The sequence below is a fragment of the Curtobacterium sp. APC 4022 genome, from assembly GCF_030407555.1.
Lineage (GTDB): Bacteria > Actinomycetota > Actinomycetes > Actinomycetales > Microbacteriaceae > Curtobacterium.
This window is the reverse complement of record NZ_JASDDD010000014.1, coordinates 1-56,957: the sequence shown is the minus strand read 5'-3', so window position 1 is coordinate 56,957 and position 56,957 is coordinate 1. Positions and strand designations below refer to the sequence as shown.

Annotated in this window: 50 protein-coding genes and 1 pseudogene (1 of these 51 running past the window's edge); 31 read left to right on the top strand and 20 right to left on the bottom strand. The window is 70.1% G+C overall.

Going from position 1 to position 56,957, the window contains the following annotated elements; genetic code table 11:
* Together QL987_RS06805 and QL987_RS06800 are read right to left on the bottom strand one after the other, a co-directional pair.
* Positions 1-202: the beginning of a VOC family protein gene (locus QL987_RS06805; RefSeq protein WP_111075030.1), read on the bottom strand. It extends 236 nt beyond the left edge of the window; the window shows 202 of its 438 coding nt (coding positions 1-202); its start codon is at positions 200-202; the stop codon falls past the left edge of the window.
* A gap of 109 nt (positions 203-311) precedes the next feature.
* Complete coding sequence (locus QL987_RS06800) at positions 312-3,815, bottom strand: proline dehydrogenase family protein (protein WP_290156885.1); 3,504 nt, start codon at positions 3,813-3,815, stop codon at positions 312-314.
* A gap of 82 nt (positions 3,816-3,897) precedes the next feature.
* Between QL987_RS06800 and QL987_RS06795 the strand changes: the two genes are divergently transcribed.
* The 4 genes from QL987_RS06795 to QL987_RS06780 all read left to right on the top strand — a co-directional run bounded on the left by QL987_RS06795 (position 3,898) and on the right by QL987_RS06780 (position 9,482).
* Positions 3,898-4,800 (top strand): LysR substrate-binding domain-containing protein, encoded by a 903-nt coding sequence (locus tag QL987_RS06795; protein WP_221851657.1) that lies wholly within the window; start codon positions 3,898-3,900, stop codon positions 4,798-4,800.
* 166 nt (positions 4,801-4,966) lie between these two features.
* Positions 4,967-6,778: a putative Ig domain-containing protein gene (locus tag QL987_RS06790; RefSeq protein ID WP_290156884.1), complete on the top strand. Its 1,812-nt coding sequence runs from the start codon at positions 4,967-4,969 to the stop codon at positions 6,776-6,778.
* A gap of 235 nt (positions 6,779-7,013) precedes the next feature.
* Positions 7,014-8,714: a putative Ig domain-containing protein gene (locus QL987_RS06785; protein ID WP_290156883.1), complete on the top strand. Its 1,701-nt coding sequence runs from the start codon at positions 7,014-7,016 to the stop codon at positions 8,712-8,714.
* A gap of 123 nt (positions 8,715-8,837) precedes the next feature.
* On the top strand, positions 8,838-9,482 hold the full coding sequence (locus QL987_RS06780) for an NAD(P)H-dependent oxidoreductase (RefSeq protein WP_290156882.1): 645 nt from the start codon (positions 8,838-8,840) through the stop codon (positions 9,480-9,482).
* 96 nt (positions 9,483-9,578) lie between these two features.
* On the opposite strand, the gene QL987_RS06775 is transcribed toward QL987_RS06780, so the two are convergent.
* Positions 9,579-10,598: an MBL fold metallo-hydrolase gene (locus QL987_RS06775; protein WP_290156881.1), complete on the bottom strand. Its 1,020-nt coding sequence runs from the start codon at positions 10,596-10,598 to the stop codon at positions 9,579-9,581.
* Between the two features lie 104 nt (positions 10,599-10,702).
* Between QL987_RS06775 and QL987_RS06770 the strand changes: the two genes are divergently transcribed.
* The 3 genes from QL987_RS06770 (at position 10,703) to QL987_RS06760 (ending at position 12,203) form a co-directional block, all read left to right on the top strand.
* Positions 10,703-11,749, top strand: a complete 1,047-nt coding sequence (locus QL987_RS06770; protein WP_290156880.1) for an ATP-dependent DNA ligase — start codon at positions 10,703-10,705, stop codon at positions 11,747-11,749.
* A 146-nt stretch (positions 11,750-11,895) separates the two neighbouring features.
* Entirely contained in the window at positions 11,896-12,057 is a 162-nt protein-coding gene (locus QL987_RS06765) for a hypothetical protein (RefSeq protein WP_221851670.1), read from the top strand.
* Complete coding sequence (locus QL987_RS06760; protein WP_181439262.1) at positions 12,054-12,203, top strand: hypothetical protein; 150 nt, start codon at positions 12,054-12,056, stop codon at positions 12,201-12,203. The genes QL987_RS06765 and QL987_RS06760 overlap by 4 nt, the downstream gene beginning before the upstream one ends.
* A 21-nt stretch (positions 12,204-12,224) precedes the next feature.
* On the opposite strand, the gene ligD is transcribed toward QL987_RS06760, so the two are convergent.
* Positions 12,225-13,244, bottom strand: coding sequence for a non-homologous end-joining DNA ligase (ligD, locus tag QL987_RS06755; RefSeq protein WP_290156878.1), 1,020 nt, complete (start codon positions 13,242-13,244; stop codon positions 12,225-12,227).
* A 113-nt stretch (positions 13,245-13,357) separates the two neighbouring features.
* Between ligD and QL987_RS06750 the strand changes: the two genes are divergently transcribed.
* From QL987_RS06750 to QL987_RS06740, 3 genes are read left to right on the top strand one after another with little or no spacing between them, the layout of a single operon-like run.
* Positions 13,358-14,191, top strand: a complete 834-nt coding sequence (locus QL987_RS06750) for a DUF429 domain-containing protein (RefSeq protein ID WP_290156877.1) — start codon at positions 13,358-13,360, stop codon at positions 14,189-14,191.
* Positions 14,192-14,200: 9 nt separating this feature from the next.
* On the top strand, positions 14,201-15,400 hold the full coding sequence (locus QL987_RS06745; RefSeq protein WP_221851681.1) for a glycosyltransferase: 1,200 nt from the start codon (positions 14,201-14,203) through the stop codon (positions 15,398-15,400).
* Positions 15,401-15,411: 11 nt separating this feature from the next.
* On the top strand, positions 15,412-16,065 hold the full coding sequence (locus QL987_RS06740) for a uracil-DNA glycosylase (protein ID WP_290156875.1): 654 nt from the start codon (positions 15,412-15,414) through the stop codon (positions 16,063-16,065).
* A 29-nt stretch (positions 16,066-16,094) separates the two neighbouring features.
* Here the strand turns inward: QL987_RS06740 and QL987_RS06735 are convergent, their stop codons facing one another.
* A complete protein-coding gene (locus QL987_RS06735; RefSeq protein ID WP_290156874.1) occupies positions 16,095-16,532 on the bottom strand; it encodes a hypothetical protein in 438 nt (145 codons plus the stop codon).
* Positions 16,533-16,628: 96 nt separating this feature from the next.
* On the opposite strand from QL987_RS06735, the gene QL987_RS06730 reads away from it, so the two are divergent.
* Entirely contained in the window at positions 16,629-18,086 is a 1,458-nt protein-coding gene (locus QL987_RS06730) for an APC family permease (RefSeq protein ID WP_290156872.1), read from the top strand.
* Between the two features lie 108 nt (positions 18,087-18,194).
* On the opposite strand, the gene QL987_RS06725 is transcribed toward QL987_RS06730, so the two are convergent.
* Positions 18,195-19,163 (bottom strand): ADP-ribosylglycohydrolase family protein, encoded by a 969-nt coding sequence (locus QL987_RS06725; RefSeq protein ID WP_290156870.1) that lies wholly within the window; start codon positions 19,161-19,163, stop codon positions 18,195-18,197.
* A gap of 177 nt (positions 19,164-19,340) precedes the next feature.
* Here QL987_RS06725 and QL987_RS06720 point away from each other — a divergent pair, with 177 nt between their 5' ends.
* Positions 19,341-19,961 (top strand): hypothetical protein, encoded by a 621-nt coding sequence (locus tag QL987_RS06720; protein WP_111075016.1) that lies wholly within the window; start codon positions 19,341-19,343, stop codon positions 19,959-19,961.
* Positions 19,962-19,987: 26 nt separating this feature from the next.
* Here QL987_RS06720 and QL987_RS06715 read toward each other — a convergent pair whose 3' ends face one another.
* Positions 19,988-20,428, bottom strand: a complete 441-nt coding sequence (locus QL987_RS06715; protein ID WP_111075015.1) for a hypothetical protein — start codon at positions 20,426-20,428, stop codon at positions 19,988-19,990.
* 92 nt (positions 20,429-20,520) lie between these two features.
* Positions 20,521-20,841, bottom strand: coding sequence for a hypothetical protein (locus QL987_RS16890; protein ID WP_356840090.1), 321 nt, complete (start codon positions 20,839-20,841; stop codon positions 20,521-20,523).
* Between the two features lie 247 nt (positions 20,842-21,088).
* Between QL987_RS16890 and QL987_RS06705 the strand changes: the two genes are divergently transcribed.
* Together QL987_RS06705 and QL987_RS06700 are read left to right on the top strand one after the other, a co-directional pair.
* Positions 21,089-21,424, top strand: coding sequence for a hypothetical protein (locus QL987_RS06705; RefSeq protein ID WP_290156866.1), 336 nt, complete (start codon positions 21,089-21,091; stop codon positions 21,422-21,424).
* Between the two features lie 109 nt (positions 21,425-21,533).
* Positions 21,534-22,952 carry an amino acid permease gene (locus QL987_RS06700; protein WP_290156865.1) on the top strand — a complete coding sequence of 473 codons (1,419 nt, stop codon included), beginning with the start codon at positions 21,534-21,536 and terminating at the stop codon, positions 22,950-22,952.
* 97 nt (positions 22,953-23,049) lie between these two features.
* Here QL987_RS06700 and QL987_RS06695 read toward each other — a convergent pair whose 3' ends face one another.
* Entirely contained in the window at positions 23,050-23,493 is a 444-nt protein-coding gene (locus tag QL987_RS06695; RefSeq protein WP_220039207.1) for a BLUF domain-containing protein, read from the bottom strand.
* A gap of 104 nt (positions 23,494-23,597) precedes the next feature.
* Between QL987_RS06695 and QL987_RS06690 the strand changes: the two genes are divergently transcribed.
* Positions 23,598-26,906 carry a DEAD/DEAH box helicase gene (locus tag QL987_RS06690; RefSeq protein WP_290156864.1) on the top strand — a complete coding sequence of 1,103 codons (3,309 nt, stop codon included), beginning with the start codon at positions 23,598-23,600 and terminating at the stop codon, positions 26,904-26,906.
* 118 nt (positions 26,907-27,024) lie between these two features.
* On the opposite strand, the gene QL987_RS06685 is transcribed toward QL987_RS06690, so the two are convergent.
* A complete protein-coding gene (locus QL987_RS06685; RefSeq protein WP_290156863.1) occupies positions 27,025-27,804 on the bottom strand; it encodes an aldo/keto reductase in 780 nt (259 codons plus the stop codon).
* 113 nt (positions 27,805-27,917) lie between these two features.
* On the opposite strand from QL987_RS06685, the gene QL987_RS06680 reads away from it, so the two are divergent.
* On the top strand, positions 27,918-28,706 hold the full coding sequence (locus tag QL987_RS06680) for an HNH endonuclease family protein (RefSeq protein ID WP_290156862.1): 789 nt from the start codon (positions 27,918-27,920) through the stop codon (positions 28,704-28,706).
* A gap of 47 nt (positions 28,707-28,753) precedes the next feature.
* Here the strand turns inward: QL987_RS06680 and QL987_RS06675 are convergent, their stop codons facing one another.
* A complete protein-coding gene (locus tag QL987_RS06675) occupies positions 28,754-29,173 on the bottom strand; it encodes a hypothetical protein (RefSeq protein WP_290156861.1) in 420 nt (139 codons plus the stop codon).
* A gap of 247 nt (positions 29,174-29,420) precedes the next feature.
* Here QL987_RS06675 and QL987_RS06670 point away from each other — a divergent pair, with 247 nt between their 5' ends.
* From QL987_RS06670 to QL987_RS06655, 4 genes are all read left to right on the top strand, one after another.
* Entirely contained in the window at positions 29,421-30,224 is an 804-nt protein-coding gene (locus QL987_RS06670; RefSeq protein ID WP_290156860.1) for an SDR family oxidoreductase, read from the top strand.
* 115 nt (positions 30,225-30,339) lie between these two features.
* Entirely contained in the window at positions 30,340-31,113 is a 774-nt protein-coding gene (locus tag QL987_RS06665; protein ID WP_290156859.1) for a GPP34 family phosphoprotein, read from the top strand.
* Between the two features lie 86 nt (positions 31,114-31,199).
* Positions 31,200-31,628: an SseB family protein gene (locus QL987_RS06660; RefSeq protein ID WP_290156858.1), complete on the top strand. Its 429-nt coding sequence runs from the start codon at positions 31,200-31,202 to the stop codon at positions 31,626-31,628.
* A 2-nt stretch (positions 31,629-31,630) separates the two neighbouring features.
* Entirely contained in the window at positions 31,631-32,269 is a 639-nt protein-coding gene (locus QL987_RS06655; protein WP_290156857.1) for a GPP34 family phosphoprotein, read from the top strand.
* Between the two features lie 39 nt (positions 32,270-32,308).
* Here QL987_RS06655 and QL987_RS06650 read toward each other — a convergent pair whose 3' ends face one another.
* A complete protein-coding gene (locus QL987_RS06650) occupies positions 32,309-35,794 on the bottom strand; it encodes a TM0106 family RecB-like putative nuclease (protein ID WP_290156856.1) in 3,486 nt (1,161 codons plus the stop codon).
* Positions 35,795-35,905: 111 nt separating this feature from the next.
* Here QL987_RS06650 and QL987_RS06645 point away from each other — a divergent pair, with 111 nt between their 5' ends.
* Both QL987_RS06645 and QL987_RS06640 read left to right on the top strand, forming a co-directional pair.
* Complete coding sequence (locus QL987_RS06645) at positions 35,906-36,208, top strand: hypothetical protein (protein ID WP_290156855.1); 303 nt, start codon at positions 35,906-35,908, stop codon at positions 36,206-36,208.
* Positions 36,209-36,236: 28 nt separating this feature from the next.
* A complete protein-coding gene (locus QL987_RS06640) occupies positions 36,237-36,605 on the top strand; it encodes a hypothetical protein (protein ID WP_290156854.1) in 369 nt (122 codons plus the stop codon).
* A 29-nt stretch (positions 36,606-36,634) separates the two neighbouring features.
* Here QL987_RS06640 and QL987_RS06635 read toward each other — a convergent pair whose 3' ends face one another.
* Entirely contained in the window at positions 36,635-36,853 is a 219-nt protein-coding gene (locus tag QL987_RS06635; RefSeq protein WP_290156853.1) for a DUF1653 domain-containing protein, read from the bottom strand.
* Between the two features lie 74 nt (positions 36,854-36,927).
* Between QL987_RS06635 and QL987_RS06630 the strand changes: the two genes are divergently transcribed.
* The 5 genes and pseudogenes from QL987_RS06630 to QL987_RS06610 all read left to right on the top strand — a co-directional run bounded on the left by QL987_RS06630 (position 36,928) and on the right by QL987_RS06610 (position 41,335).
* Positions 36,928-37,446, top strand: a complete 519-nt coding sequence (locus QL987_RS06630; RefSeq protein WP_290156852.1) for a hypothetical protein — start codon at positions 36,928-36,930, stop codon at positions 37,444-37,446.
* 137 nt (positions 37,447-37,583) lie between these two features.
* Entirely contained in the window at positions 37,584-39,647 is a 2,064-nt protein-coding gene (locus QL987_RS06625; protein ID WP_356840062.1) for a UvrD-helicase domain-containing protein, read from the top strand.
* 91 nt (positions 39,648-39,738) lie between these two features.
* Positions 39,739-40,206 carry a thioredoxin family protein gene (locus tag QL987_RS06620; protein ID WP_290156850.1) on the top strand — a complete coding sequence of 156 codons (468 nt, stop codon included), beginning with the start codon at positions 39,739-39,741 and terminating at the stop codon, positions 40,204-40,206.
* Positions 40,203-40,629 (top strand): annotated as a pseudogene (locus QL987_RS06615) (DUF4395 family protein). The gene QL987_RS06620 and the pseudogene QL987_RS06615 overlap by 4 nt, the downstream one beginning before the upstream one ends.
* Positions 40,630-40,702: 73 nt before the next feature.
* Positions 40,703-41,335 (top strand): uracil-DNA glycosylase, encoded by a 633-nt coding sequence (locus QL987_RS06610; RefSeq protein WP_290156849.1) that lies wholly within the window; start codon positions 40,703-40,705, stop codon positions 41,333-41,335.
* Positions 41,336-41,394: 59 nt separating this feature from the next.
* Here QL987_RS06610 and QL987_RS06605 read toward each other — a convergent pair whose 3' ends face one another.
* Positions 41,395-42,342, bottom strand: a complete 948-nt coding sequence (locus tag QL987_RS06605) for an ADP-ribosylglycohydrolase family protein (protein ID WP_290156848.1) — start codon at positions 42,340-42,342, stop codon at positions 41,395-41,397.
* Between the two features lie 93 nt (positions 42,343-42,435).
* On the opposite strand from QL987_RS06605, the gene QL987_RS06600 reads away from it, so the two are divergent.
* Positions 42,436-43,080, top strand: a complete 645-nt coding sequence (locus QL987_RS06600) for an NUDIX domain-containing protein (RefSeq protein WP_290156847.1) — start codon at positions 42,436-42,438, stop codon at positions 43,078-43,080.
* A gap of 1,160 nt (positions 43,081-44,240) precedes the next feature.
* Here QL987_RS06600 and QL987_RS06595 read toward each other — a convergent pair.
* Positions 44,241-44,789 carry a nucleotide-binding protein gene (locus QL987_RS06595; protein WP_290156846.1) on the bottom strand — a complete coding sequence of 183 codons (549 nt, stop codon included), beginning with the start codon at positions 44,787-44,789 and terminating at the stop codon, positions 44,241-44,243.
* A complete protein-coding gene (locus tag QL987_RS06590) occupies positions 44,786-45,892 on the bottom strand; it encodes an XRE family transcriptional regulator (RefSeq protein ID WP_290156845.1) in 1,107 nt (368 codons plus the stop codon). The genes QL987_RS06595 and QL987_RS06590 overlap by 4 nt, the downstream gene beginning before the upstream one ends.
* A gap of 308 nt (positions 45,893-46,200) precedes the next feature.
* Between QL987_RS06590 and QL987_RS06585 the strand changes: the two genes are divergently transcribed.
* The 3 genes from QL987_RS06585 to QL987_RS06575 all read left to right on the top strand — a co-directional run bounded on the left by QL987_RS06585 (position 46,201) and on the right by QL987_RS06575 (position 52,500).
* Positions 46,201-48,990 carry an N-6 DNA methylase gene (locus QL987_RS06585; protein WP_290156844.1) on the top strand — a complete coding sequence of 930 codons (2,790 nt, stop codon included), beginning with the start codon at positions 46,201-46,203 and terminating at the stop codon, positions 48,988-48,990.
* Positions 48,990-49,487 (top strand): hypothetical protein, encoded by a 498-nt coding sequence (locus QL987_RS06580; RefSeq protein ID WP_290156843.1) that lies wholly within the window; start codon positions 48,990-48,992, stop codon positions 49,485-49,487. Before QL987_RS06585 ends, QL987_RS06580 begins: the two co-directional genes overlap by 1 nt.
* A 319-nt stretch (positions 49,488-49,806) precedes the next feature.
* Positions 49,807-52,500: a DEAD/DEAH box helicase gene (locus QL987_RS06575; RefSeq protein WP_290156842.1), complete on the top strand. Its 2,694-nt coding sequence runs from the start codon at positions 49,807-49,809 to the stop codon at positions 52,498-52,500.
* An 11-nt stretch (positions 52,501-52,511) separates the two neighbouring features.
* On the opposite strand, the gene QL987_RS06570 is transcribed toward QL987_RS06575, so the two are convergent.
* From QL987_RS06570 to QL987_RS06555, 4 genes are all read right to left on the bottom strand, one after another.
* A complete protein-coding gene (locus QL987_RS06570) occupies positions 52,512-53,786 on the bottom strand; it encodes an exonuclease domain-containing protein (RefSeq protein WP_290156840.1) in 1,275 nt (424 codons plus the stop codon).
* A gap of 98 nt (positions 53,787-53,884) precedes the next feature.
* Positions 53,885-54,547, bottom strand: coding sequence for an ATP-binding cassette domain-containing protein (locus QL987_RS06565; RefSeq protein ID WP_290156839.1), 663 nt, complete (start codon positions 54,545-54,547; stop codon positions 53,885-53,887).
* Positions 54,544-56,463 carry a hypothetical protein gene (locus QL987_RS06560; protein WP_290156838.1) on the bottom strand — a complete coding sequence of 640 codons (1,920 nt, stop codon included), beginning with the start codon at positions 56,461-56,463 and terminating at the stop codon, positions 54,544-54,546. The genes QL987_RS06565 and QL987_RS06560 overlap by 4 nt, the downstream gene beginning before the upstream one ends.
* Positions 56,460-56,837, bottom strand: a complete 378-nt coding sequence (locus QL987_RS06555; RefSeq protein ID WP_290156837.1) for a lactococcin 972 family bacteriocin — start codon at positions 56,835-56,837, stop codon at positions 56,460-56,462. The genes QL987_RS06560 and QL987_RS06555 overlap by 4 nt, the downstream gene beginning before the upstream one ends.
* Positions 56,838-56,957: the final 120 nt, after the last annotated feature.

The following is a 56,957-nucleotide window of genomic DNA, read 5'->3' as shown; positions in this document are numbered from 1 at the left end:
CCTGGTCGCCGAGCGGGAACACGCAGCCGCCGTAGAAGCGCTCACGGTCCTCGGTGACGCCGGGCTGGTCGACCTGGTCGCTGAAGTCGATGACCGGATCGACGCCGAGCAGCTGTTGGTAGAACGCCTTGCTGCGGGCGATGTCGGTCACGGTCACGCGGACGTGCGCCAGGGCGGTGGGGTGGGCGATCGGGTCGGTCATGTGGTGCTCCTCGGTACGACTCGCCACCGTCGTGGTGGCCGCCCCGAGGCAACGCCGGACAGCTGACGGTGCGCCCACAACGTGCGGCGACCGGACAGCTGCCCAGGCGTCAGAGGAGCTCGTCGGACAGGTGGTTCGGCGTGCCGAAGCGGTGCGCCGTGATGGACACCGCCTGCTCGCGGAGGAACGGCAGCATCTCGATCCGTCCGGCTTCGGTGACCGGCTCGGCGTACACCGCGATGTCCGGGCGTCCGTTCGTCCCGACCGCCAGGGCAGCGGCGTCCCCGCCGATGAGTCGCACCCGTGTGGAGTGCCCGGCGGCGATCCGGGCGGCGAAGGCGTCGTCGGACTCCCCCTGCCGGAGCGTGCCGATGATCGACAGGCCGCGGAGGGCCGTGGCGACCGACGCCGGCAGGTCATCGGCGACGGAGACGTCGACCGGGGTGCCGGCCCGCAGCGCCGCGGCGACGACCCGCACGAGACCGTCCACGCCCGACCCATCCGAAGCAGCCGCGGCCGAAGCAGCCGAAGCCCCAGTCGCGGCCAGGCGCACCTGCACCCCCGGGTACGGCAGGTACCGGAAGACGTTCCGCTCGGCGGTCAGTGCCGACACGTCCGCGGCGACACCGAACTCCGAGGCCCAGGCGAGCTCGTCCGACGCGACCGCGCGGCTGAGGGACTCGGAGTCCACCCCGGTGGCTCGGACGAAGGCCGACACGGCCGACGACGGCGTCGATCCGGCGGTCGCAGCCGCGGGCGCCCAGGAGCCGAGGCCGACCAGGTAGTTCACGCCACCGGCTTTGGTGCCCGCACCCACGGCGGACTTCTTCCAGCCGCCGAAGGGCTGGCGGCGGACGATCGCGCCGGTGATGCTGCGGTTGACGTAGAGGTTGCCCGCCTGGATCCGACCGAGCCAGGTGCCGATCTCGCCCGGGTCCAGGGAGTGCAGGCCCGAGGTCAGGCCGTAGTCGACGTCGTTGACGATGTCGATCGCCTCGTCGAGGGTCTCGGCGGTCATCACACCGAGGATCGGGCCGAAGTACTCGGTGCGGTGGAAGTCCGAGCCGCGGCGGACGCCCTGACGGACACCGGGGCTCCAGAGCTTCCCGGTGTCGTCGAGCTGCTTCGGCTCGACCGCCCACGACTCCCCCGCGCCGAGCGTGGTGAGGCCGTCGAGGAGCTTGCCGGCGGCCGGTTCGATGATCGGCCCCATCTGGCTGGTCGGGTCGCTCGGGTACCCGACGGTCAGCGAGGACACCGCGTCGAGCAGCTGGTTGCGGAAGCGCTTGGACTTGGCGACCGACCCGACCATGACGACGAGCGAGGCGGCGGAGCACTTCTGCCCGGCGTGCCCGAAGGCCGAGGCGACGACGTCCTTCACCGCGAGGTCGAGGTCGGCGGACGGCGTGACGATGACGGCGTTCTTGCCCGAGGTCTCGGCGAGCAGCGGCAGGTCCTGCCGGAACGACCGGAACAGCTCGGCGGTCTCGTAGGCGCCGGTCAGGATCACCCGGTCGACGAGCGGCGACGCGATGAGTTCCTTGCCGAGCGAGGACTCTTCAACGTCGAGGAACGCCAGGACGTCGGCGGGTGCACCGTGGGCGTCGAGGGCGGTCTCGATGACCGATGCCAGGACGGCACCACTGCGGGCGGCCGGCGGCGCGGGCTTGAGGACGACCGCGGAACCGGCAGCCAGTGCGGCGAGCGTCGACCCGGCCGGGATCGCGACCGGGAAGTTCCACGGCGGGGTGACGAGCGTCAGAGCCGCCGGGGTGAAGGCGGCGCCGTCGACGGTGTCGAGCGAGGCCGCGAGCTCGCCGTAGAAGTGGGCGAAGTCGATCGCCTCGGACACCTCCGGGTCGGCCTGGTCGATGGTCTTGCCGGTCTCCGACGCCATCACCTCGACGAGGGCTGCGCGGTTCGCCTCCAGCGCGTCACCGACGGCGTGCAGGACGGCACCGCGAGCCGCACCGGACCAGGAACCCCAGGTGGTGCCGGCGGCACGGACGCGCCGCAGGGCGGACTCGAGGGTCGTGGCGGAGGTGATCCGGGCCTCCCGGACGGCGGAGACGCCGAGCGTCGACGACGCGATCCGAGCGGTGATGACGGCACCCCACTCGCGGACCGATGCGACGGACGGGTCACTGTCGGGCGTGTTCTCGAAGTGACCCGGGGCCGGGCGCTCGACGGCGGCGTACCGGTCGGCGACGCGGTGCGCGGCGGGGGCGTCCAGCCCGCCGGGCAGGGCGAGCGGTGCCAGCGAGTCGCGGAAGCGGGCTTCCTCGCGGGCGAAGAGCGTCGGCGACGAGGCGAGCGAGAACACCGCGGACATGAAGTTGTCCTGGGACGCACCCTCTTCGAGACGGCGGATCAGGTAGGCGATCGCGACGTCGAACTCCCCCGGGTGTACGACCGGCGTGTAGAGCAGCAGCGAGCCGACGGTCTTCTTCACCGCGGCGGCCTGGCCCTGCGCCATGCCGAGCAGCATCTCGAACTCGATGCCGTCGCGGACCCCGCGCTGCCCGGCCAGCAGCCATGCGTGCGCAACGTCGAACAGGTTGTGGCCCGCGACACCGACCCGGACGTTCGCGATCCGCTCGGGCGTCAGTGCCCAGTCGAGGACGCGCTTGTAGTTCGTGTCGGAGTCCTGCTTGGTGTGCCAGGTGGCGAGCGGCCAGCCGTGCACGGACGCCTCGACCTGCTCCATCGGCAGGTTCGCGCCCTTGACGAGCCGGACCTTGATGTCCGCACCACCGCGGGCGCGGCGCGCCGCCGACCACTGCTGCAGGTGCTCCATCGCAGCGAGCGCGTCGGGCAGGTACGCCTGCAGGACGATGCCGGCTTCGAGGTCGGTGAACTGCGGCTCGTCGAGGAGCTTCGTGAAGACCGCGATGGTGAGGTCGAGGTCCTTGTACTCCTCCATGTCGAGGTTGATGAACTTCCGCGGTGACGCGGCGGCGGCGCGGGCGAACAGGGGGCGGAGCTGTTCGACGATGTCGTCGACGGCGTGGTCGAAGGCCCACGGCGAGTGCGGGTGGACGGTCGAGGACACCTTGATGGACACGTAGTCGACGTCGTCGCGGCTGAGGAGCGCGTGCGTGCCGGCGAGACGACGGGCGGCTTCGCGTTCGCCGAGCACGGCTTCGCCGAGCAGGTTCACGTTCAAGCGGACGCCGTCCTGCTTGATCCCGGCGATCGCCGGCCCGAGCTTCGCGTCGGTCGCGTCGACGATGAGGTGGCCGACCATGTTCCGCAGCACCCGTCGGGCGATGGGCACGACGACGGTCGGGAGGCTCGGTGCCAGTCCGCCACCGAGGCGCACCAGGCCGCGGAGCGCGGCCGGCAGGAACCCGGGTGCGTCCGGCGCGATGGCGCGGAGCTTGCGTGCCGCGACGCCGAGGTCCTCGGGGCGGACGACGCCGTCGACGAACCCGACGGCGAACGCGAGGCCCTTCGGGTCGGCGAGGACACCGGCGAGCTGCTTCGCGGAGCCGTCGACGAGGTACGTCTCGGCCTCGGCGAGCCACTGCCGGACGAGCGCGACGGACGCGTCGGCGAGGTCGTCGTGGACGGTCGGGGCGGCAGCGTCGGAGCGCGGCTGGACGTCGGTCATGGGGACAGTGTGCCGGGCGCTCTTTCGGTAGCGGAAGCAACCGTTCCTGATGCATTCCGTTCAGCTCAGCTACGCTTTCGGCATGCTCGACGTCCGCCGCCTGGTGCTCCTCCGCGAGCTGTCGATCCGGGGCACGGTCGCCGCCGTCGCCGAGGCGATGAACTTCACCCCGTCGGCGGTGTCGCAGCAGCTCGCCGTGCTCGAGCGGGAGGCCGGCGTGCAGCTGCTCCGCCGTGCCGGACGGCGCCTGCAGCTCACCCCGCAGGCCGAGGTCCTGGTCGCGGCGGCGGGCGAGGTACTGGACACCCTGGAACGTGCGCAGGCGTCGGTGGAGTCGACATTGACGACCGTGCAGGGACGCATCCGGGTCGCGGTGTTCCAGTCCGCCGCACTGGCCCTGATGCCGTCCGCCCTCCGCACGATGGCGCTCGAACACCCCGACGTCCGGGTCGAGATGGTGCAGCGCGAACCGGAGACCGCGCTCAACGAGACCTGGGCGCGGGACTTCGACATGGTCATCGCGGAGCAGTACCCGGCACACGCGGCCCCGCGGTTCCCGGGCCTCGACCGCCGCGACCTGACGACCGACCCGGTGCGGTTGGCGCTGCCGCCGGTGGCGACGGCACTCTGGCCGGTGACGTCGCTCGAGGAGGCCGCGACACTGCCGTGGGTGATGGAACCGCGTGGTGCAGCCTCCCGGCACTTCGCCGAGCAGACCTGCCGTCGCGCCGGCTTCGAGCCCGACGTCCGGTACGAGACGGCGGACCTGCAGGCGCAGATCCGGCTCATCGAGTCGGGCAACGCCGTCGCGCTGATGCCGGACCTGGTCTGGGCCGGTCGGTCGACGAGCTGCCGGCTGCTCGAACTGCCGGAGCCCGGGCGACGGACACTGTTCACGGCGCAGCGGCTCGCGAGCGCGGAGTCGCCGGCGGTGTCGGCGTTCCGGACGGCGCTCGAGCGGGCGGCCGGCGCTCCCCGATCCTGAGCGCTCCATGTCCGGAAATCCCCGATCATGACGGGTTTCTCGGCACTTTTTCCGTGACGTGTTCGTGACCATGTCGACCGGTTCTGCGGCCTCTGATGACCCTACGATCTGGCTACGGGCACGCCATCGGGAAGCCCGGCCACACGTCATCCCAGGGGGGAACCCAATGCACAAGAACTGCCTGCCACCGATCCACCGGATCGCGGCCATCGGCTCCGCCGTCGCGATCGTCGCGGCGTCGTCGGCATTCGGCATCGGCGCCGTCAGCGCCTCCGCCGACGAGCTCGCACCGAACACCAGCGTCGCGACGTCCACCAGCGTGGACGCACCGACCGCAACGCCGGCTCCGACCGGCGCACCCACTCCGGCGGCCGCTCCGGTCGCACCGACGAACCCGGCTGCCGATGTCCCGGCAGCGGGGACGCCGGATGCTCCCACTGCGACCACACCCGCGGCTCCGGCTGCGGCCACGCCCGCTGCTCCCGCTGCTGCGACGCCCGCGCCGACCGCTGCCGCCGCCCCGACCGCGACGCCCGCCGGCACGGTCACGATCACCGGCACGACCCGCGCCTGGCGGACCATCTCCGCCGACACCGCTGGTTGGCCCACGGGGACGACCTTCACCTACCGGTGGGACTTCCACCACCCGGTCCTCGGCAACCGCTACCCGGGTACCGAGCGGACCTACGTCGTGGACCCTGAGCAGGCCGACGGCACCTTCACGGTGACCGTCACCGGCACGGCTCCCGGCATGAAGCCGACGTCGGTCACAAGTGCGCCGAGCAGCACGGTCATCGTGGAGGACGCCGACCGCCAGTTCATCTACGACCAGCGAGTCGTCCCGGTGACGAGCGGCGAGCCCTTCTCCGTCGACCTCGCGCCGGCCGACAACCCGGACCTGTCCTTCTTCGTGAACGGCTCCATCAGCGGCACCGCGGACCCGAGCGTGCTGCCGACGGGCGTGAACCTCTCGGAGAACGGCGTGCTCTCCGGGACCCTCGACTCCTCGACTCCGCTCAACGACCAGATCTGGGTCCACGTCTCGACGCCGTACCACCCGGGCGGCGGACTGTCGGAGCGGATCCTGCTGTCGGTCGCCCCGGCCGAGGACGACGGCGGACTGTCCTTCTCCGGCGGGTCGAGCGAGGACCACGCCGTCCAACTCCGGGGGCAGGCCGGCACGGCGTTCTCGCACACCTTCCAGGCCACCGGCGGTCCCGTCGACGAACCGGTGCGCTACTCGATCGTTCGGCCGGACGGACAGCCGTTCCCGGCGTCGGACATCGGCGCCTCGTTCCCGGCGGGCATCACGCTCGACCCGACCACCGGCGTGCTCAGCGGCACGGACGACCAGGCGGCCTCGTACTCGTTCGCCGTCGTCGCGACCTCGGGTGGCCAGACCGCCACGCAGTACGTCGATCTCCGCACGACGCCCGCTCCGGCGGTCGGTGCCCTCGTGACCGTCACCCGCCCCGGCGACGTCCGGGAACAGCGCACCTGGACCGTCAAGCCCGACGGTTCGGTGGAGACCACCTGGTTCCCGAACGGACCGCAGCACGACATCGCGCAGCAGGCCGGCGGTCGCCCCACCGCGGCACAGGGTTCGACGCTGCTGATCGCGGCAGCGCCCGTCGACGCCTTCGGCAACATCACCGTTCCCCTGGACGGCGACTGGGACGGGCGCACGCCCATCGGTGTGACGAGTGACGTCGCGTCCGACGTGGTCGAGCGGACCGGGTGGAACGCGGCGATCACGTTCCCGCACGCGTCGACGCACACGCTGACCGTGACGGCCCAGGGCGTCTCGACCACGTTCCCCGTGACGGTCGTCCCGTCCGCCGGCGCAGCAGGCACCGGCACCACCGGCAGCCTCGCCTTCACGGGTGCCGACGAGACCGGTCCGATCGCCTGGGGCCTCGGTCTGCTGGCCTCGGGCGTGGCCCTGCTGACCCTGTGGGCACGGCGCCGCCGGGTCTGACCCACGAGACGACGAGGGGCGTGTCCGACGCGGGCACGCCCCTCGTCCGTGTGCGCCGAGTCGGGTGTGCGCCGATCGTCTTGCGGGAAACCGCACAGTCCCCCCAACTCGGGTCACATTCGGGCATCGCGGACGAATCGGTCCACCTAGTACCAATACGATCCGATCACGTCGGGGATTCTCGGCTGATTCATACACTCCGGCACCTGACCGGACATGGACCCTGGGGGAACCCGTGCACCGCAGCACAGCCTTCGTCCGACGCGCTTGCGCCGTCGGCACCGCGACTGCCCTGATCGGCCTGACGACCGGCTTCGGCGTCATGACCGCGACCACCGCGTACGCCGCTGACGCACCCGTCGACACCGCCGCGACCGCGCCGGCCGTCTCGGGTGGCGACACGAGCACGTCGACCGCACCGGGCCTCCCGGCCGACGCCGGAACCGGCACCGCCGCCGGAACCGGCGCCGGCACCCCCACCGGAACCGCGACCAGCGCGCCGGCGGATCCGACCAGCACCGCACCGACCAACACGGCGCCCACCAGCACCGCGCCTGCGGCGACGCCAGCCCCGACCACGGGTGGCACGACCACCGGTGGCACGCCGACGACCGCCGCACCGACTGCTGTCGCTCCGGCCGCCTCCACCGCCACGGTGAAGCTGTCCGGCACCGCCAAGGTCGGCTCGACGCTCGTCGCCACGACCTCGGGCTTCACCAAGCCCACCTCGTTCTCCTACCTGTGGTCGGTCGGCGGTGTCGCCACCGACGTCGACGACGGCAGCTACGTCGTCCAGCCGGGCGACGCAGCGAAGGTCGTGACCGTCACCGTCACGAACACGCTGCGGGACGGCTCGGTCGAGACCTCCTCCGCGAAGTCGGCCGTCGTCACCGAGGACCCCGTGTTCGTCGACGCCGCCGGCAAGCCGGTCACCGCCGGTCTGGACCCGGACGGCGAGCGTCTCGCGCTCGACGCCACGGCGGGCAACGCGTTCTCGTACACCTTCCGTGCCACGGGCTCGCCGGCACCGACCTTCGCGCTCGCCTACGCCTACCCGGACGACGTCTCGGACGACTCCTCGGACGACGGCGACGACGAGGGCTCGCCCGCCGACCAGCTGCCCGACGGCATCACCTTCGACGCGGCGACGGGCGTTCTGTCCGGCACGAGCGACGAGGCGACCGACACCGAGTTCGCCGTGACTGCGACCAGCGGTGGCACCACCGTCACGCAGTACGTGGAGATGACCGTGGACGCTGCGGCGGCCGCCGGCGTGCAGGTCTTCTCGATCGACCGCGACGCGTTCCTCGAGTACGTGAAGAACAGCTCCGACGGCAGCCCCGCGGACGGCACGCTGACCAGCTGGATCATCGACACCGACGGCCACGTCATGACCGACGTCGAGACCTTCCACACCACGGACGACGGCTGGGAAGGCAGCTCGATCGTGACCGACGGCGGTCGTCCGACCGTCAAGCAGGGCGGCACCCTCCTGCTCAACGGCGACCTGGTCGACCGGTTCGGCAACTCGGTGACGGATGACGAGGGCGACTCGCCGGAACTCGCCGTCACTTCGGACATCGCCTCGGACATCGTGCGCGAGGACCCCGACCTCGGTGACTACGGCAACTTCCTCGACGTCACCTTCCCGCACGCCTCGACGCACAACCTGACGGCGAGCGCCGCCGGCTTCTCGACGAGCTTCGCCGTCGAGGTCGTCCCGACCGCCACCGCCCCGGTCGCGACTCCCCCGGTGCTCACGCCCCCGGTCGCAGCCGCGCCGATCGGCACCGTCCCGGTCCGGACCGCCGCGCACGGCCGACTCGCCTACACCGGTACGGACGCGACCGACTCCCTGCCCTGGGCGCTCGGCATGCTCGCCGCCGGTGCAGCGCTGGTCGGCCTCCGCTTCGCCCGTCGGCGCGCACAGCGCTGATCCGGACGGGAGGCTCCTCCCGCGGCCCCGTCGATCCCTCCACGGATCGACGGGGCCGTTCCGTCATCCACAGGCCGGCGACGTGCGCCGGGCCGAGCGAGAGGCGCGGCTAGCGTTGGAGCCATGCCGAGCCTGCTGCACATCGATTCCTCCGCCGACCTGTCCCACTCCCGCTCCAGGGCGCTGACCGCCGCCTTCGCCGATGCCTGGCGTGCCCGCGGTCCGGAGTACACGGTCGTCCGCCGCGACCTGCACGTGGACCCGCTGCCGCACCTCGAGACGTCGGCGCTGCACTGGGCCGCAGCAGACCGCACGGCGGACGAGTCCGTGCCCGACGCCGCCGAACAGCTGCGCCAGGACGTCATCGACGAGCTGCTGGCCGCCGACGTCGTCGTGATCGGGTCGCCGCTGTACAACTACACGGTGCCGTCCAGCCTCAAGGCCTGGCTCGACCGCGTGCACATCCCTGGCGTCCTCGTCCCCGGACCCGACGGCACGCCGCAGCCCCTGGCCGGGCGTCCCGTCGTCACCGTCGTCAGCCGCGGCGGCACCTACGACGCGGAGACGCCGACGGAGCATTGGGACCACGCGTCGCCGGTGCTCGACATCATCCTCGGCACGGCACTGGGCATGAAGGTGCACCCGGTCGTGGTCAGTGCGACCCTCGCCGACCGGCTGCCCGGGCTCGCACCGTTGGCCGACCACGCCGCCGCCGAGTTCGCCGACGCGACCGTGGTCATGGAACGCCTGGCGTCGACGCTCGGCTGACCCACGGCAGCTGCCGGGGCCGAGTCAGCCAGCGCTGTGTCGGCGAGAGCTGAGTCGGAGTTTGCTGAGCCGGCGGGGGCTGCGTCGGCGGAGGGCTCAGGCCCGTCGGAGTTCGCCGGCGCGGCCGAGCAGGTCGGCGTGGAACACCGTCTGGCTCAGGGCGCTGGCGAGCAGGTACCCGGACATCGATTCGATCCCACCGCTGAACGGCACGCGCGACGCCACCTCGAACACCGTCGGGTGGTCGATTGCGTTGAGCGCGGCGGCGACGTGCCGCGTGCGTTCGTCACGGTGGGCGGCCAGGGTCCGGGCGCGGGACACCACGTCACGGAAGCGGTACTCGTGCCCGGGGCAGACCTCGAACGCGGCGAACGGTTCGAGCGCCGCCAACGAGTCGAGCGAGTCCCGCAGCGGGTTCGAGTCAGTGCGGCCCCCGAGCCCGATGCCGGAGTTGATCCGCGGCAGGACGTGGTCGCCCGTGAACAGCAGGCCGTCGGGCTCGTCGACGAAGCAGACGTGACCACCGGTGTGCCCCGGCGTCCACAGCACGCGGAGGTCCCGCCCGGCGATCGGCAGCCGGTCACCGTCCTCGAGCTCCAGGTCGGCGAACGGCGCCTCGACGGTCCCCTGCCCGAGCTGCCGGCCGGAGCCCCACACCGCCAGGACACCGTCGAGCCGGTCGTCGGGGACGCCCCAGGTCCGGGCGTCCCGTTCGTTCTGCTCGGCGTCGGCGCGGGCGTGCTGCAGGGCGTGCACCTCGGCCGGGTGCATCGCGATCGGCGCCCCGGAACGACGACGGAGCGCGGCGGCCGCGCCGAGGTGGTCGGCGTGCAGGTGCGTGACCGCGATGAGGGTGACGTCCTCCACCGCTCGGCCGATCTGCCGCAGGCCCGCGGTCAGGACGTCGAGGTCGCCGCCGTCGCTCCACCCGGGGTCGATGACCGCGAGCGAGCCGTCGTCCCCGGCGACGACGTAGACCAGGGTGGCGTCGGGCACACCGCCGCGGAACGGGACCGCGAGCGTCCAGACACCCGGGCGGACCTCCTCGACGGGCGGCAGCGCAGCGGCGGCGAGCGCCGCGGCCTGGACCGGGCTGACGGGCGACGGGTTCGACACGCGACCAGCGTAGTGAGCGCAGTGCGAGACGGGCCGGCACCGTGCGAGGCGGGCCGGCACCGTGCCTCCAGGCCGTCGCCGTCGGCAGCGCGTAGACAGGCGGCATGGAGACCATCGCGCCCATGCTCGCCAAGGCCGTCGCCACCGTCCCGGACCCCGACAGCGTGACCGGAGGACTGCGGTACGAGCCGAAGTGGGACGGCTTCCGCGGCATCGTGACGATCGACGGCGACGACGTCGAGATCGGCAGCCGCGGGTCGAAGCCGCTCACCCGCTACTTCCCCGAGCTGGTCGAGGCGTTCCGCGCACAGTTCGGCGGACGTCCCGGCCCGGTCGTGCTCGACGGCGAGGTGATCGTCCGATCGGGCGAACCGGGACACGAAGAGCTCGACTGGGAGGCGCTGTCCCAGCGCATCCACCCGGCGGCTTCCCGCATCGCGAAGCTCTCGGTCGAGACGCCGGCGCAGTTCGTGGCCTTCGACCTGCTGTACCTGGACGGGGAGGACCTGACCTCCCGCCCGTTCGACGACCGGCGCGCGGCGCTCGAGACCCTCGGCACCGACCTGAGTGCGCCCCTGTTCGTGACGCGGACCACGCTCGACGTCGAGACCGCGCGGCGCTGGCTGACCACGTTCGAGGGTGCCGGCCTGGACGGCGTCGTCGCCAAGCCGCGGCAACGCCCGTACGAACCGAACAAGCGCACGATGCTCAAGATCAAGCACCACCGCGAGGCCGACGTCGTCGCGGTCGGCTACCGGGTGCACAAGAGCGGCACGGGCGTCGGCTCACTCCTGCTCGGACTCTACGACGCCGACGGCGAACTGCGGATGGTCGGCGGCGTCTCCGCCTTCACGGACAAGCGGCGGCGCGAACTGGTGGACGAGCTGGAGCCGCTGGTGGAGCGGGACGCGGACGGGAGGCCCGTCACCGGTGATGGCGAACGGTCCCGGTTCTCGTCGGGTCGCGACACGTCGTTCGTCCGGCTGGCGCCGGAGCGGGTGCTCGAGGTCCGCTACGACCAGATGGAGGGTGACCGCTTCCGCCACACCGTGCAGTTCACGCGCTGGCGGCCGGATCGCGACGCCCGCTCGTGCGGTTTCGACCAGCTCGAGGTGCCAGCGGCCTACGACCTCAGCGACGTCCTGAGCTGAGCCCCCCCCCCGGACGAGGGACAGCTTGTCCATTTGACGCTCAACCGTCATCAGTAGTTAGCCGAACTAGTGATTCTGTGGAAGCATTCGAGGCATCAGGGAAACGGTGGTTCTCCACCCCCTCGAGATCACGGATCGGAGTGGAAATGAGCAGCGAGACCCTCGTTCGCCGAGCACAGCGCAACCCTCTCAGCGAGGTCCGCGAAGCACGTCACCAGCGTGCCCTGCAGACCAGCGCGATCATCAGCGGGATCGCCGGCGTCACCGTCGCCGCGCTCGCCTTCGTCACGATCGGCCTGGGCGCATGATCGTCCTCGACGGCATCACGCAGGACAACCGCCGGACCTGGTCTCGTCTCACCCGCCTGCACACGGCGACCGTCGGGCTGCCGCTGCAGACCTCGCGCGTCGACGACGACGACCTGCGCCGCGAGGACACCTCCACGCTCGTCTGACCGGCAGGTCTCGCGCCCTGCTCAGACCTTCTTCGCGCGGGACGGCTGCACGCGGGGCGGCTCCCCCGGCATCTTCGGGAAGTCCGGCGGGAACGGCAGCTCGCCGAGGCCGTCCGCCAGGTCGCGTCGCCACCACTCCAGGAGCGGGTCGATGCTCCGGGGTTCGGCGGACATCGTCTCCCACGGGTCACCGGTCGTGGCGAGACGCTGTGGCACGGTCAGGATCGTGAAGGCGGTCGGGTCGGCCTCGTCGAGTTCGTCCCACGCCAGCGGCGTCGACACCGCCGCGTTCGGTAGCGCACGCGGACTGTAGGCACCGGCCATCGTGCGGTCGCGGTTCGCCTGGTTGAAGTCGACGAAGACGCGCGAGCCCCGCTCCTCCTTCCACCAGGCTGTCGTCACCTGCTCCGGCATCCGCCGCTCGAACTCCCGGGCTGCGGCGATCACCGCGTGGCGGACGTCGAGGAACTCGTACGCCGGCTCGATCGGCGCGAAGACGTGCAGGCCCCGGTTGCCGCTGGTCTTCACCCACGCCTCGAGGCCGACCTCGGCCAGGACCTTCCGCAGCTCGTGCGCGGCGGGGACGGCATCGTGGAAGTCGGTGCCCGGCTGCGGGTCCAGGTCGATGCGGAGCTGGTCCGGGTGGTCGCTGTCCTCCGCCCGCGAGGCCCAGGGGTGGAAGACGACGGTGTTCATCTGCGCTGCCCAGACCGCGACGGCCGGCTCGTCGATGACGAGCTGCGGGTGGCTCCGGGCGCTCGGGTAGGTGACCGTCACCGCGCGGACGTACTCCGGGGCACCCTTCGGCGGGTTCTTCGAGAAGAACTGCTCGCCGTCGACGCCGTCCGGGAAGCGCTGCAGCGAGATCGGCCGGTCGCCGTTGGCACGGACGAAGGCGTCCCCCACGGCGACCAGGTACCGGGCCAGGTCGATCTTGGTGATGCCGAGGTCCGGCCACAGCACACGGGACGGACTGGAGATCCGGACCTCCCGGTCGCCGTCGGGTCCGGGCACGGTGAGCGTCGTCGCCGGTGTCGCCATGCAGCGGAACGTACTCCGACGCCCGGAGCCCGGCGCGCAGCACGACCGCAGGCCGGCGCGCAGCACGCCCGGAGCGCGGCGCGCAGCGGGACCGGACGGGGCAGGATGGACCGGTGACCGCGTACCTCGGGGTGGACCTGGCCTGGGGCCTCGGCACCGAACGACGTGCGCCGAACGAGACCGGCCTGGCTGCCCTCGACGACGCGGGCCGCGTGATCGACGCCGGGTGGGCCCGCGGGGTCGACGAGGTCACCGCCTGGATCGCCGATCGGCTCGGCCCCCGGACCCTCATCGCGGTGGACGCGTCGCTCGTCGTCACGAACCCGACCGGCATCCGCGAGTCCGAACGCCAGGTCGGACAGCGCTACGGCCGGTGGAAGGTCGCCGCGAACCCGACGAACCTGGCCTCGGCCGCGAGCGCCGGCGCCCGGCTGCTCGACCGGCTGACCGCCCTCGGCGTCACGTACGTCAGTGACACCCGGACGATGCGCGCCCGGAGCGGCCCGGCGGTGTTCGAGTGCTACCCGTACACGACCCTGGTCGGGGTGGCGGAGTTCGGCTACGACGTCGAGCGTCCCCGCTACAAACGGCTCGACACGTCCGTGCCCCCGGCCGTCGCCCGGCAGCGTCGCGCGGAGGCGTTCGACGAGCTCGTCCGCCGCATGCGTACGACGGCGTTCGACCCGCCCCTCGACCTCGACGCGCACCCGCTCACCCGCGACCTCCGCGACCCGTCGGTGCTGCACGGGCCGACGCACAAGCACCGCGAGGACCTGCTCGACGGCGTCCTCTGCGCGTGGACGGCGGCGTTCTGGGAGCGACACGGCGACGAACGGGTGCAGGTGCTGGGTGGTGATCCGGGCCTCCCGTCCGACCCGCTCGACGCCGTGGGCCGCCTGCCGGCCCTCATCGCCCCCGCGCGCCGGTCGCAGCGCCCGGCTCACTAGGCTGGACCGGTGAGCACCACGACCGAACCGTTGCGCATCGGGCTGGTCTCGTTGCACACCTCCCCCGGCGACGAGCCCGGATCCGGCGAGGTCGGCGGCATGAACGTCGTCGTCCGCCACCAGGCCGAAGCGCTGGCCGACCGCGGCCACCAGGTGGACATCATCACCCGCCGCTCGGCACCGACGCAGCCGGACTCGGTCGCCCTCGTGCCGGGCGTGTGCCTGCGGTTCCTGTCCGCCGGGCCGGCCGAACCGGTGCCGAAGGGCGAGCACGACGCCTTCATCGAACCGTTCCGCCGCGGCCTGGCCGAACTCGGTCCGTTCGACGTCCTGCACTCGCACCACTGGTTCTCCGGCGCCGCGGCCCTGCCCGTCGCCCGCGACCGTGGCATCCCGCACGTCCAGTCGTTCCACTCCATCGCCGCCGACAGTGCGACGCCGCTGTCCGAGGGCGAGCGTCCCGAGTCCGCCGGTCGGATGGTCGGGGAAGAACGCCTCGCGCGCGAGTCCGACGCCGTCGTCGTCGTCAGCGAGTCCGAGGCGCACACCGTCCGCTCCCGCCTGGGCGGCGACCCGTCGCGCGTCTGGATCGTGCCGCCGGGGGTCGACGGGTCCGTCTTCCGCCCGGCCAGCGTCGGCGCGCGTCGCGCCGCCGCGCCCTACGTCGTCGCAGCGGCCCGCGTGCAGCCGCTCAAGGGCCTGGACCTGGCCATCGAGGCGATCGCCGGCATCGACCAGGAGGCCCGCCCCACCCTCGTCATCGCCGGGGACGCCTCGAGCGAAGCAGGCGACCACGTGACCGAACTGCGTCGGCTCGCCGCGTCACGGGGCATCGCCGACCGGGTCACCTTCATCGGACCGCAGTCGCGTGCCGACCTGGCGTTCCTGTTCCGCGGCGCGGCAGCCGTGCTGGTGCCGTCGCACTCCGAGACGTACGGCCTGGTGGCGCTCGAGGGCTCCGCGTCCGGGGTGCCCGTCGTGGCCGCCGCTGCCGGGGGCCTCCGCGAAGCCGTGGTCGACGGCGAGACCGGGGTCGTCCTCGAGTCGCGTGACCCCGCGGTCTGGGCGACGGAGATCCAACGCATCCTGACCGAACCGGAGTACGCCGCCGCCCTGGCCTCCGCCGGGCGCGAGCACGCCGAACGGCTCAGTTGGGAGCGGTCGGCCGCGGGTCTCGAGCAGGTCTACCTGCGGGTCCTCGGTCACTGACGAGCCCGCTCGTGCCGGACTCCGTGCTCCACTCCGCGCTCGACCTCAGCGCGTTCTGGGACGCCCTCGACGCGGTCCCGGCTGCGGCCGACGCCGAGGCGCTGTTCGACCCGAGCGGTCCCGACCCGGCGTCGAGGGCGGCCGGAACGCTTCGGCGGAGGAACCTCGACCGCTACCTGCAGCACGCCGGGCCCGAGGCGGACACGATCCTGGTCGCCGAGGCACCGGGCTGGCGCGGCATGACGAACACCGGCATCCCGTTCACGAGCATGCGGGAGCTGCAGGACCCCGACGGGCTGTTCGCCGGCGTGTCCTTCGCGGTGCCGCCCGAGCCGACGGCAGCGTGGGAGGCGTCCTCGCGCGTCGTGCACGCGGCGCTCCGGGACTGGCACGGCCCGCTGCCGGTGCTCTGGGCGGTGTTCCCGCACCACCCCTTCGCCGCCCCGGACCGGTTGACGAACCGGACACCGCGTCCGGCCGAGGTCCGTGCCGGCGCGCCCGTCGCACTCGCGTTGGCCGAAGCGGTGGGTGCCCGGCGGTTCGTCGCCGTCGGCCGGAAGGCGCAGGGTGCGCTGGCGGCGGCCGGCATCGACGCGATCGCCGTGCGGCACCCGGCGCAGGGTGGGGCGAGGGAGTTCACGCAGCAGATCGCCGCGCTGCGCTGACGGGCGGCGGGGCGGTGGCCGACGGGGCGTCAGGCTGAGCGGACCTCGACGCCCTTCGCGGCGAGCGCGTCGGACACGTGCGCGGGCAGCGGGGCCGCCGCGTAGACGACCTTCAGCGACGGCAGGTCGACCAGGTCGTCCCAGTTCTGCGGGTCGTAGCGGTCGTCGGAGCCGTCCCACCCGGGGTACAGGTCCTGCAGGATCTCGAGGTCCGAGTCGACCGTCACCTCGGTGACCAGGTCGAGCTGCGAGGGCAGCAGGTCGAGGTCGTCGTAGTACTCACGGGCCCGGTCGTCCTGTCCGTCCACGTCCTCGTCGTCCACCACCGCGTCCTCGTCGTCCTCGGCGTCCCCGTCGTAGGGCTCGATGACGTCCAGGTCGTAGCAGAGCACGTCGAGGACGAGCAGCTTCGCGTTGAAGTCCGCGAACTCGATCGGTTCTTCGGTGGTCGTCGACGCCTCGTCCATGCAGGGCAGCGTACCGACCGCCCGCTGGGCCTGCCCGCCGCGACCGATTTTGCTGTGGGACTGGACAGGAACGGCTCGGCAGGAACAGGGTGATGCATGGCGACCACGACGAAGACCGAGCGCGACCCGGGGCAGCAGACCGAGCTCCGCCGTGTGATCGGTCCGAAACTCCTGCTGCTGTTCATCGTCGGGGACATCCTCGGCACCGGCGTCTACGCCCTCACCGGGCAGGTCGCGGCCGAGGTCGGTGGTGCCGCGTGGCTGCCGTTCCTCATCGCCTTCTCGGTGGCGCTGCTCACGGCGTTCTCGTACCTCGAGCTCGTCACGAAGTACCCGCAGACGGCGGGAGCGGCGCTGTACGTGCACAAGGCGTTCGGCGTCCACTTCGTCACGTTCATCGTGACGTTCATCGTGATGTGTTCCGGCATCACCTCGGCGTCGACGGCGTCTCGGGCGTTCGCCGCGAACCTCGGCGTCGGCTTCGGCCTGGAGCTGCCGAACACCGTGGTGATGCTCATCGCGATGGGGTTCATGCTCGCCGTGATGGCGGTGAACTTCCGCGGCGTCAGCGAGAGCGTGAAGACGAACGTGGTGCTGACCCTCGTCGAGCTCTCCGGTCTGGTGCTCGTGATCCTGGTCGGCTTCACCGCGATCGCCGGCGGCAACGCGGACTTCTCCCGCGTCGTGATGTTCGAGACGCCGGAGGACAAGAGCCTGCTGCTGAGCATCTCGACGGCGACGTCCCTGGCCTTCTTCGCGATGGTCGGCTTCGAGGACTCGGTGAACATGGCCGAGGAGACGAAGGACCCGTCGCGGATCTTCCCCCGGGTCATGCTGACGGGTCTCGGCATCACCGCCGTGATCTACGTCCTGGTGTCGATCTGCGCCGTGGCCGTCGTGCCGATCGGTGAACTCGCCGGCAACGAGACGCCGCTGGTCACCGTCGTGCAGACCGCCGCGCCGGACTTCCCGATCGGTGCCGTCCTGCCGTTCATCTCGATGTTCGCCGTCGCCAACACCGCGCTGATCAACATGATGATGGCGTCCCGACTGCTCTACGGCATGAGCAAGCAGGGCGTGCTGCCGGGCTTCCTCGGCCGGGTCTCCCCCGCCCGCCGCACCCCGTCGAACGCAATCGTCTTCACGACCCTCATCTCGCTGGCCCTGATCGGCTGGGTGTCGCTCGACCCGGAGTCGCCGATCGTGGTGATCCTGGGCGGGACGACCTCGCTGCTGCTCCTCGCGGTGTTCGCCGTCGTGAACACCTCGGTGCTGGCACTGCGACGCGACAAGGTCGACCACAAGCACTTCAAGGCCGGGGTCGTGATCCCGGTGATCGGGATCGTCGCCTGCCTGTGGCTCGTGCTGCCGTTCTCGTCCGGCCGCGCGTGGGAGCAGTACCAGATCGCCGGCGCGCTGCTGGCTCTGGGCATCGTGCTCTGGCTCGTCACGTGGTTCACCCACGGTCGGAAGACCGCCGAGAAGGCGCCGACCGGCGTGGTGACCGAACCGACCGCGGTGCAGCGGGACAGCCGTGGGGACCACGACCGCTGACCTCGCGCCACCACCACCACCACACTGGAGGCCCGGCACCCATCGGGTGCCGGGCCTCCAGCCGTGCTGCCACGTCCGGCCTGCCGCGCCGTCAGCTCCGCCGAGTCGTCAGTTCCGTCGCGCCGGGATCCCGAGCGGCCCCGGCGTCCGCTCGATCGCGCGGACGGCGAGCGCCCGCACCCAGTCGAGCCGCTTGCCCGGCCAGCCGTGCACCAGCGTGGTCCAGTGCTCCGGCAGGGCCGACGCCCCGGCGAGCGCCCCGGCCAGTCCGCCGGTGATCGCGGCCACGGTGTCGGTGTCCCCGCCGCCCCGGACGGCACGTTCGAGGGTGTCGACGACGCCGTCGCCGAGGGTGATCGCTGCGACCGCGGACTGCAGCGACGCGACGACCCAACCGTTCGCTACGGTGTGGTCCTCCGGTGTCGAGGACTCGGCCTCGGCGATGCGGTCGAGCCACAGGGTGCGGCGCTCCCGCGGCAGCATCGGCACGCCGCGGCGGACGTCGAGCTTGCCGCGGCGGACGGCGTGCCGGATCGCCACGGTCCAGAGGATGCAGGCATCCCCGGCGTCGTCCTCGTGGTGGGTCAGGTCGCTGACCCGTCGGGCGGCGACCGCCAGGTTCTTCCGGGCGCCGTCGCCGAGGAACCCGAGCACCAGTGGCGTGGTCCGCATCAGTGACCCGTTGCCCGCCGACTGCCCGTTCTGCTCGTGCACGGCGCGGGCGGCGGCCTTCGCGGCGTCTTCGGTGTTCGCGGTCATCCGGCCCAGGACGGACCGGGTCTGCGCGCCGACGTCCGGGGCGTCCTGCGCCCAGTCGGACCAGGCGGCGAGCAACCGGCCGTGGGTGCGGGGTTCGTTCCACCGGGCACCGTTCGCGACCGCTTCGAGCACCGGGATCGCCATGCTCGTGTCGTCGGTCCACTCCCCCGGCTCCCACCCGAACGGGCCCCCGCCGCGCATCTCGACGGGGTGCTCGCCGGCCATCGCCGGTCCGAACTCGTACGGCGCTCCCAAGGCGTCTCCGCACGCACTCGCCAGCACGGCGCCGAGCGCCCGGTCCTGCATCGCTGTGTCCATCGTTCCCTCCGCGCTCCACGCTAGTGCCGCGAACCGGGGGCATGTCGGCAGGTGTGTCGTCCAGCCGGTTCGCCTACCCTCGAACCGAGCGGACCCCGGCCCGCTCGGTCATCGGTCCGCCGGAGCACCGGCTGACAGACCACCCCCGCCACCATCCACCCGACGAAGGACCGAACCATGCGCCGTGCCGGCATCGCACTCGCGTCGGTGTTCGGCGTCGGCGTCGTCGCTGCCGTCATCGGGGTCATCGTCTTGATCGTCGTGGCGGTGAACTCGCTGAACGGGATCGCGTCGTCCTCCGCCACCCCGCGGGCACTCACCTGCCCGGCCGCGGCGTCGCAGACCGTGGGCGGCGTCGTGGTGCCCGCCGGGCCGATCGGCGGCTTCTGCCAGGACCGTCTGGTGAACGCCGCGCAGGTCATCCGCGCCGCCCGTGAGCTCGGCATCGGGCCGCACACGCAGGCGGTGGGCGTGATGACCGCGATCGGCGAGTCCGGGCTGGTGAACCTCGACCGTGGTGACGCCGTCGGCCCGGACAGCCGAGGGATCTTCCAGCAGCGCGACAACGGCGCCTGGGGCACGTACGAGCAGCGGATGGACCCGTACACGGCGGCGTCGATGTTCTACGCCAAGCTGATCAAGGTCCCCGGTTGGAAGACCATGACGCCGACGCAGATGGCGCACGCGGTGCAGGTGAACGCGGACCCCGACCACTACGCCAAGTACTGGCCGACGGCGAAGCGCGTGGTCGAGGGCTTGACCGGCGAGAGCGTCCCGGACACCGCACCCCAGGGCTGACCGACACGGCGCTGACCCCGTCCGACTCACGCCGCTGCCGCAGCGACCGGTTCGTCGTCGTCGAGCTCCACCATCGAGGCGCCGTCGTCGTGCACCACGACCTGACCGCGGAGCCGCACCCCGTGTTCGTCGAGGGTGCAGGCCATCGCGTCCACCCACTCCCAGTCGACCGGGAACAGCCCGGTCGCCCCCGGTCGTTCCCACGCGATGACGACCTCGGCCGCACCGACCTGCTGGACGACGTCCTCGACCAGGGCACCGAAGTCCTCGACCTGGTCGTCGGGTTGGTAGGGGAGGTCGGCGACCGGCAGGACGAGCTGCACGGGGATGCCGCGGTCGCTGAGGAACAGCACCCAGCACTGTCGTCGGACAGGGGTCTCGAGGAGGGCGACGACGAGGTCGACCACGTCGTCGTCGGTACGGACTGCGGTTCGCTCGAGTCGCTCGAGCACGTCGGTGTCTGGCATGTCCCCAGCGTCGCCGCCGACCCGGCTCCCCGGGGCGACGGAGTCGGCCTCTGTGGACAACGACCGAGCCGACCGCGGTTGTGCAGGACCGGTCAGATGCCGATCGAGACCGACCCACCGACCAGCAGCCGTGCCACGACGAAGACCAGCACGAGCACCCCGAGCCCGAGGAGCGCCGCCGGCCAGCTCAGCCGTCGCCGCACCAGCCGGAGCACGCACACCACCAGGGTGATGAGGAACACCAGCGCCACGACCACGGGACCGAGCGTCACGACCGTGCTGCCGAGTCCCTCGTCGCAACGGTTGCCGGGCGCGTCGCACGACCCGAACGACAGCGCCATGAACTGGATCCCGCGCCCCGCGACCACCGTCGTGACCGCGCCGAGCAGCAGCAGGACGACGGTCGCGACCACGTCGGCGACGCGACGGCCGCCGCGCAGGCCGGGACGAGCCTCCCGGCCGACCGCCGACGCGGCCGCCGACGCCGACCCGGACCGCGACCCGGGCCCCGCCTCCGACGCCGGACGCGACCGCCCGTCGTCACCCGCGCGTGTCACGACCGCCCGCCGACCGCGGTGCCGGCCAGGACGCTGAGGATGGAACGCATGGTCACCATGGTGCCTCCTCCGGCCCGCACGCGTTCGGCGGTACGGTCGGGACATGGCCCGCGCACGCGACCACGAACCCCCAGCCGCCCCCGCCACGGCCGCGCTGCTGCTCGGCGGGTTCGCGTTCCTGCAGGGCCTGATCCTGCCGGCCGAGGCGGTCGGTCGCCACCTGGCGATCGGCTTCCTGTTCGGCGGCCTCGGCCTGGTGTCGTCGTGGCGAGCGGTCACCATCGGCCGCGGCCGTCGACACCGCGCCGCCCGCCGATGGGCCTGGTTCGCCGCCGTCCTCGGTCTGCTCGGTCTCGGCATGCTCGGCTACCAGGGCCTGGTCATCCTGACCGGCGGGGCGCTGCCACCGCCGTTCTGGTGGCCGTACGCACAGCGCTGACAGTCCGGCAGGCGGTTCGGCGAGCAGACCGGGAGGCCCGCCCCACGTCCGACTCCATGCACCGGCAACGACCGGTACCGTTCCGCCGGAACGGGTGCAGGATGGCCGCATGGCAACGACGCCGAACTCCTCGACCCTGTTCCGACGGAAGCCGATCGACACGATAGACGACGACTCCGGTGGAGAGGGCGGCCTGAAGCGCCACCTCGGCCTCTGGCAGCTCACAGCGATCGGCATCGGCGGCATCATCGGCGCCGGCATCTTCACCCTCGCCGGCACGGTCGCGAACGGCGTCGCCGGGCCCGCGGTCCTCATCTCGTTCCTGGTCGCCGGCGTCGCCAGTGCGGCGGCAGCGCTGTCCTACGCGGAGTTCGCCGGGCTCATCCCGAAGGCCGGCAGCGCCTACACGTACGGCTACGCGGTGCTCGGCGAGATCGTCGGCTGGTTCATCGGCTGGGACCTGCTGCTCGAGTACACCGCGATCGTGGCGGTGGTCGCGATCGGCATCTCCGGCTACGTCGGGTTCCTGGTCGGCCAGTTCGGCATCGACCTGCCCGCCTGGATGCTCGGCGCTCCCGGCACCGGGGACGGCCACGTGGTCGACGTCTTCGCGATCGTCCTGTGCCTGCTCACCGCGTTCGTCCTGACCCGCGGCATCCGGAGTGCCGCTCGCTTCGAGTTCGTCGCCGTGGGCATCAAGGTCGCCCTCGTCGTCCTGATCGTCGTGCTCGGTGTCTTCCACATCGACAGCGCGAACTACTCGCCGTACTTCCCGTTCGGGTTCGGCGGCGTGATGACCGGGGCGGCGACCGTGTTCTTCGCCGTGTTCGGCTACGACGCGATGTCGACGGCGGCCGAGGAGTCGACCGACGCCCGGAAGCACATGCCGAAGGCGATCCTGCTGTCCCTCGGCATCTCGATGGTCCTCTACGTCCTCGCCACCCTGGTCCTCACCGGCATGCAGGACTACAAGGACATCGACCCGGCGTCCGGGTTCTCGTCGGCGTTCGCGTCGGTCGGGCTCGGCGGCGTCGCGAACGTCATCGCGATCGGCGCCATCGTCGGCATCATCACCGTCCTGGTGACGTTCATGCTCGGCGCCTCGCGCGTCTGGTTCTCGATGAGCCGCGACGGCCTGATGCCGAAGTGGTTCGCCAAGACCGACCCGAAGCGGCACGTCCCGACCCGGGTGACCTGGATCCTCGGCATCGCGTCCGCCGTCCTGGCCGGGGTGCTGCCGATCGGGGTCGTCGCCGAACTGACCAACATCGGGATCCTGCTGGCGTTCGTCGTCGTCTGCACCGCCGTCATCGTGCTCCGCTACCGGCAGCCGGACCTCGACCGCCAGTTCCGGCTCCCCTTCATGCCGATCGTGCCGGCGATCGGGGTGCTGGCGTCGCTCTGGCTCGTCTCGTTCCTGCAGTGGGAGACCTGGGTGCGGTTCGCCGTCTGGTTCGCGATCGGCCTCGGCGTGTACTTCGGCTACTCGCGCAAGCACAGCAAGCTCGCGCAGCCCAGCGAGCACTGACCGAGCGCTGCCGACCGGAAGCAGACCGCAGCGCCGCCACAGACCACAGCGACCCGACCACCCAGGGGGCGGCCGGGTCGCTGCGTGTGGTGCGGAGTCAGTCGCGCCGGTGCTTGCCGAGCGAGGCGGTCGGCGCCGCCATCGGGTGGTTCCGGAACCAGCGCAGCAGCTCGCGCGCACGGCTGGCATCGGCGCTGACGTCGCCGGCGGTCAGGAACTCGTTGAACCCCTCGGGTGTCGGAGCCTGCTCGTCGCGGTCGAACGCCATCGTCCAGTCGGGGAACCGACGGGTGTGGATCGACTCCTCCACCAGCAGCCGGACCTCGTCGTGGCGCGGGTCGGCGACGATCCGGCCGTACGTCGCGATGACGGCGTCGGGCGGACCCTCGAGCAGCTGCATGAACCGACCGGACCGGTGGACGAGCATGCCGGTGAGACCGTCGGCGGTGTTCCGCTCGCGCGAGTACGCCAGGACCTCGTCGAGGTCGGCGTCGTCGAACGGCTGGGCGGCCGAGCTCATGTAGACGAGTGACTGCAGCATGATGCTGTCGATGATGTCTCATCGACGCCGGTCCGGGCCAGCCCCCGAACGGGACTGACCCCCTGCGGACGACGAGCGTCGGCGGGGACTGGCACGATGTCCCTGTGCCAGCAGCCCCGATGATCGACGCCGTCGACGTCATCCGCTTCGTCGGGCCGCAGACCTTCGGCCGTGCCCGGGACGTCGTCCGCGCCGGCCTGGTCGAGGAAGCCACCTGGCACGAGGACGGCACGATCACCGCGGCGGTGAGCGGCAGCGCCGCCGATCCGTACGACGTGCAGGTCGAGACGACGATCGCCCGCGGCGAGTTCGTCCGCCCGGTCCGCAGCCGCTGCACCTGCCCCCTCGGCGGCGAGTGCAAACACGTCGCGGCAGCACTCCTCACCATCAACGCGCGTGCCCTCGCCGCGCAGGCTGGCCCGCGCACGCAGGCGCCGACCCCGCCGACCCCGGACTGGAGGCGCGACCTCGCCCGCCTCGCCGGTGACGACGACGAGTCCACCCGCTCCGGCGACGCGCCTGCGATCGGTGGGATGGGCCTCCAGTTCGAACTGCGCGATGCGGTGCCGGCCCGACTCGCCGGACGCGCCCGTGCTGCGGGCCGGACGCTGCCGGTCGCCAGCCGGGCGGTGCGGCTCGGCGTGCGGCCGGTCAGCCGGAGCGCGGCGGGCAACTGGGTGCGCGGGCAGCTGACCTGGGGTGCGCTCCCCTACTCGATGAACCGGCTCGGACTCGAACGGGACCAGCACGCGTGGTTCATGCAGTTCGCCGCCCTGCACCGTGCCGGCGTGCTCGCCGGGCTGCCCGGGGAGAGCGACTGGATCCACCTCGACGACTTCCGCAGTCCACTGCTCTGGCCGTTGCTGCGACAGGCCGGGCCGCTCGGCATCGCGTTCGTCACCGGCAAGCACGAGGGCGGGGTCGACCTCGGCGTCGACGCCCGCGTCCTGCTCGACGCCGCGCGCACCGCCGACGGACTGGTGATCGGTGCCAGTGCGGTGATCGACGGGCGGCCGCTCGCCGAGGGCACGGCGCGGGTGGTCGGCGACCACGGCGTGTACGCGTTCCGCGAGTCGCCCGAGTTCCACGTCACGCTCGCCCCGACGCCCGCCCCGGTGCCGGAAGACCAGCGGAAGATGCTCCTCGAGGCGACGCGGATCACCGTGCCCGCGGACGAGGTCGACGAGTTCCTGGCGGACTGGTCGCCGAAGCTCCGGGGATCGCTCGGGCTCGTCAGCTCCGACGGGTCACTCGCGCTGCCGGAACGGACGCCGCCGGAACTCGTGCTCACCGTCACCTTCGAACCGGCTCGGGCCCCGCGGACCGACGACCGGGCGCACCTGCAGTGGCGTTGGAGCGTCGACGGCCGGAAGGACCCGGTGTCCCTGCACGGACCGTTGCCGGAGCTCGGCAGCGTGCTCGCGGCGGACGACGAGACGGAGGCCTCCGAGCCTCCCGGCCCGGGTGGCGGACTGCAGTGGTTCCAGGACGGGACCATCGACGGGGCCGACGTCGCCGTCCTGGCGAACGAGCTGCTGCCGGCACTCCCCGCGCTCGGTGTCCGCGTCGTCGTGCAGGGCGAGCGCGTCGACTACGAGCGCCTGACCGGGCGGCCGCACATCCGTGTCACGACCATGCCGTCGGACAAGCACGACTGGTTCGACCTCGGCATCATCGTCAGCGTGAACGGCAAGGAGATCCCGTTCACGCCGCTGCTCCGGGCGCTCGCGAAGCGCGACCGGCGGATGAAGCTCGTCGACAACTCCTACCTGTCGCTCGCCGACCCCGCGTTCGACCGGCTGAAAGAGGTCATCGAGGAAGCCCGCGAGCTCGACGAGTGGGAGCCGGACCAGCCCCTCACCGTGACGCCGTACCGGGCCGCGCTCTGGTCGGAGTTCGACCAGCTGGCCGACGAGACCGACCACGACGAGCGGTGGCAGGAGATCGCCTCCCGCCTGCTCGACGCCACCGCGCCGGCCGATGCGGTCGTGCCCGAGACCGTGCACGCCGACCTGCGGCCGTACCAGCGCGACGGCTACGCGTGGCTGACGTTCCTGGTCGAGCACGGCGTCGGCGGTGTCCTCGCCGACGACATGGGGCTCGGCAAGACCCTGCAGGCGCTCGCGATGATCGCCGACCGACGGGCCGCCGACCCGGAGGCGCCACCCTTCCTCGTCGTCGCGCCCACCTCCGTCGTCGGCAACTGGGCGGACGAAGCCGCGAAGTTCGTGCCGTCGCTGCGGGTCACCACGATCGCCGGCACCTCGCTGAAGGACCCCGCCCGGGTCGCCCGGACCGTCGCCGCCTCGGACGTCGTCGTCACCTCGTACGCCCTGCTCCGGCTCGACGCAGCGGCCTACCTCGACCTCAGCTGGTCGGCGCTGCTGCTCGACGAAGCGCAGTTCGTGAAGAACCCGCAGTCTCAGACGCACCGCGTGGCCGCCGAACTCCGTGCGCCCGTGAAGATCGCCATCACCGGGACGCCGCTCGAGAACGGGCTCGCCGACCTCTGGGCGCTGTTCGCGGTCGTGGCGCCCGGGCTGCTGTCGTCCTGGACCCGGTTCGGTGACGACTACGTGAAGCCGCTGGCCTCGCCCGAGCTCAGCGGAGCCGCGCGCAAGGAGCTGACCGACCGACTCCGACGACGCATCCGGCCGCTCATGCTCAGACGGACGAAGGAAAGCGTCGCCGCGGACCTGCCCGAGAAGGTCGAACAGGTCGTCCGGGTCACCCTCGACCCCGCGCACCGCGACCTCTACGAGAAGACCCTGAACCGGGAGCGGATGAAGGTCCTGGACCTCGTCGACGACCTGGACCGCAACCGGATGATCGTCTTCCGCTCGCTCACCCTGCTCCGGATGCTCGCACTCTCCCCCGCACTCGTGTCGGACGACCACGGCGATGTCCCCAGCGCCAAGCTCGACCTGCTCCTCGACGAACTCGAGACCCTGGCGGCCGAAGGGCGTCGGGCGCTGGTGTTCAGCCAGTTCACCTCGTTCCTCAAGATGGTCTCCGCCGCCCTGGACGCGCGCGGGGTCGCCTACGAGTACCTCGACGGCTCCACCCGGCGTCGCGGGGCCGTCATCGACCGCTTCCGGAACGGCAGCGCGCCGGCGTTCCTCATCTCGTTGAAGGCCGGCGGGTTCGGGCTGACCCTGACGGAGGCGGACACCGTGTTCGTCCTCGACCCGTGGTGGAACCCCGCCGCCGAGAACCAGGCCGTCGACCGGACGCACCGGATCGGGCAGACCCGGTCCGTCACCGTCGAGCGGCTCATCGCGGAGGACACCATCGAGGAGAAGGTGCTCGCGCTGGCGCAGCGGAAGGCGCAGCTGTTCGCGACGATGATCGACGACGACGCGCTGTTCGCCGAGGGGTTGAGCGCGGAGGACATCCGGTCGCTGCTGGCCTGACGCCGTTCCCGGCAGGTGAGACGCCCACGTCAGCGCGAGACGCCGCCGGGCCCTCGAGACGCCGCGGACTTCGGCGGCGTCTCGAGGGTTCGGCGGCGTCTCAGCTGCTCGGGGCGGGTCAGGCCGCCAAGCCGTCGATCCGGGCGATCTCGTCGGGGCTCAGCTCAAGGGTCGCGCCGGCGGCGTTCGACCGGATGCGGTCCGGGTTCGACGACTTCGGGATCACCACGAACTGGTGCGCGACGTGCCAGGCGACGATGACCTGGGCGGCATCTGCGTCGTGGGCCTCGGCGATCTCCACGAGCGTCGGTTCCTGCAGGTTGCTCGCCTTGAAGGGGCTGTAGCCCTCGAGGACCACACCCCGGTCGCGCAGTCCGTCGGCGATGGTGCGGTCGAACTCGACCGGGCTCCAGCGGATCTGGTTGACGGCCGGTGTCGCGCCCGTCGCCTGGATCAGCTCGTCGATCTGGTCGAGCGAGTAGTTGCTGACCCCGATCGCCTTCGTCAGGCCGGCCTGCTGCGCGTCGACGAGCTGCTGCCAGACCTCGGGGCTGGCCCCACCGCTCGGCGGCCAGTGGATGAGCCACAGGTCGAGGTGGTCGAGGCCGAGCTGGTCGAGGCTCTCCTCGAGGGTCTCGCGGACGCGGTCGACGTTGTCCGGCGGCAGCTTCGTCGTGACGAACAGGTCCTCGCGGGCCAGGCCGGAGTCGGCGATGGCCTTGCCGACTCCGCGCTGGTTGCGGTAGCCGGTGGCGGTGTCGATGTGGCGGTAGCCGGCCTCGAGGGCGGCGGCGACCGCGGCGGGAGCGTCGGACTCCTCGATCTGCCAGGTGCCGAAGCCGAGGAGCGGCATCGAGCCTCCGGTGACGGGCACGGACGGTTGCGCGTAGTCGGTCATGGACCCTGCCTACGCGGACTGCGGCGCGTGCGTCCCAGGGTGTCGGCGGCCTCCGGCAGGATCGACGGGTCCCCCGAGCACCACCAGGAGCACCACCAGGAGCACCATCGAACATGACGTCCCGCCGACGCCGCACCCGCGCCACCGTCCAGTCCTCGATCGTCACGCTCGTCCTCGCGCTGGGGGTGTGGGCCGTGTTCTCGTCGGGGGTGCTCTCCACCGGAGCAGACGCGACGACGAGCGCCGCAAGCACCCCAGGCGCCGCCAGCAGCGGCACCGCCGCCCGTCCCACCGTGACCACGTCGACTCCGACGCCCGCGACGCCGGGGCCGAGCCGTGCCTCCAGTCAGTCCGCCGCCGCTGCCCGCGCGACGCTCGCCGGCCTGCCGGTGAAGGGGAAAGCGCCCGCGACCGGCTACGACCGGGAGGCCGACTTCGGCACACCTTGGCTCGACGTCGACCACAACGGCTGCGACACCCGGAACGACGTGCTGGCCCGCGATCTGACCGAGATCGTCCGGCAGGGGCCCTGCAAGGTGCTGTCGGGCGACCTCGTTTCCCCGTACACCGGCGGCGAGATCACGTTCGTGCGTGGGAACACGACCTCGACCCTCGTGCAGATCGACCACGTCGTCGCGCTCGAGAACGCCTGGCGAACCGGGGCGCAGCAGCTGTCCCAGGCCGAGCGGCAGGCCCTGGCGAACGACCCGGAGAACCTGTTCGCGGTCGACGGACACTCGAACTCGCAGAAGCGCTCGGGCGACGCGGCCACCTGGCTCCCCGCGGCGACGGGGTTCCGGTGCGAGTACGTCGAGCACCAGGTGGAGGTGAAGGCGGAGTACCGGCTGTGGGTCGTGCCGGCCGAGCGGGATGCGATGGAGCGGGTCCTCAGCACCTGCTGAGCGGGTCGGGCTCACCAGGTCGGGCGCACCAGGTCGGGCGGCCCGCCTCAGTGCCCGAACGCTCCGACCGCGGTGAACGTGATGAGCACGACCAGGAACATCGCGGCGACCGTCGCCAGCACAGCGACCCACCCGAGCGGCCGCGTCCGACGCAGCCACGCCGCGAGGACCCCGCCACCGATGAGCACGAGGGCGAGCACGATGCCGTCGACCACGGCCGTCTCGACGCCGATCGACGGCCGGCACTCGCGCGTCGAACTCTCCCAGTCGCAGCCGTACTGCGACACCGTCGCGACGAGCCAGCCGAAGACGACGAGCGCGCCGCCGACCATCGCCAGCAGGACGAAGCCGGTGATCGTCACGACCAGGTCGATCGTCGACGCAGTCGACCGCGACCGCGGCGGTCCCGACTGCGACCCCGGCTGCGGTTCCGACGCCCCGCGCTGCTCGGTCACTTCGTCCGACATGGTCCCCCGCTTCCCCGGCCCCCTCGGCCACGGCAAGCCTAGACGGCGGCGGCTGATGAGCCCGCACTCCGCTCGCGGTCAGGCAACACCTGTAGCGTAACTCTCGTCCGGCGGACGCCCGTCGGATCGGACTCGCCGCTCAGCGCCGCGCCGTGACACGCGCCGGCGTGACACGCACCGCCGTGACACGCACGCTCCCCGGACCCCGAGCCCTTCATCGTCGAAGACCGCAGGAGGCCTCCACCACATGACCGACACCACCAGCACCGCCACCCGCTTCGCCGACCGCGTCGTCCTCATCACCGGCGGCGGCTCCGGCCTCGGCCGCGCGACCGCCGTCCGCCTGGCCACCGAGGGCGCGAAGCTCGCCCTCGTCGACGTCTCCGAGCAGGGTCTCGAGGCGACGAAGACCGCCGTGCTCCAGGCCGCTCCCGACGCCGAGGTACTCACCACCATCGCCGACGTGTCCGACGAGGCCCAGGTCGAGGCGTACGTCGCCGCCACGGTCGAGCGCTTCGGCCGCATCGACGGCTTCTTCAACAACGCCGGCATCGAGGGCAAGCAGAACCTCACCGAGTCGTTCACCGCCGCCGAGTTCGACAAGGTCGTCTCGATCAACCTCCGCGGTGTGTTCCTGGGCCTCGAGAAGGTCCTCGCCGTGATGCGCGAGCAGGGCTCCGGCATGGTCGTCAACACCGCCAGCGTCGGCGGCATCCGCGGCGTCGGCAACCAGTCCGGCTACGCGGCCGCCAAGCACGGCGTCGTCGGCCTGACCCGCAACTCGGCCGTCGAGTACGGCGAGTTCGGCATCCGCATCAACGCGATCGCCCCGGGCGCCATCTGGACGCCGATGGTCGAGAACTCGATGAAGCAGATCGACGCGGAGAACCCGCGGAAGGCCGCCGAGGAGTTCATCCAGGTCAACCCGACCAAGCGCTACGGCGAGGCACCCGAGATCGCCGCGGTCGTCGCCTTCCTGCTCTCCGACGACGCGTCATACATCAACGCCGCGGTCGTGCCGATCGACGGCGGGCAGTCCGCCAAGTACTGACCCTCACGGTCCGTGCCACCGGGGCGCGCCTTCCAGACGGGAGGCGCGCCCCACCCGTTCCGCCCCGCCCACGTGACAGCATGGCCGGTGTCACGAGCGGGGGAACGCGATGCAGATGAACCGCGGAACAGGGGTCGGTCAGCTCACACTGCCGGAGGCGCTGGCGCTCCTCCTCATCTCGCCCGAGGGTCGGATAACGACCACCGGCACGGTGTTCGACCTCGGCCTGGCCGGAGCCACACTCGGCGACCTGGCGCTCCGGGGCCGCGTCACCCTCGACCTCGGCCGCGTCGCCGTCGCGACGGCCCCGCCGATCGGCGAACCGACCCTCGACGGCTTCACGACGTTCCTCGCGGCGGCGCCGTCACCGCAGCTCCCCGCCACGTGGATCAGGCGGCTGTCCGACCGGGCACTCCGCGAGTCCGTGCTCGGCGGGCTCGTCGTCCGGGGCATCCTCGGTCGCGAGCCGGGCCGGGCGCTGGCGTTCTTCCCGTCCGTCCTCTGGCCCGAACGGGATCCCCGGCCCGGACAGGCGCTGCGGGCCGAGGTCGACGCCGTCCTGCGCGGGCAGGCTCCGCCGTCACCGTTCATCACCGCGCTGATCGGGCTGCTGCGGTCCACGCGCACCCTCCGACGGCAGTTCGGGACGCACGACCGGACGCGGGTGCGCTCGATCACCGGTGACGACTGGGTCGCCGCGGCCGTGCGGGTCGTCGTCAAGCAGACGCAGTCCCGAGGCGACGGCTTCACCGGCGGCGGGTTCGTCGCCAGTGGCTCGGACGGCGGCGACTGGTCCTCCAGCGGCAGCCACGGCGGCGGTCACCACGGCGGGGACAGCGGCGGCGGGGACAGCGGTGGTGGCGACGGCGGAGGCGGCGGTGGGGACTGACCGCTCCGGACGGGAGGCGCGCCCCGCCCCCGCGGTCCGTCCTGCGTGGCAGCATGGCCGGTGACACGACCGTGGAGGGGAACGCGATGAGCGCCAACGGAACGACCGGGTCCGGCTTCGGCCCCGGAGCCGAGAACACCGGACCCGATGCCGCCGGCGACCTGCGCCGCCGCATGGGCGCATCCGCCGAGGGGTTCCTCGGCAGCGCGGCCTGGGTGCCGTGGAAGGCCGCCGGCACCAGCGGTGAGCCCGAGGACGGCAGCGTCGCTCACGTCGTCCTGCGCGACCGCCCGTTCGTGCCGGTCTTCACCGATCCTGCCCAGCTGGCCACGAGCCTCCCGGGGTTGGAAGCGCGTGCGATGCCGATGGCCGAACTCGTGACCGCGCTGCCCGAGGAGTTCGGGATCGTCGTCGACCCGACCAGCGCCGAAGCGGCGAACTTCCTGCAGGCCGACGTCGTCGCCGGACTGCGGGCCGGGATCAGCGGCCTGCCGCCCGAGGCCGACGAGGACTGACCATGTCCGCCCAGCTGACGCTGCCGCAGGCGTACGCGCTGCTGCTCCTGCGGCCGGACGGCAAGCTCGCCGTCTCCTCGCAGACCTTCGACCCCGGTGTCGCCGGTGCCGTGCTCGGTGACCTGGCGCTGCGCGGGGTGCTGCAGTTCGACGGGCGCAAGGTGATCCCGGCGAAGTCCGCTCCCGTCGGTGACCCGGTGATCGACGGCATGAAGGAACAGATCGACCTCGCGCCCGCGCCGCGACGGCCGTCGTCCTGGGTGTCCCGGAACGCGAACGGTGCGTTGCGGGAGGGCGTGCTCGCCGGACTCGTCGGCCGCGGACTCGTGACGCGGCAGGAGCACCGGGTCCTCGGGATCTTCCCTTCGGCCCGCTGGCCGGAGCACGACGGCGGCCCGGCGAAGCTGCTGCGCGGTGAGATCGGCGACGTCCTGCACCTCGACGCCGCACCGTCGCCGTTCCAGGTCGCGCTCATCGGGCTGCTCAACGCCACCGGGACGCTGCGTGGGCAGTTCGGCAAGGTCGACCGGCAGCACATCAAGGCGTTGACGGACGGGGACTGGGTCGCGGGCGCGGTGAAGTCCGTGGTGCAGAGTCGGCAGACGGCGGCGACGGCCGGGGGCGGTGCGGCGGGGGGCTGAGCGGCCGTCTTGAGCTGAGGGCTCCGGCGCCCTACCGCGTCACTCCCGCGGCGCCACCAACTCGATGAACCGCGACAACAACGCCAACCCCGCGATCGACGGCGGCAGCGCCGTCGTCAACGCCGGCGAGTGCACGAGGTACGCCGCCCACTTCGCCCGCGACAGCGCCACGTTCAACCGGTTCGGCATGAGCAGGAAGTCGAGCCCGCGTGGGATGTCCGCCGCGGAGGACGCGGCCAGCGAGGTGATCGAGACCACCGCCTCCCGGCCCTGGAACAGGTCGACGGTCCCGACCTGCGTGCCGGTGTACCCGGCCCGGTCGAGGGCGTCGCGGATCACCGCACCCTGCGCGTTGTAGGGCGCGACGACGATGACGTCCTCGTCGGTCAGTTGGCGGGTGCCGCGGTCGTCGGTCCAGGTGCGCCCGACGACGTCGGCGACGAGGGCGACGACCTGTGCCGCTTCCTCCGGCGACGAGGTCGTGTTCCCCGCGTGCACGACGGGCACCGGGTGCACGCCGGGGTCGATCCCGTCGAGGCGCCGCCCGGACACCATCGACGCGAGCTGCCCGTCGTACGACAAACCGGAGACAGCCGCGGTCAGGGCCGGCTCCATCCGCCGGGTCTGGGCGAGGAAGTACCCGAACTCCGGCGGCAGCACGTGCTCCCCGTCGGCCAGCCAGCCGAGCGCGGACTCGTCGACCGGCTCCGGGTGCGAGCCCTGCGACACCTGCGGCAACTGCTGCGGGTCGCCGAGGAGCAGCAGGCGCGAGGCCGCGATGGCGGAGGCGATCGTCGGCGCGAGGGAGAACTGCCCCGCCTCGTCGACGACGAGCAGGTCCAGGGAGTGCCGAGCGATGGTCGACTCGTTCGCGAACGTCCACGCCGTCCCGCCGACCACTCCCCCGGTGCCGGTGTCGGCGCAGGACTGCAGGAACGCCGCGATCGCCGCGCCGTTCTTCACCGGCGTCCACTCGGCAGCCTCGACGTCCTCGGGGTCGGCGCCGCTCTTCGGCTGCTTCACCACCCGGTCCGCGGGGACCCCGGCGGCGATCACCGCGTCGAGGAAGTTCTCGCTGGTCGCGTGCGACTGTCCGACGACGCCGACCCGCCACCCGTGCTCACGCACGACCTTCGCGACGACGTTCGACCCGACGTACGTCTTGCCGGTGCCGGGAGGGCCCTGGATCGCCAGGTACGACCGGTCCAGTCCGAGCAGGGTCGCCACCACGGCGCCCACCGTGTCGTCCTCCACGACCGGTACGAGAGGCCCGCGAGGCGGCACCCGCCGCAGCAGGTCGAGCGCCGGGTCGGGCAGCATCTCCGGCAGCGCGTCGAGCACCTCGGCACCCCACTCAGCGATGGCCTCGGGCTGCGGTTTCGCCCGCGGGGGCGACGACGGCGCCAGCGCGACCGGGAAGCCGGAGTGGGGCTCCCCGCCGCCGACGGGCAGGCGTTCGAGGACGAGCACCTCGGTGGCGTCGCCGTTGTCCCACACCTCCAGGATCGAGGCGCGGTCGGTGGCGCCCTTCGAGCCGGGGCCCGGGGCGGTGATCGACGCCGGGAGTGGGTCGTCGTACACGAGGTGAGGCGAGCCTCCAGACCGGAGTCTGGAGCCGGGCGCGAGTGTCCCCGACAACCGGATCTCCCGCGACTGCGAGCGGGCGCGCGGCAGCGTCGCCCAGTCCCGCTCGACGGAGGCCCGTTCGACGACGAGCACGTCACGGGTGTCGGCCCACTCGTCGACCGGGTTCCGCAGCCGGTCGAAGTGGTCCTGCCAGAACGTCTTCGCCTCGCGGCGGTGGTAGTCGATGGCAGCTGCGGCGAGCGCCAACGCGGTCTGGTCGGGGGTGCGGTCGAGGGCGTCGACGTCCGCCGTCTCGGCGGCGAGCGCGACGTACACCGGGTTCGGCTCGCGCTCGACCGGCAGGGGCGGCAGGCCCTCCAGCTCGACCGTCGTGGTGGCGTCCGGGGCGTGTTCGGCGCGGAGGCCCAGCAGCCAGTCGCGCAGGCGCAGCGTCGACCGGCAGTCGTAGGCGTTGTAGTCGGCGACCTGGTCGAGCTGCCGCTGCCCCGCGACGGCGTCCCCGGTCCGGAGTTCGGTGATGGCGTCGACGTAGGCGGTGATGCTGTCGGCCGCGTTGGTGACGTCGCTCAGCCGCAGGTCGTCGCCCATGTACAGCGGCTCGAGCTTCTTGATCGAGTAGCTGCGGCTGCCGACGACCAGGGCCTTCCGAACGATCGGGTACAGGTCGACGAGGACGCCGGCGCGCAGCAGGTCGTCGACCGCGTCCTCCCCCACCCCGTGCCGGGCTGCGAGGGACAGCAGGTGCGTCCGCTCGTACGCGGCGTAGTGGTAGATGTGCATGTCCGGGTACTGCTCGCGGCGCTCGGCGATGTACGCCAGGAAGTCCACGAGCGCCTGTCGCTCGTCGCGGATCGTGTGCGCCCAGAACGCCCGGAACTCGGCCTGGTCGTCGACGAGCCCGAACAGGTAGTCGAGGCCCCAGTGCACGCCGTCCTCGGTGTGCAGCGGGTCGCCCTCGAAGTCGAAGAAGACGTCGCCGGGGTCGGGTGCGGGGATCGCGTCGAGGGCCCGTGGGTCGAGGACCTCGAAGGCCGGTCCTGCTTCATCGACTTGTCCGGCCGCGCGCTCCGTCTCGATCTGGAGGCTCGCCTGACGCACCAGACGATCCAGTGTCGTCTTCGACATGGTCGCCACCGGTGCGGTCCGGACCGCCAGGTCGTCGATCGAGCGCACACCTTGCCGGATCAGCTTCGTCCGCTGGTCGAGGCGCATGCCGGCGACGAGGACCAGGTCGCGGTGTCGTTGCACCTCCTGCTGGCAGGCGGCGCACCGGCCGCAACTGGAGTACCGGGGGTCGCCCCACTGCATCGGCTCGTCCGCGACCAGCCGCTCGGCGATCACCCGGATCAGCTCGGCGCGCTGCGTGCGGTGCACCGGCATGATGTCGGCCAGCTCGTGCGTGGTCGTCGTGCGGTCGCCGAGGACCAGGTGCACCTGCTGCCCGGTCGGGATGCCGTGCGCGCGCATCTGCTCGGCGTAGGCGGCGAGCTGCAGCAGGGCGCTGATCTTGGCGTGCCGGGCGAGCTTGGTGTCGTAGACCTCGTACTCGCCGCGGTCGTTGCGGATGATGAAGTCGGCGAAGCCGATGAAGCCTGTGCCGTCTGCGGATGCGGGGACGTGGAACGTCGGTTGGTACAGGACGTCGGCGCCGTCCCGCATGGCCTGGAGCGCTGCCGCTGCCGCCTGCCGGTACTGCGGCGGGGCCGGGCGGTCGAACTCCACGACGTCGTGGGTCTGCTTGAGGATCTCGAGGTAGTCGAGCTCGTGCTGGTCCCCCAGGCGGGCCGTCCGGTCGAGCATGTCGTCGTGCTCGTCGGGCAGGGGTTCGCCGCGGCCGAGCTTGGCGTCGAGGCGGCGGAGGAACGCCCACTCGCAGGTCGCCCACGTGGTGAGGTCGCTCGGGCTGAGCAGGGCTCGGCTGTCCTCGGTGATCTGCACTGCGCTCCCTGTTGTCGTGGTCTGACCAGGGTAGGGGCGGGCACCGACGCCACTTGAGCGGACTGCTGATATGTGAGACATTGCATCGCAGTCGCGCGAGGGAGGATGTCCGTGAGGATCGTCAAGGCAGCATGGCTTGCCGTCAGTTCTCTGATCGGATCCGCGGTCGCACTCGCGACGATCGCGATGATCGCGACCGGGGCCGCTGCCGTCGCTGGGCAGCAAGTCCAGGTGCCAGGCCTCGTCATGGCTGTGCCGGGGGCCGAAGGGGAATCCGTGAGTGCCACGATCGACCGGACCGGAGTGCCGCTGTGGCTGGTTGTCATCGCGCTGTCGTTCGCGGTGGCCGAGTACCAGCGAGCGAGCAGGAAGAAGCGACGCAGCCGGCGCGCGTCCAGCGGCGATCCTCGCTAGCAGCAGGCCCGTCCCCTACGGTTGCCGCATGGAACCCGGGGACTCCAGCACCGAACTGCTGCGCAAGAACGCCAACCTGCTCATCGACCACGGCGCGAAGGACCGGTCGGTCGCGGCGGAGCTGGGCCTCCTCGTCCCGGGGCGGAAGGGCACGGAGGGCATCGGCGGCAAGCTCGTCCTCACCTCGACCGTGCTGTTCTTCGAGGGGCACGCGGTGAACCGTGTCCGTCCGCAGTTCGGCTTCCCACTCGGGGAGATCAGTTCGCTCAGCGACGTCTCGCGGGGCCTGTCACGCCAGCTCCGAGTCGAATTGCGGAGCGGTCTGCACGGGCGCTTCGTCGTCTGGGGTGTCCCGGGGCTCATCGCGGCGATCGAAGACGCCCGCGCCGCGCTCTGAGCCGAAGTCGGAGCCGCGGCCGCGGTTCCTCAGACTTCCAGCCGCACGAACCTCGGTCCGTCGTACCCGTCACGCGACACGTGCGCGGTGAAGTCCGCGAGGCCTCGTACCCAGTGCCCGTGCTCGCCGTACAGCGCCTGGTACACGACGACCGGCTCTTCGGTCTCGACGTCCTGCGCCAGGAGCACCACCTGGTACTCCCCGCCCTTGAAGTGCCGGTACCGCCCTGGGGTCACGTCGTCGCTCATCCTCCCGATGGTACGGAGGCGGCGGCCGACCGAGCGCCGCGGTTCCCGGTACGGTTTCGGTCGAAGGGGGAACGATGAGCGACAGCATCAACCAGTGGGGCGGAAGCGCGACCAAGGCGGAGGTGGCGCCGATGATCGTCGTGCGCCGGCCGCTGTTCCCCGGGGTGATCTTCTTGGCCCTCGGGGTGTTCGGCTTGGTGATCGGGATTCCGGGGATCGTCTTCCAGCTCACGGCCGGCTCCGATGACAGTCCTGCGTTCGGGATCCTCTTCGGCCTCGGAGCCGTCTTCCTGCTGTTCGGCCTGGCCCTCGCCGCGGGCCGCATCAACGTGTACGACCGGCACTACGACGTGAAGTCGGGGTTCGGCAAGTTCCGTCGGCGCGAGGTCGCCGACATCCACACCCTTCGCTTCGGCAAGCAGTCGAACGGAGGTGGGCCGACCTTCATCAGCCTCACCGCTTGGAACGAGCAGCGGAAGAAGCAGTTCATGGTCTTCACGAACTACCGCGGCTACCGCGAGTTCACGGCGTGGCTCGACAAGCGTCGCCCCGAGCAGTGGGCGGAGTGCGAGCGGCTCGGTCTGCCGGACTGATCTCTGGTCAGTCGCTGACGTCGCCCGAAGAGGTCACTGGTGCGACGCCAGGTGGTCCAGCAAACTGATGTGCGGGCGCGACGGCAGGGGGACCGCCGCGAAGTCGACGGTGGATCCTCTGTTGCGGAGGCGACTGTATGAGCATGGCGGGGGCATCAGCGGGCAAACGTGCTCGTCATCTCAGTCGCGCAGCCGAGGCTGATCCGGTCAACGCAGCCGCCTTGCTCGCCGCTTCCGGCCGGTTCTCGGTTGCGGAGCAGACCGAAGCACAGACGATGCGACTGGTCTCCGAGCTGGCGACCGACGGGTTCCAACTCCTTCCTGACCGGCGATGGCCCGGATCGAGAACAGCGCAGGTGGACCTCGTCGTCGTCGGACGGTCCGGAGTCTTCATCGTCGACACGAAGGCGTGGCGGGACTTCTCGGTGCAGGGCGGTCGGCCGCACCGTGGTCAGGACGACGTCACGGACGAGTTCGACTCCCTCTCCACGTTGCTTTCGGACACGCAGGAGGCCTTCGCCGAGGTCGGTCTGCCACCGAGCGAGGTGCACTGCATCGCCGCGATGTCGCTGCAGCCCCGGATCGCGACTGAGGTCGGGACCGTCGAGGTCGTGGGGACGGAGAAGCTCGTCGAGCGACTGCGACGTCCCGGTGCCCGGTTGAACGTCGCCGACGTGGAGCAGCTCGCCGCGGTCGCCCGCGACTACTTCGCGGTCATCGTGGACCCAGAGGACGGACCATCCGCGCTGCAGATCGACGTCGATGAGGACGAGGACGAGGTCGTCTTCGACTTGGAAGAGTTCCACCGCGGGCTCCTCCACCTGGACGAAGCGCCGATCGAGACCTGGATGTCCTTCCTCGACCCGGCGCAGGCGAAGATCGCGCGACGGAGTTTCAACGGGCCCGCCCGTATCCGCGGTGCTGCGGGTACCGGCAAGACCGTCGTCGGACTGCACCGGACAGCCCACCTCGCTCGAGCCGCCACCGACAAGGTGCTCGTGACGACGTACGTGAAGAGTTTTCCGGCAGTGCTGAAGTCCCTGCTCGAGCGTCTGGAACCCGCGCACGCCGCGAAGGTCGAATTCGCAGGCGTTCATGCTTTCGCCCGCTCACTCCTCATGGAACGCCGCATCCCGTTCGAGATCGACACGGATGCCGCGAACACCGCCTGGTGGCGCGCTTGGAACGCCCTCGACCCGAAGGACCCGCTCAGGTCACCGCGGTTCGGCTCTGGGTACTGGCGGGACGAAGTCACGCACGTGATCAAGGGTCGAGGGTTGACCGAGTTCGAGCGGTACGCAGCCGTGTCCCGCGTCGGACGGAAGTACGCCCTCCCGGTCGAGCTCCGCGAGCGGGCTTGGGCCTTGACCGAGACCTACAACCGCAATCTCAAGTCCGCTGGCGTCGTCGACTGGGCTGACCTGGCCCGGATGGCTCGCGACGAACTTCGGGAGCGTCCGCTCCATCGGTACGAGGCAGTCGTGATCGACGAAGCGCAGGACCTCGACTGCGTGACGGTCGGGATGTTGCACGCCCTCGTCGGCGACCGCCCGGACGGCTTGACGCTGATCGGCGACGGTCAGCAGTCCATCTACCCTGGCGGCTACACGCTCGGAGAGATCGGCATCAGCCTCGCCGGCCGTGGTGTCATCCTCGACGTCAACCACCGCAACACCCGTCAGATCGCCGACTTCGCGCGCCGTCTCGTCGAAGACGACATCGTCACTGACATCGAGGGCACGGACGCTGCTGGTGACACGGTCGCCGCGATCACCCGGACCGGACCGGAGCCGGTTCTCCGACGCTTCGCAGAGTGGAAGGATCTCGACCGAGCCCTGGTGGCTGCTGTTCGGTCGGCTGTCCGCGGTGGAACGAGAACGGGCGACATCGGCATCTTGGCCCGGACCAATGCGGCAGCCAACCGCGTGATCGGCATCCTGCGCGAGGAGCGCCTGCCGGCTGTGTCGATCGAGCGGTACACGGGTCAGACGACGAGCAACATCAAGGTCGGCACGATCAAGCGTGCCAAGGGCCTCGAGTTCAAACACGTCTTCTTGGCGGACGTCCCAGCGCGCCTCCTCGACCAGGAGCCAGCGGCCGAGAACGAGAGCGCCCTCGAACGACGCCGCCTCGATCTCCGCGAGCTCTACGTCGGGATGACCAGAGCGCGCGACCAGCTGTGGGTCGGTGTCTCGAACTGATCTCCGTCGGATCCGATCCAACAGATCTTCGCCTTCGTCACGGGACTCAACACCCTTGGTCCGGCGGGCCGGGCGACGTAGTGTCCACACCATGACCGTCGCCCTCTCGCTCGCGATCGTCGCCGGCGTCCTCACCGTCGCGACGGTCCTCGGTCTGCTGCTCCGCAGCCGCACCGGCCGAGCACGAGTGGTCACGTCCAAGGTCAGCGACGCGACGACGGTGGCCGACCTCGCCGACCGGGAGGCGTTCGGCACCGCCGCCACGCTCCTCCAGTTCTCGACGCCCACATGCGCACGCTGCCCCGCCACGGCGCGGCAACTCGACGCGGTCGCCGCCTCGAAGTCGTCGACAACGACGCACGGCTCTGCCCGCGTCCGCCGGCTCGAGATCAACCTCGCCGAACGCCCGGAGCTCGCTCGGCGCTTCGACGTGATGCAGACCCCGACCGTGCTCCTCGTGGACGGAACGCAGACCGTCCGTGCCCGCTTCGGTGGACCGCCCCGCCAGCCCGAACTCGTCGCCGCGCTCGACGCCGTCCTGACCGAGGAGCACCCATGACCAGCAGCCCCGCACCCTCCCGAGGGATCGACTCCCGTTCGCCCCGCTTCGGCGCCGCGATCACGACGGTCCTGCTCGCGCTCGACATCGTCCTCACCCTCAACGACGGCACGCGGACGATCGGCTTCGTCCTGCTCGCCGTCATCGCCGCGCTCTTCGCCTGGGGAGGCCTGGCCGGCATCGTCCGCCACCCGTACGGCGCGCTGTTCCGCCGCCTGGTTCGCCCAGCGCGTCGGCCTCGTCGTGACCGGTGTCGCCCTCGTCCTGGCGATGATCGGCGTCCCGTACGCCGCACCGGTCGGCGCTGCCGTCGCCCTGGTCGCCGCGTTCCTCAACGCGGCGTTCGACGTCTGCATCGGGTGCCTGATGTACGTCTGGCTCGTGCGCGTCGGCGTCTTCCGCGGTCGTAGCAGCGTCGCGTGACGCGAGCTGGGTTCGTGCGGGACCTTCCTTCGCGGGCGCTCGTCAGTCGATAGAAGATCGGTACTCTCGCGGCATGTTCCTCGACGCACCGCGCGGCTTCCGTGATCCTGCAGTGCTCGCCACTCGGAACGACATGCTCGCAACGGCAGAGCACACCCTCCCGCTCGAGGCCTGGGCGCGCTCGGTCGAGGAGAAGCGTCGCTCTCAGACGCCGGACATCGTCCTGCCGCACTTCGACCCGGCGGAATCCGGCACCGAGGCGCGAGCGATGCTGCTCCTCGAAGCGCCGGGGCCGAAGACCGTACCCCGATGGGGCGGGTCCGGGTTCATCTCGGTCGACAACGACGACCTGACAGCCCAGAACGTCTGGGCGACTCGCAACGCTGTGGGTCTCCACGAGCACGTGCTCGCATGGAACATCGTGCCGTGGGTGCTCGGTCGGGCGTCGGTGAAGCCGACCGGTCAGGAGATCGAGCAAGGGGCGATCGAATTACGGGGGCTGCTGGATCTGCTGCCCGAGCTCCGCGTCATCGTCCTCGCCGGACGGAAGGCCCAGGACGGTTGGGACACCCACCTCGATCTCGAGCTCGGCGGACGGTATCGGGTACTCCGCACCGTGCATCCCGCCGGGCAGTCGTTCGCGCAGGTCGGTGCTCGGGAACGGTTCACCGGGACGCTGACGAAGGTCGTCGAACTCGTGCGTTGAGCGTGGCGTCGGAAACTCCCCCCCACGGCAGCTTCCGACGCCGGCTCCGGCGCCTCAGGTCAGTGCCCGCCGACCGCCTGCTCCGACATCGTGACGAGGTCGTCCGCCCGGAGCTCCGGCCACCCGTGCAGCACGGCTCGCCACTCCTCCGGCAGCGCCGCCGCCCCGTACAGCGCTCCGGCCAGGCCACCGGCGATCGCCGCGACCGTGTCGGTGTCGTTGCCCGACCGGACCGCGCGTACGAGGGCGTCCTCGAGCGAGGTCGACGACCGCACCGCCGCGTAGGCCGCCTGCAACGCCGACACGACCCACCCGTTCGTCGCGGTGAAGGCAACCGGCTCCGCGTGTTCCGCCGCGACGAGTCGCTCGGTCCACGTCCGTCGAGCCGCCGGGGCGAGCAGGTCCAGCCCCCGCAGGACATCGAGCTCGCCGTGTAGCACCGCGTGCCGGATCGCGACGCACCACAGCACGCACGCGTCCCCCGCGTCCGCTTCGTGGTGCGTCAGGTCGCTGACGGCGCGGGCCGCCGAGGCGAGCCGCTCCTCCTCACCGTCGTCCCCACGCAGGTACGCCAGGACGAGCGGTACCGTCCGCATCAGCGACCCGTTGCCGGCCGACCGGCCGGTCGACTCGTGCACCCGCCGGGCAGCGAGCCGACTCGCGGCGGCGGTGTGGGCCTCCAGTCCGGACAGGACCTCTCGGGTCTGGATGCCGACGTCGGGTGCGTCCAATGCCCACTTCGCCCAGGCGGCGACCAAACCGTCGAGGGCGGCTTCCGCCGCCGGGTCATCGCCTCGGGCGACGGCCTGGAGGATCGGCACGGCCATGCTCGTGTCGTCCGTCCACTCCCCTGGTCGCCACCCGAACGAGCCGCCACCCTGCATCAGGATCGGCGTCGGTTCCGGGACGGGCGGGCCGAACTCGTAGCCGGCGCCGAGGGCGTCGCCGGCAGAGGAGCCGAGGACGGCGCCGACGGCGCGGTCGAGGATCGTGGTGTGCACGGTCATGGCGAGACCTCCGGATCGGTTTAGCGCAGTTCCGCGCTAAACCGATCCTGCATCGATCTGGCGATTAACGCAAGTGCGCGTAAACTCCTGCCCGTGGCTGACACCGAGTACCGCGACCCGAGCGGCAAGCGTCTGGCGGACTACCCGCACCCCTCCGTGGCGGTCGACACCGCGGTCATGACCGTCGTCGACGGGGAGCTGTCGGTGCTGCAGGTCCGCGACGCCGTCGACGGTGACTGGCGGCTGCCGGGGACGTTCGTGCACGAGGGCGAACGCCTCGCCGATTCGGTGCTGCGGTCCCTGCGCGAGAAGGCCGGCGTCGAGGGACTCGCGCCACGGCAGTTGCACGTGTTCGACGACCCGGCGCGGGACTCGCGGGGGTGGGTGCTGTCGGTGGCGCACCTCGACGTCGTCCCCGCGGCTGCCCTGACGATCGACTCCGGGCGGGCGCGCCTGGTACCCGTCGCCGCCGCGGGGGCGATGGTGCACGCGCACGACGACATCCTCGAGTACGCGGTGGCGCAGCTGCGGGAGGACCACCGGGAGCGGCCGGACCCGCACGGGCTGCTCGCTGAGCCGTTCACGATGACGGAGCTGCGGCGGTTGCACGAAGTGGTGCTCGGGGTGCAGTTGCAGCCGGACACGTTCCGGAGGGCGATGATGGGGCGGCTCGTGGTAACCGAGGGGAAGCGGGCGGAGGGGCCGGGGAAGCCGGCGGGGTTGTACCGGCCGGGGTGAACGAGGGTGACCGATCAGCAAGGCGCACCGCTTCAGGAGCATCACGACCGTGTTTGAGCAGCTGTAGCTGTAGCAGGAGCGACGCGGCGAGACGCGCATCAGCGAACAACCTTCGCCGCTACTACCGGTGGAATTTGAACCCTCTAACCCGGCCCCGCGAGGTTGGCAGAAGATCCAAATGTCCTGAAATACTACAGAAAGAACGACCACTGTCCCCCGGATACTTACACAAGTTCACATCTCAACGTTCGCCGCGCGTTGACCTCGCCCGGCATCAGAACCGGGTCAGCTCGCACGCCAACTCGGTCGTTGTGGCGGGGCCGACCGCCAGCAGTACTCCCGCCTTGTGGTCGACACTATCCTGCTCATGGCAGCGAAACGCGGACGCCATGTGAGACCCCCAAGCTCCTGCTGCCCTGCCCACCCTGCGACCAATCTCAGCGGTCAGCACCTCTTCAGTCGTTGGTCGGCCTTGCCGGACCACCCCTCTCCCGTCGACCACCAGGTAGCCAGCTTCGAACAGCGCATCGCAGCCGAGCAAGCACACCAGCATCGCTACCGACCGAAAGACGCGGCGCTCATTTCCGCTTAGCTGAGCGCGTGGCACAATGTGCCCAGCAATCAGGAGGTCAATCGGGATGAGCAAGCCACAGATGGCACACTTCGCGCTGGCGGCACCGCTCAGCAAGTAGGAGCGAAGGGCCCCTGCTTGTTGCGAATGCTCGCAATGGCCTCGCCATCGGTGGTGCCGGAACGCGGAATCCAATTTGCATGGGGCCGGCCGGGCATTGAGCGGGTCGGGTTGGGAACCTGCACTTTGCGTAGGAGTCCCACCCCCTCGGTGATCGACAATGGGGAAAAGTAGGCCTCCCTAGGCACGCCCAACCGAGACAATAGTCCGGGTTCATCCTCAGGCGACAATTTCCGCTACTCGATCGCGGTGCAACTTCAAGCCATCGGCGATCATCTCGACGCGAACTAGCTTCCCGTCGTCATGATATTCATTCTCGCGCGGACCCCGTGGATAATATGCAGGCCGTTTCGCTTCTACAGCAGCCGCCACGACGCGACTCACCGCTCGTACATGTGACTCGGCATAATGGAAGACAACGTCGCGGGCTTTGCGTCAGTATTCACTACCAGATTGACTCAGCCGAAGACTAATCCCCGTACTCGATGAGGCCTTCCTCCAGCGCCCAACGCCTGAATTCTCCTGGGCCAAAGGGAAGGTAGTAGTCACCAGCGATGAGTTCATCTGCCAGGTGCTCAACCATCGGGACAGTCAATTGGCCAGCCCGAATTCCTTCGCAAAGCAGCGGGAGGGTCGCAGTGACCCGAATTTTCTCAGCCTCCGCGATTCCCCGTGGCGTCCCATCATCCAGAACCACCTCGAAACCTCTGGCCTTGCCAAGCGCCAACACTCCGCACTCTCCGAAGTTGTCCTTCGTCCCCAGGGGCACAAGCCGTTCCTCGTAGTCCGCGAAAACGGCCGTGAAATCGAGATCGTCGCTGCGGTCCACCTCAACCCAATCGGCTTCAAGAATTTGTCGCAATGCAGGCAGCTCCCGCTCCTGACGCAGTAGCTCGTACTCGACCGACTCAGGAATCAGGAGCCCTCGATCACCAGTCAGGAACTTCAGGGAACCTAACCACTGATGCATTGCGAAGTGCCGCAGGGGTCCCGTGTCGAATACGAGTGGATTTGTCATCCTAAGAAGTTCCAGAGTTCGCCCTCAACACGCTTTCGCCTCTGCGGCAGATCAGAATCCGTGAGTGTTCCGCGAAGCAGCTCCACCGCTCGCTCAACGCTGATCTGCTGCGCTCGATAAAGCCCGATGATGGCTCGCTGATACTGCTGCGGCAAGGAAGTGCCCTCGAGATCGTTGGAGACAAGCAGACCGTGTTCAACGATGTCCGCGCCCACGGTTTGCGTCGAACGAATTGCGTTTCCGTCACCCTCCAGCCTGAGGTCACCTATCCGCCGAGCCAGGGTAGACATGTCCACCTGGAACCGAGACGCCGTGAGAACCGCGGCATCTCTCAATCCATATTGTGCCAGCGAATTGGTCCAGAAAGATCTAAATCCGACGGAAGGCAGGAGTAGTGCTCGCGCAAACCGATCAAGCCTCGCCTCGATCCCGCTGCCGGGATCGCTCACCCGCCAATCGACAGAATACTCATCCTGGACCAGGAAATGTCCCAGCTCGTGAGCTAATGCCAGGCGCCGGCGACCAACTTTATTGTGGCTGTTGACAAGCGCTACTGCGCCTTTCTTCAGGAGCAGCGAACCGGCGTCCGCGGTATCTGGGCCGAAGTCCATTGACAAGGCCCACAGTCCAAGCCGTGAAACGACCTCCTGTAGCCGAAGAACTGGCTCTTCATCGTCCAGGCGGAGCAGCCTGCGTGCCGCTACAGCCAGAGCTTCCGCGTCATCAGCAGATTGCGGCGAGGCAAAAGGGTCGCTAATCGGGACACTCGGCACTAGTGCATCGGGAGCGAGGCGCAGCACAAACTCCACATCGTGCGCGAAGAAGTCCAGGATCGCATCGACTTGAGACTCAGCGGTATCCAGCCCCTGACTGGAACGATGTGAGACGATCGCCGGGATGGGCTCTTCGAAGAATCGAGCCATACGGATCCCGACGGCCTCAGCTATACGCATGAGCTCGAGAGCGGTCACTTTCCGTACGCCAGACTCGATCTTGCTCATGACCGTTCGATCTAGCTCGGCTTTCGACGCCAGGTCAATCTGGCTGAGACGAGCACGCTCGCGCTCCTGGCGGATCCTGCTACCAAGTTGCTCTGCATCCATGTGTGCCAGTTTCGCACACTTTTCTGGACCGCGAACCCCTGAACTTGGGCAGAACCTGAGCGACCAAGCTGGCACTCCTCGTAGGAGAGCGGACCGGCAACGCTCTGAACGGCTCCTGTCCAGGATGCGGGGAAATTTGTGCATCGACCAGGACGCCACGACAGGAGGGGGTCCTGTCGCCGCCCAGCGGACCTCTCTCAGCGCGGGCAGCGTCGTCGGTCGACCCGCGGCGCGTGCGGCCACATGCGTTCGCCGCCACCTCTACCGCGTCGGCAACGGCTCCAGTCGCTTGACGGTACCATCAAAAAGTGTCTACGAACTCGCCTGCGGCCGTCAGCAAATTCTGCGCCCTGACCGACCTGTCCAACGAATCTTCGGTGGAACAGTTCTTTGTGAGCCGACTCCTCACCGACCTCGGCTACCCGGACAACCAAATTCTGCCGAAGAGCGCGCTCAAGGAGCTGACCCTCTCTGCGTCTCGTCAGTCCGAGAAGTGGCGCCCCGACTATGCAATCACCGCCAGCGGGCGTGTGCGTTGGATCGTTGAAGCGAAGGGCGTCACTGAGAACCTCGATCAGTGGGTGGGGCAGGCGTCGAGCTACTGTTTTGAATTGAACAAGAGCGAAGCCGACAATCCTGTCGAATTCTACGTCCTGTCGAATGGTTCGGAAACGCGGCTCTACAAGTGGGACAGCGCCATTCCGCTCATGACCCTGCCGATTTCTTCGTTCGTCGATGGGAACGCCGACTTCGATCAGCTTCGGAAGTTCCTCGATCCTCACGCCTTCCAGAACGTTGCGATTATCTCAGATCGTCCCCACACGCTCCGACGAGTTCCCGTCAGCGAGCTCAACCAGCACTTCGCGTGGGTACACCGCACCATCTACAAGCGGGAAGCCATGAGCTATACCGCTGCTTTCATGGAATTCGTGAAGGTAATCTTCCTGAAACTGTGGTCCGACCGCAAGGCGCATGCCAGCACGCTTGGAAGCACCAACGCAGCGGGTTCGCTGACGTTGCCAGCCAGCGAGGTGCTCTTCTCTCGCAGCTGGATCGAATCGATGAGCGCGACGCAGAACCCCCTGGATACCCTCTTCCAGGACAGGCTCAACGAGTTTGAGGAGGAGATCTCCGAGGGCAAAAAGCGGCGGATTTTTGCGCGCAACGAACACCTGCTGCTGTCAGCCGAAACTCTCCGCGCCATCACTGAGCGCCTGGAAACCATCGACCTGATCAGCATCGACGCTGACCTCAACGGCCGCATGTTTGAGACGTTCCTAAACTCCACCTTGCGAGGCAAGGACCTGGGACAGTTCTTCACTCCCCGAAGCGTCGTAAAGCTGGCGACGAGGCTCGCTCAGCTCAAGGCACGCGAAGACCACCTGGATCGCGTGATGGATGCCTGTTGTGGGACGGGCGGCTTCCTCATCGAGTCGCTCTCCGACATGTGGGCCAAGATCGATTCCAATGCCTCCTACTCCTCAGCGAAGAAGGCCGCGCTCAAGAAGCGCGTTGCAAACGAAAGCATGATCGGAGTTGACGTTGCTCGAGACCCTGCACTCGCCCGCATTGCGCGCATCAACATGTATCTGCACGGCGACGGCGGCAGCCGCATCTTCCAACTCGATTCACTCGATAAGAAGACCAAGGGACTGCTTAACGACGACACGGAGCTGAAGGCCGAAAAGAAGGCGTTCCGAGACCTCGTCGCAGATGGCATGAAGAAGGACGCTGAAGGACATCAGGTAGGTGTAGCGGACGTCATTCTGACCAACCCGCCCTTCGCGAAGGAATACGACCGTAAGGATTCGTCGCACGCCGAGCTGCTCGACGACTATGTGCTGGCCTTCGACAACACAGGTGGCGCTCACCGTCCCCTCGCGAGCGTTGGGTCCATGGTGCTGTTCTTCGAGCGCTACCACGACCTGCTCGCTAGCGGCGGCCGTATGATCACCGTGGTCGACGACAGCATTCTGGGAGCCGCGAAAAACAAGGGTCTGCGCAAGTGGCTGCGTAGCAAGTTCGTAATCAACGCGGTCATCAGCCTGCCCGGTGATGCGTTCCAACGGTCTCAGGCGCGAGTGAAGACCTCACTGCTCCTCATGACCAAGAAGACCACGCCAGATGAATCGCAGCCTTCAGTCTTCATGTACTACTGCTCATCCGTTGGGATCGACGACTCACCACGTCAACGAGTTCTACCGATCGACGCCATCAATCGTGAGCGCGCCAACGCTGAAATCGCGACGGTTGTGAGTATTTATAAAAATTTTCAAGCGGGAGAGGAAGTACCCGCTGAGTTGATCGTGCCGGCCGAGGCGATTAGCGAACGCATGGATGTGAAGGCAGTGATGCCGTCGTTGCGCGAACGACCCATCGGCTGGGTTGAAGCTGACTTAGTCGGCAGAAAGCTAAGCTCTTTGGTTGCACGGATTGAAGCGGGTACGTCCGATGCGAGTCGCTTTGTCTCGGCTGAAGCGATAGCCACTCCAGACGATGCCGTAGACGGCCTCGAAGCCGCGACCGAAGGTCTGTCGACCGACCTGGCTGACACCCCGGCGGTGACGGCCACAGACGACACCGTGCAGTACCTCCGCGTGCGGTATGACGGAGCGTGCGAGCCTGGCGACATTGTCTCTCTCGCGGACATCCCTAAGCAGACTCTCACCAGGGTGCGGACGGGCGATCTCGTCGTCAGCCACATCAACGCTGTGCACGGTGCCGTGGGGCTTGTTCCCGAGGAACTCGATGGATCCGTGGTCACTAACGAGTACACGGTCTGCCAGATCATCGGCGACATCGACGCCTATCTCGTGTGGGCCCTACTTCGCTCCCCGGAGACCAGAGCCGACATGATCATCCGCGCGACCGGCATCGGCCGAACGCGCGTCAACTGGGACATCCTGAAGGACCTGACCGTTCCAGAGCCTCCGCCATCAGTAACGGATGAAGTTCTAGAGGCGCTACGCCTTGCAGATGAAGCCGAGTCCACGGCAAAACGGCTTCGAGCTCAAGCCCGCGAGACAGTCGGCCTTAGCCTGCACATGGACACTCAACTAGCGAACGACATCATCACTGCCTTCAAGCCACCGCGTTGATGGAGGAGAAGACACGGCGGTTTCTAGAGTCTGCCGCGATCCAGAATGGCACGACGTTGGATGGGGTGCTTCAGCAGGTTCTCCATCTCGGCCAGGACGATCTCGCGGCTCTCTATTTCGACGATGCTCTGCCAAGAGTTCGTGACTTGGTGCGAGCCCTCGACGAGGGAGTCCGGGTCAGGAATCCAGGACTGCACTACGTCGTCCGATCTACATTCATCGGATTTCGGAGAGAGGAGAACCCGCCGCGCACACGCGGTGGGCGGACACAGACTTTCCTGAGCGTCGTCCGCCGCAAAACCGATCTGAGTGTGGTTCTACCCGCGAAGCCTGCTGATGGTCACAGCCTCGGCATCGAACATCTACAGGAAAAGGGCCACCACGGCGTCGGTGACGTACGGGTTCTGCTTCAAGACCAAACTCAACTGAGCCTCTTCTTCGAGGCGTTCGCCGACTGGTTAGCTCCGGAACCCCGTCCCATGCTGGACCTCGAATGACGGTCGATCGCAAGCTCAGACGCACCACGGACAGCGACACCCCTTGGTTCAACGCATCATACTTGCACCACTCATGTCCTCGAAATCCAAAAACCCCTGTTCTACCCGGGGTTTTCTATGGCGGTACCGGTGGGATGTGAACGCCTTGGTGTCATCGTTCGGTAACCACCTAGGCGATGCTCTGTAACGGTCGCGCCTCACTGGCGGCGGCCCGTCCAGCACAACCTCCTTGACCACAGGTTGGCGCCGCTTGCGTCCACAATCCCTCCGCTGCGCCTTGGCCTGCCACGATGGTCCAACGACCCAGGGAGGGGCACAAATGGTCGACCGAACACTCCGTGACCGCCTACAAACGCTGTCCGACGTAGCCACCGAGGTCCGCCACCACCGCGCCTCCATCCAGGACGCAGCCACGTCGGCGAAGGACGACCTCCTCACCCGCCGCCTGACGATCACCGGCCCAGCCCTCTCCTGCTCCGTCCTGCCCCTCCGCCCCACCGACACGACCCTCGCAGCAGCACTACAGCACGCCGCCACACTCCCCCACGCCGACCGCGCCGCCGAGGACGTCCTCACCGTCCTGACGAAGGACGTCCCCGCAGCCCTCGCCGACGAGGACGCAGCCTCCGGCATCGCCGGCATCTTCGCCGGCCGAGAGCGCCGCGAGGCCGCAGCCCGCGCCGAGCAGTACCTGACGACCACCCTCGCGTGGCTCGACACCGGCGCCCTCACCGCGCTGAAGGCGATCGACACCCGCGACGTCCCCCGCCCCGACGCCACGCTCGACGCGCTCCTCGACACTGAGGGCCCGCTCCTCACCGCGACCGCACACCTCGGCCCGGTCGCCCTGATCGACCTCGCCCCGATGGCGCACCTCCCCACGACGATCGCGACGCTCCGGTCGGTGGTCGAGACCGAACAGGAGGCCCGTGCGCGCGTCCTCGACGCCGGTCACCGTGTGCGCGACGTCGCGGCCCGGCGTGAGTTGAACACGATGGACATCGACCGGCTCCGCGCGGTCACCCGCGACCAGCTCCGCCTCGGCGCGGTCCGGGACGCCGGCATCCAGACGGTCGGCGAACTCCTGCGGGCTCCGATCGTGGCCGGCCACCTGCCGGGCATCGGCGAGACGACGGCCGCGCGCATCAACGCCGCCGCCCGGTCGATGCAGGACGCTGCTCGCGAGGACGCCGCCATCCAGATCGACGCCCGCCGGCAGGACACGGCGAGCGTGGCTCTGGTGTCGGCGCTCCGCCGGTGGGAGGCCGCGAAGAACGGCGGCGGCCCCCGCGCGGCCGTCCTCGTCGACGAGCTCGCTCCCCTGGCGGACGCGGTCGCGCAGCGAGCGGTCCTGGGCATCGTGCACCAGCCGGGCGCTCGGGCCTCCGGGTCGTTCAACCCGGCCGAGGGCGCGGTCGAGCGGATCGAGGCGGACGTCGACGACGCCCGCCAGCGTGCGGTCCGCGCAGCGGGCGACCGCGACCGGATCGCGACGACGGACGACTGGAGCGACTTCCTCGAGCGTCCGGCCAGCTACTTCGCCCTCCTGGACGAGGTCGGGCTCACCGACTCGACGACGGCCGGCCGCGGGTCGCTGCCCGAGGGCCTGATCGAGCAGATCGAGCAGTTCCACCTGGACACGTCCCTCCTGTCCGCGTCGCTCCGCGGGTACCAGCGCTTCGGTGCGGCGTTCGCGCTGGTGCAGGAGCGGGTCGTGATCGGCGACGAGATGGGCCTCGGCAAGACGGTGGAGGCCCTCGCGGCGATCGCGCACGTGGCCGCCACCGCGACCGAGAGCATGCCCCGCTTCGTGGTCGTGTGCCCGGCCGCGGTGGTGGCGAACTGGCTGCGCGAGACCGAGAAGCACACGTCGGTGCCGGCGTTCCGCATCCACGGCACCGAGCGGGTGCGCGGCATCAGCGGCTGGCTGCGTGACGGCGGGGTCGCCGTCACGACGTTCGAGACGCTCGAGTGGTTCCGCGCGCACGTGCCCGAGGAGCAGCGGTTCGCCGCGGTCATCGTCGACGAGGCGCACTACGTCAAGAACCCCGACGCGAAGCGCACGAAGCACACCCGCGCGATCCTGGAACGCTCGGACCGGGCCCTGCTCATGTCCGGTACTCCGCTCGAGAACAAGGTCGAGGAGTTCCGGGTCCTCATCGACCACATCCGCCCGGACCTGATGGACGATCAGGACGACGACGACCCGCTGGCGTTCCGCAAGCAGATCGCGCCGGTGTACCTCCGCCGCAGCCAGGAGGACGTCCTCACCGAGCTCCCCGAACTGGTCGAGGTCGAGGAGTGGACCGACCTCACCCCCGCCGAGGCAGAGCGCTACGCCACCGCGGTCGACACCGACAGCTTCCACACGATGCGGCAGCTCGCGATGCTCGACGGCGCCGCCTCGAGCAAGATCGCCGCGCTGCGCGACGTCATCGCCGAGGCCCGCTCGACCGGCCGCAAGACCATCGTCTTCTCCCACTACCGCGCCGTCCTGGAGGCGGTCCTCGCGTCCGTCGACGGCACCGTCTTCGGTCCGTTGAGCGGTTCCACGTCCCCCTCCGGGCGGCAGGACATGATCGACGAGTTCTCCGCCGCGGCCCCGGGATCGGTGCTGGTCGCGCAGATCATCGCCGGTGGCGTCGGCCTGAACATCCAGGCCGCGTCGGTCGTGGTGATCTGCGAGCCGCAGCTCAAGCCGACGACGGAGTGGCAGGCGATCGCCCGAGCCCGACGCATGGGGCAGCTCGACGTCGTGCAGGTGCACCGGCTGCTGTCCGAGGACGGCGTCGACGCAGCCCTCGTCCGGATGCTCGCGCGGAAGACCCGCACGTTCGCGGACTTCGCCGCCGTCAGTGACACGGCGAGCGCGTCGGTGCAGGCGGTCGACATCTCCGAGTCGCAGCTGATCGCGCAGGTGCTCGCCGACGAGCGGGCACGGCTGGCGGCAGAGCGAGCGCAGACGGCGGACGGGCGGACCGCCGGAGCCGTGGCGCCGGAGCCGGCCGTCTGACGGGCTGAGCCCTACCTGGCGGCGGCGAGCGCTGCCTCCAGGACGTCCTCCTCGATGATGGGGATGCCGTACTGGCGGGCCTTCCGCGCTTTGCCGGACAGGCTGTCGACGTCGGCCGCGATGAGGACGGCCGTCTTCTTCGTGACGTTCGGCGCCGACCGTATGCCGAGCCGGGCCAGGTCCGCCTCGATCTCGGTCCGGCTCCGCCGCATCTCCCCGGTCAGCGTGACGATGCTGCCCTCGCCCAGGTCGATCGCGGGCTCCTCCGCGACAGCTGCTGCGGGCGCAGCCTGCGTCGCTGCGGAGAACGACCGCGCGCCCATGCGCGCTGGCTGCCGGCTGTGGACCGCGTGTTCCAGCTCGTCGTCCGTGACGCCGAGCAGCCGTGCAACGCGTTCGAGCTGGATGTGGTCCTGGATGGTGAGGACACCGTCCGCCCACACGGCCTCGACCAGGTCGCCGAAGTACCGGCGGTGCAGGTCCGCGCGGCTGGCGGCGTCGAGTCCGAACTCGGCCGCGTACCCGGCGAGTTGGTCGGCGTCGCTCGCGGCCAGCAGGTCCTCGGAGACGGCGCGGTCGAGGACGGCGGCGTACAGCGTCGCTTCCGCGGTGCCACCGACGGCGGGCAGACGGTCCGTCGCCACGTCGACCCGTGTGCGGGTCGCGGTTGCGTCCGTGCGGCGTCGAGCGGTCCATGCCCGACCGCTGCGCGGGACTCCGGGCCAACGCTGTCCGTCAGCCAGGGTGCCCCAGGTCGCCCACCGCGGGTCACGTCGCGACGAGCCGATGTAGGCGCCGAGCAGGCGAGCGGTGGCGTGTGCGTCGGCGAGCGCCTCGTGCGCGTCGACCAGGTCGATGTCGTAGGCGCTGCAGCAGTCCGCGAGCTTCCGGCCGGAGCCGGGGAGGAACTCCTGTGCCAGCCGCATCGTGCAGAGCGCACTGCTCGCCTGCTTGAGCGGTGAGCGGTGTCCGAGCCGTTCGAACTCGGCGTGCAGGAACCGAGCTTCGAACGAGGCGTTGTGCGCCACGACGACCCGGCCCTGCAGACGGTCTGCCAGGTCCCCGGCGACGTCGGCGAAGCTCGGAGCACCGTCCATGTCGGCGCCGCGGAGGCGGTGGATGTGCACCGGGCCGAGGTCGCGGTTCGGGTTGACGACGGTCTCGAAGGTCTGCTCGACCTCGCCGTCGGGCGTGACGTGGACGATCCCGATCTCGATGATGCGGTGTCCGTACGACGGAGCGAGCCCGGTCGTCTCGAGGTCGATCACCGCGTAGCCGTTGTGCATGTCAGTCCCTCCTGATGCGGATGAGCACTGCTCAGCGCTCGACCATCCTTACCGTGTTCCGGTCCGGCTGCGACCACCTGTTCGAGGGGTCGAACCTCTCAGGAGACGACGGTCTGTGGTACGAGGTCTACCTCCGTCGCACACCACGCCAACAACTCCGTGTCGTGCGTCGCGACGACGACAGCGCCTCCGCTCTCGCGGATCAGGTCCAAGCCGTCACGCACGCGGGCAGCGCTCACGTCGTCGAGTGATGCCGTCGGCTCGTCCGCCAGGACCAACCGCGGCTGCTGGACCAGGACCCGGGCGACGGCGACGCGCTGCTGCTCCCCACCACTGAGCAGCCCAGAGCGCATCCGTTGCCGGCCACCGAGCCCGACGACCTCGAGCGCAGCGGCGATCCGGACGTCGAGCTCCTGGCTCGTCACCCCACGAGGGCGGACGACCCGGAGGTTCTGCCGCACCGACCACTCGGGGACGACCGCGTGGTCCTGCGTGACGAACCCGACGACATCACGGCGCAGACGTCGCTGCTCACGCCTCGCTGCGGCGTGCATGTCGATGCCGAGGACCCGCACGGTCCCCCGGGTCGGTCGTTCCAGCCCGCCGAGGCATCGGAGCAGCGTCGTCTTACCCTGCCCGGACACTCCGCGGACGGCGATCGCGGCGTGCGGCTCGGCGACGACACGGAGGTCGTTCCACAGTGTCCGGGTGGCGACGTCGTACCCGAGCCCGTCGGCGCAGAGCAGCACCTCGTTCGTCATCGTTCCCTCCTTCCTTCTCGTGCAGTGACGACGAGCATCACCATGAGCAGCACAACGGTGACCAGCACGACTGCGACCGGTGTGATCGCGGCGATCGGGAGCGAGGGCGTGCTTCCCGGTTCGAGCAGTGCCCAGGTCGCCGCCGCAGCACCAGCGGCGAGCACGGCACCGGTGATGACGAACCGCCAGTGGTGCACGATCGGGTGCCGACCGGTCAGGAACCGCAACCGGGCTGCTCGTCGTGTCCGTGTGCGGTGGTCGACCGTGAGCGTGAACCCGGCGAAGACGACGGCGAACACGATGGCCAGGAGCGCGACCTCTGCGGTACGTCGCTCGCTCCGCAGGGCAGTGAGTTGTCCTTCGACCGTCGCCCCCACGCGCCGGTACTGCAGCACGATGTCGTCGAGACCAGCGCGGTGGACCGCGCGCTCCAGCGCCGCTCGATCACTGAACCGCACTTCGCCGTTCGCGACCGTCGTTCCCAAACGGTTCGGAGCGATGTCAGCAGGATCGGGGACGACCAGCACCGGCGCCTCGGGCCACGTCGGGATCTCGGGTGTCAGGGCCGACGTCCAGTCGAGCACGGCGCGGGCGATCGACGCGGTCGACGGCACCACGGCGGCACGCACACTCTGCTGCTGCGGTGATTCGAGGCCCTCCACCTCCCAGCTCTCGGCGAGCTCTTCCGAGGCGGCCTGCTGCAGCGCCCGAGTGTGCGCTGCCAGCTCTCCGGGGACGAGCAGGACCGGGTCGCCGTTCCCCGCTGCGATCCGATCGGCGTACTCCTCGAGGGCGGCAGACGCGTCTCCGACCAGCGTGAGCTCGTCGACGAAGGACACCTGCGCCATGCTCGCCGTACCGTCACGAAGCGGCCCGAGCGCGATCCGTCCGATTGCGACGTCTTGGTCGAACTCGGTGGAGCTCGTTCCGAGGACCACATCATCGCCGTGCCTTGCTTCACGGACGAGTGTCTGTTCCAACGACCTCGACTGCGCTCGGCGCTCCGACGTTGTCTGGAGATCGGCGGTCCCGAGGACCACGAGCGCGATGCCCGCGGTGGCCACGATCACGGCCGGCCATCGGGCCACCGCGCCCGGTTCTGGCTTCTGGCATGTCACGAGGGCGAGGACGACGTGGAGTGCCACGAGCAGTCCGACGGTCGGGATCAACACGACGGCGAGCTCGATCGCCGTGAACCGCAGGACCGGGCCGGTCGCGTGGCGTACCGCGAAGACGGTCCCGACGACCACCCCGAGGATGACGACCATGAACCCCACGAGGGCACCCACCTCTCGGGCTTCTCTCGCAGCCACAGCGCGCTGCGACCACCCGGTGGCGAACCGCAATCGCTGCCGAGAAGCACGGCGGGCGGACTCCGCCACGAGCGCGATGAGAACGCCGAGCGCGGTGGCGAGCACCGCCGCGAGCGTCGCGGGCTGTTCGAGCGTCGCGGCGAGCGCCTCGATCACGTGCGGAGAGATGTCCGCGTACTTGTAGCCGGACCGTCGGATTCCGTCGAGGAACTCAGCGATGTCGGACGCAGAACCGTCGAGGATGTACGTCGCAGCCAAACTGAGTTCACCCCCGTCACCCACGGGCGCAACGGAGATCGTTCCGCGGAACACCGGCGGACTCGGTGTCCCGCGGAACGAGTACGCGTTCCAGACGTCAGCGCGGCCGTCACGGTCCGGCACGAGCACTGACACGGACACCGCCGACCTGTGGGCCAGGCGCTCGATCGTCGCGACCTGCGTCGCTTTGCTCTGCGTGACCGGCAGGTCAGTCAGCGCGATGCTCGTCCGTCCGCTCAGTGCACCGAGCGATTCGACGCTGCCCACGACTGTGACGACGAGCGCTCCCGCTACGAGGACCGCGGTCGCCACTGCGAGCACCGTTGCGACCGCGAAGTTCCTCATCCCCGAGTCGCCCAGAACGCCTGGTTCCCGGACGCACCTTTCCGCGCATGGGCATAGGCAATAGTTCGCGGCGGTACCCAGGCGGTGCGGACCAGCGTGCCGCGGGCTTTCACCGATGCCCGGTGCGTCGACCGATCATTCGCGTACACCGAGTGCACTTCACCGGCCCAGACACCGTACGACCAGGTCCCGCCGCCGACAACGGCCCAACCGTTGCGCGTGACGTTGCCCTCGTCCGCCGATGCGCCTCCCTCGCGCACCGCTCCGACGGCACTGACGGAACCGACCGGTTCAGCCGCCGCGGCCGAGCAGGCGCCCCATCCGACGGCCAGCATCACCGCTGAGCCGATGGCCGCGATCATCTTCTTCTGCACGCAGATCTCCCTTCGTCATCGGCCATCTCGGCCGCGAGGGAACGGTACCGACCAGCGAGCAGTATCGGAAGTTCCACATATTTCGTATTCGCGAAACGGCATCCGCCGATCGGAGGACCC

Bases quoted from the DNA above. Each gene is read 5' to 3' on its own strand.
- QL987_RS06565 (WP_290156839.1), bottom strand. From the start codon at position 54,547: ATGACGAACGAGGTGCTGCTCTGCGCCGACGGGCTCGGGTACGACGTC.
- QL987_RS06630 (WP_290156852.1), top strand. From the start codon at position 36,928: ATGAGCGACAGCATCAACCAGTGGGGCGGAAGCGCGACCAAGGCGGAG.
- QL987_RS06695 (WP_220039207.1), bottom strand. From the start codon at position 23,493: ATGCTGCAGTCACTCGTCTACATGAGCTCGGCCGCCCAGCCGTTCGAC.
- QL987_RS06660 (WP_290156858.1), top strand. From the start codon at position 31,200: ATGAGCGCCAACGGAACGACCGGGTCCGGCTTCGGCCCCGGAGCCGAG.
- QL987_RS06595 (WP_290156846.1), bottom strand. From the start codon at position 44,789: ATGACAAATCCACTCGTATTCGACACGGGACCCCTGCGGCACTTCGCA.
- QL987_RS06575 (WP_290156842.1), top strand. From the start codon at position 49,807: ATGGTCGACCGAACACTCCGTGACCGCCTACAAACGCTGTCCGACGTA.
- QL987_RS06605 (WP_290156848.1), bottom strand. From the start codon at position 42,342: ATGACCGTGCACACCACGATCCTCGACCGCGCCGTCGGCGCCGTCCTC.
- QL987_RS06800 (WP_290156885.1), bottom strand. From the start codon at position 3,815: ATGACCGACGTCCAGCCGCGCTCCGACGCTGCCGCCCCGACCGTCCAC.
- QL987_RS06560 (WP_290156838.1), bottom strand. From the start codon at position 56,463: ATGAGGAACTTCGCGGTCGCAACGGTGCTCGCAGTGGCGACCGCGGTC.
- QL987_RS06685 (WP_290156863.1), bottom strand. From the start codon at position 27,804: ATGACCGACTACGCGCAACCGTCCGTGCCCGTCACCGGAGGCTCGATG.
- QL987_RS06760 (WP_181439262.1), top strand. From the start codon at position 12,054: ATGATCGTCCTCGACGGCATCACGCAGGACAACCGCCGGACCTGGTCT.
- QL987_RS06670 (WP_290156860.1), top strand. From the start codon at position 29,421: ATGACCGACACCACCAGCACCGCCACCCGCTTCGCCGACCGCGTCGTC.
- QL987_RS06700 (WP_290156865.1), top strand. From the start codon at position 21,534: ATGGCAACGACGCCGAACTCCTCGACCCTGTTCCGACGGAAGCCGATC.
- QL987_RS06655 (WP_290156857.1), top strand. From the start codon at position 31,631: ATGTCCGCCCAGCTGACGCTGCCGCAGGCGTACGCGCTGCTGCTCCTG.
- QL987_RS06610 (WP_290156849.1), top strand. From the start codon at position 40,703: ATGTTCCTCGACGCACCGCGCGGCTTCCGTGATCCTGCAGTGCTCGCC.
- QL987_RS06635 (WP_290156853.1), bottom strand. From the start codon at position 36,853: ATGAGCGACGACGTGACCCCAGGGCGGTACCGGCACTTCAAGGGCGGG.
- QL987_RS06730 (WP_290156872.1), top strand. From the start codon at position 16,629: ATGGCGACCACGACGAAGACCGAGCGCGACCCGGGGCAGCAGACCGAG.
- QL987_RS06715 (WP_111075015.1), bottom strand. From the start codon at position 20,428: ATGCCAGACACCGACGTGCTCGAGCGACTCGAGCGAACCGCAGTCCGT.
- QL987_RS06770 (WP_290156880.1), top strand. From the start codon at position 10,703: ATGGAGACCATCGCGCCCATGCTCGCCAAGGCCGTCGCCACCGTCCCG.
- QL987_RS06620 (WP_290156850.1), top strand. From the start codon at position 39,739: ATGACCGTCGCCCTCTCGCTCGCGATCGTCGCCGGCGTCCTCACCGTC.
- QL987_RS06625 (WP_356840062.1), top strand. From the start codon at position 37,584: ATGAGCATGGCGGGGGCATCAGCGGGCAAACGTGCTCGTCATCTCAGT.
- ligD (WP_290156878.1), bottom strand. From the start codon at position 13,244: ATGGCGACACCGGCGACGACGCTCACCGTGCCCGGACCCGACGGCGAC.
- QL987_RS06590 (WP_290156845.1), bottom strand. From the start codon at position 45,892: ATGGATGCAGAGCAACTTGGTAGCAGGATCCGCCAGGAGCGCGAGCGT.
- QL987_RS06570 (WP_290156840.1), bottom strand. From the start codon at position 53,786: ATGCACAACGGCTACGCGGTGATCGACCTCGAGACGACCGGGCTCGCT.
- QL987_RS06780 (WP_290156882.1), top strand. From the start codon at position 8,838: ATGCCGAGCCTGCTGCACATCGATTCCTCCGCCGACCTGTCCCACTCC.
- QL987_RS06720 (WP_111075016.1), top strand. From the start codon at position 19,341: ATGCGCCGTGCCGGCATCGCACTCGCGTCGGTGTTCGGCGTCGGCGTC.
- QL987_RS06675 (WP_290156861.1), bottom strand. From the start codon at position 29,173: ATGTCGGACGAAGTGACCGAGCAGCGCGGGGCGTCGGAACCGCAGCCG.
- QL987_RS06680 (WP_290156862.1), top strand. From the start codon at position 27,918: ATGACGTCCCGCCGACGCCGCACCCGCGCCACCGTCCAGTCCTCGATC.
- QL987_RS06580 (WP_290156843.1), top strand. From the start codon at position 48,990: ATGGAGGAGAAGACACGGCGGTTTCTAGAGTCTGCCGCGATCCAGAAT.
- QL987_RS06725 (WP_290156870.1), bottom strand. From the start codon at position 19,163: ATGGACACAGCGATGCAGGACCGGGCGCTCGGCGCCGTGCTGGCGAGT.
- QL987_RS06640 (WP_290156854.1), top strand. From the start codon at position 36,237: ATGGAACCCGGGGACTCCAGCACCGAACTGCTGCGCAAGAACGCCAAC.
- QL987_RS06790 (WP_290156884.1), top strand. From the start codon at position 4,967: ATGCACAAGAACTGCCTGCCACCGATCCACCGGATCGCGGCCATCGGC.
- QL987_RS06735 (WP_290156874.1), bottom strand. From the start codon at position 16,532: ATGGACGAGGCGTCGACGACCACCGAAGAACCGATCGAGTTCGCGGAC.
- QL987_RS06665 (WP_290156859.1), top strand. From the start codon at position 30,340: ATGAACCGCGGAACAGGGGTCGGTCAGCTCACACTGCCGGAGGCGCTG.
- QL987_RS06765 (WP_221851670.1), top strand. From the start codon at position 11,896: ATGAGCAGCGAGACCCTCGTTCGCCGAGCACAGCGCAACCCTCTCAGC.
- QL987_RS06705 (WP_290156866.1), top strand. From the start codon at position 21,089: ATGGCCCGCGCACGCGACCACGAACCCCCAGCCGCCCCCGCCACGGCC.
- QL987_RS06795 (WP_221851657.1), top strand. From the start codon at position 3,898: ATGCTCGACGTCCGCCGCCTGGTGCTCCTCCGCGAGCTGTCGATCCGG.